At 51.8% G+C, this 57,671-nt stretch carries 57 protein-coding genes, 2 pseudogenes and 1 other annotated feature (1 of these 60 running past the window's edge); of the genes and pseudogenes, 18 read left to right on the top strand and 41 right to left on the bottom strand.

The genetic code is table 11. The features are described 5' to 3' along the window. The 5 genes from fkpB to D9741_RS09000 all read right to left on the bottom strand — a co-directional run. Positions 1-413 carry the 5' portion of an FKBP-type peptidyl-prolyl cis-trans isomerase gene (gene fkpB, locus D9741_RS09020; protein ID WP_000004655.1) on the bottom strand. The gene continues 37 nt to the left of window position 1, outside the view, so the window shows 413 of its 450 coding nt (coding positions 1-413); it begins with the start codon at positions 411-413; its stop codon lies off the left edge, out of view. An 87-nt stretch (positions 414-500) separates the two neighbouring features. Further along, positions 501-995, bottom strand: coding sequence for a signal peptidase II (lspA, locus tag D9741_RS09015; RefSeq protein WP_000083369.1), 495 nt, complete (start codon positions 993-995; stop codon positions 501-503). Next, on the bottom strand, positions 995-3,811 hold the full coding sequence (gene ileS / locus D9741_RS09010) for an isoleucine--tRNA ligase (RefSeq protein WP_130217488.1): 2,817 nt from the start codon (positions 3,809-3,811) through the stop codon (positions 995-997). The genes lspA and ileS overlap by 1 nt, the downstream gene beginning before the upstream one ends. Positions 3,812-3,853: 42 nt before the next feature. Then, the gene (ribF, locus tag D9741_RS09005) at positions 3,854-4,795 is read right to left on the bottom strand and encodes a bifunctional riboflavin kinase/FAD synthetase (RefSeq protein WP_130204831.1); all 942 of its coding nucleotides are present in this window, start codon (positions 4,793-4,795) and stop codon (positions 3,854-3,856) included. Between the two features lie 7 nt (positions 4,796-4,802). Further along, entirely contained in the window at positions 4,803-5,021 is a 219-nt protein-coding gene (locus D9741_RS09000; RefSeq protein WP_064525381.1) for a DUF2575 family protein, read from the bottom strand. A gap of 102 nt (positions 5,022-5,123) precedes the next feature. On the opposite strand from D9741_RS09000, the gene rpsT reads away from it, so the two are divergent. Further along, positions 5,124-5,387, top strand: a complete 264-nt coding sequence (rpsT, locus tag D9741_RS08995) for a 30S ribosomal protein S20 (protein WP_001274019.1) — start codon at positions 5,124-5,126, stop codon at positions 5,385-5,387. Positions 5,388-5,483: 96 nt separating this feature from the next. On the opposite strand, the gene nhaR is transcribed toward rpsT, so the two are convergent. Next, complete coding sequence (gene nhaR, locus D9741_RS08990) at positions 5,484-6,389, bottom strand: transcriptional activator NhaR (RefSeq protein WP_130217490.1); 906 nt, start codon at positions 6,387-6,389, stop codon at positions 5,484-5,486. Positions 6,390-6,448: 59 nt separating this feature from the next. Then, positions 6,449-7,615, bottom strand: coding sequence for a Na+/H+ antiporter NhaA (gene nhaA, locus D9741_RS08985; protein ID WP_000681376.1), 1,167 nt, complete (start codon positions 7,613-7,615; stop codon positions 6,449-6,451). 584 nt (positions 7,616-8,199) lie between these two features. Here nhaA and mokC point away from each other — a divergent pair. Next, a complete protein-coding gene (mokC, locus tag D9741_RS08980) occupies positions 8,200-8,352 on the top strand; it encodes a type I toxin-antitoxin system Hok family toxin (RefSeq protein ID WP_205712855.1) in 153 nt (50 codons plus the stop codon). 103 nt (positions 8,353-8,455) lie between these two features. Here the strand turns inward: mokC and dnaJ are convergent, their stop codons facing one another. Then, on the bottom strand, positions 8,456-9,586 hold the full coding sequence (gene dnaJ / locus D9741_RS08975) for a molecular chaperone DnaJ (protein ID WP_001118464.1): 1,131 nt from the start codon (positions 9,584-9,586) through the stop codon (positions 8,456-8,458). An 88-nt stretch (positions 9,587-9,674) separates the two neighbouring features. After that, entirely contained in the window at positions 9,675-11,591 is a 1,917-nt protein-coding gene (gene dnaK, locus D9741_RS08970; RefSeq protein WP_000516135.1) for a molecular chaperone DnaK, read from the bottom strand. A 374-nt stretch (positions 11,592-11,965) separates the two neighbouring features. On the opposite strand from dnaK, the gene D9741_RS08965 reads away from it, so the two are divergent. From D9741_RS08965 to satP, 3 genes are all read left to right on the top strand, one after another. Continuing rightward, positions 11,966-12,370 (top strand): DUF2541 family protein, encoded by a 405-nt coding sequence (locus D9741_RS08965; RefSeq protein ID WP_130217494.1) that lies wholly within the window; start codon positions 11,966-11,968, stop codon positions 12,368-12,370. Positions 12,371-12,395: 25 nt separating this feature from the next. Further along, positions 12,396-13,109 (top strand): acidic protein MsyB, encoded by a 714-nt coding sequence (gene msyB, locus D9741_RS08960; protein ID WP_130217496.1) that lies wholly within the window; start codon positions 12,396-12,398, stop codon positions 13,107-13,109. Between the two features lie 148 nt (positions 13,110-13,257). After that, positions 13,258-13,824, top strand: coding sequence for an acetate uptake transporter (satP, locus tag D9741_RS08955; protein ID WP_000528538.1), 567 nt, complete (start codon positions 13,258-13,260; stop codon positions 13,822-13,824). A gap of 205 nt (positions 13,825-14,029) precedes the next feature. Here the strand turns inward: satP and mog are convergent, their stop codons facing one another. Then, the gene (gene mog, locus D9741_RS08950; RefSeq protein WP_130204821.1) at positions 14,030-14,617 is read right to left on the bottom strand and encodes a molybdopterin adenylyltransferase; all 588 of its coding nucleotides are present in this window, start codon (positions 14,615-14,617) and stop codon (positions 14,030-14,032) included. A gap of 114 nt (positions 14,618-14,731) precedes the next feature. Continuing rightward, entirely contained in the window at positions 14,732-15,685 is a 954-nt protein-coding gene (tal, locus tag D9741_RS08945) for a transaldolase (RefSeq protein WP_000130187.1), read from the bottom strand. 279 nt (positions 15,686-15,964) lie between these two features. Here tal and D9741_RS08940 point away from each other — a divergent pair, with 279 nt between their 5' ends. Together D9741_RS08940 and yaaA are read left to right on the top strand one after the other, a co-directional pair. Next, positions 15,965-17,395, top strand: a complete 1,431-nt coding sequence (locus D9741_RS08940; RefSeq protein ID WP_130217498.1) for a sodium:alanine symporter family protein — start codon at positions 15,965-15,967, stop codon at positions 17,393-17,395. 69 nt (positions 17,396-17,464) lie between these two features. Further along, a complete protein-coding gene (yaaA, locus tag D9741_RS08935; RefSeq protein ID WP_130217500.1) occupies positions 17,465-18,241 on the top strand; it encodes a peroxide stress protein YaaA in 777 nt (258 codons plus the stop codon). Between the two features lie 38 nt (positions 18,242-18,279). On the opposite strand, the gene D9741_RS08930 is transcribed toward yaaA, so the two are convergent. From D9741_RS08930 to yjjY, 7 genes are all read right to left on the bottom strand, one after another. Further along, positions 18,280-18,594 carry a DUF2502 domain-containing protein gene (locus D9741_RS08930; RefSeq protein WP_130217502.1) on the bottom strand — a complete coding sequence of 105 codons (315 nt, stop codon included), beginning with the start codon at positions 18,592-18,594 and terminating at the stop codon, positions 18,280-18,282. A 205-nt stretch (positions 18,595-18,799) separates the two neighbouring features. Beyond that, positions 18,800-20,086 carry a threonine synthase gene (thrC, locus tag D9741_RS08925; RefSeq protein WP_130217504.1) on the bottom strand — a complete coding sequence of 429 codons (1,287 nt, stop codon included), beginning with the start codon at positions 20,084-20,086 and terminating at the stop codon, positions 18,800-18,802. After that, a complete protein-coding gene (gene thrB, locus D9741_RS08920; protein WP_130217506.1) occupies positions 20,087-21,019 on the bottom strand; it encodes a homoserine kinase in 933 nt (310 codons plus the stop codon). A 1-nt stretch (position 21,020) separates the two neighbouring features. Continuing rightward, positions 21,021-23,483, bottom strand: coding sequence for a bifunctional aspartate kinase/homoserine dehydrogenase I (gene thrA, locus D9741_RS08915; RefSeq protein ID WP_130217508.1), 2,463 nt, complete (start codon positions 23,481-23,483; stop codon positions 21,021-21,023). A 25-nt stretch (positions 23,484-23,508) separates the two neighbouring features. Beyond that, positions 23,509-23,628: a sequence feature (Thr leader region), on the bottom strand. Further along, on the bottom strand, positions 23,564-23,629 hold the full coding sequence (gene thrL, locus D9741_RS08910) for a thr operon leader peptide (protein ID WP_001386572.1): 66 nt from the start codon (positions 23,627-23,629) through the stop codon (positions 23,564-23,566). (Overlaps the previous feature by 65 nt.) A gap of 213 nt (positions 23,630-23,842) precedes the next feature. Continuing rightward, a complete protein-coding gene (locus D9741_RS08905; RefSeq protein ID WP_130217510.1) occupies positions 23,843-24,529 on the bottom strand; it encodes a tRNA/rRNA methyltransferase in 687 nt (228 codons plus the stop codon). A 399-nt stretch (positions 24,530-24,928) separates the two neighbouring features. Further along, positions 24,929-25,069: a protein YjjY gene (yjjY, locus tag D9741_RS08900; RefSeq protein WP_001303782.1), complete on the bottom strand. Its 141-nt coding sequence runs from the start codon at positions 25,067-25,069 to the stop codon at positions 24,929-24,931. 95 nt (positions 25,070-25,164) lie between these two features. Here yjjY and arcA point away from each other — a divergent pair, with 95 nt between their 5' ends. Next, positions 25,165-25,881: a two-component system response regulator ArcA gene (gene arcA / locus D9741_RS08895; protein WP_001194358.1), complete on the top strand. Its 717-nt coding sequence runs from the start codon at positions 25,165-25,167 to the stop codon at positions 25,879-25,881. A gap of 48 nt (positions 25,882-25,929) precedes the next feature. Here the strand turns inward: arcA and creD are convergent, their stop codons facing one another. The 4 genes from creD to creA are packed head-to-tail and all read right to left on the bottom strand — an operon-like array spanning position 25,930 to position 29,939. Then, complete coding sequence (gene creD / locus D9741_RS08890) at positions 25,930-27,282, bottom strand: cell envelope integrity protein CreD (RefSeq protein ID WP_130217512.1); 1,353 nt, start codon at positions 27,280-27,282, stop codon at positions 25,930-25,932. A 57-nt stretch (positions 27,283-27,339) separates the two neighbouring features. Then, the gene (gene creC, locus D9741_RS08885; protein WP_130217514.1) at positions 27,340-28,764 is read right to left on the bottom strand and encodes a two-component system sensor histidine kinase CreC; all 1,425 of its coding nucleotides are present in this window, start codon (positions 28,762-28,764) and stop codon (positions 27,340-27,342) included. Beyond that, positions 28,764-29,453 (bottom strand): two-component system response regulator CreB, encoded by a 690-nt coding sequence (gene creB / locus D9741_RS08880; protein ID WP_130204800.1) that lies wholly within the window; start codon positions 29,451-29,453, stop codon positions 28,764-28,766. Before creB ends, creC begins: the two co-directional genes overlap by 1 nt. Positions 29,454-29,465: 12 nt before the next feature. Further along, positions 29,466-29,939 (bottom strand): protein CreA, encoded by a 474-nt coding sequence (creA, locus tag D9741_RS08875; RefSeq protein WP_000875488.1) that lies wholly within the window; start codon positions 29,937-29,939, stop codon positions 29,466-29,468. A 210-nt stretch (positions 29,940-30,149) separates the two neighbouring features. Here creA and robA point away from each other — a divergent pair, with 210 nt between their 5' ends. After that, positions 30,150-31,019: an MDR efflux pump AcrAB transcriptional activator RobA gene (gene robA / locus D9741_RS08870; protein WP_130204798.1), complete on the top strand. Its 870-nt coding sequence runs from the start codon at positions 30,150-30,152 to the stop codon at positions 31,017-31,019. On the opposite strand, the gene gpmB is transcribed toward robA, so the two are convergent. Then, a complete protein-coding gene (gene gpmB, locus D9741_RS08865; RefSeq protein ID WP_059216559.1) occupies positions 31,016-31,663 on the bottom strand; it encodes a 2,3-diphosphoglycerate-dependent phosphoglycerate mutase GpmB in 648 nt (215 codons plus the stop codon). The two genes, robA and gpmB, sit on opposite strands and share 4 nt — an antisense overlap. A gap of 50 nt (positions 31,664-31,713) precedes the next feature. Between gpmB and yjjX the strand changes: the two genes are divergently transcribed. Further along, a complete protein-coding gene (gene yjjX, locus D9741_RS08860; RefSeq protein ID WP_130217516.1) occupies positions 31,714-32,235 on the top strand; it encodes an inosine/xanthosine triphosphatase in 522 nt (173 codons plus the stop codon). A gap of 84 nt (positions 32,236-32,319) precedes the next feature. On the opposite strand, the gene trpR is transcribed toward yjjX, so the two are convergent. Both trpR and sltY read right to left on the bottom strand, forming a co-directional pair. Next, on the bottom strand, positions 32,320-32,646 hold the full coding sequence (gene trpR / locus D9741_RS08855) for a trp operon repressor (RefSeq protein ID WP_000068677.1): 327 nt from the start codon (positions 32,644-32,646) through the stop codon (positions 32,320-32,322). A gap of 89 nt (positions 32,647-32,735) precedes the next feature. Beyond that, positions 32,736-34,673, bottom strand: coding sequence for a murein transglycosylase (gene sltY, locus D9741_RS08850; RefSeq protein ID WP_130217518.1), 1,938 nt, complete (start codon positions 34,671-34,673; stop codon positions 32,736-32,738). Between the two features lie 335 nt (positions 34,674-35,008). Here sltY and ettA point away from each other — a divergent pair, with 335 nt between their 5' ends. Next, entirely contained in the window at positions 35,009-36,676 is a 1,668-nt protein-coding gene (gene ettA, locus D9741_RS08845) for an energy-dependent translational throttle protein EttA (RefSeq protein WP_000046754.1), read from the top strand. A 160-nt stretch (positions 36,677-36,836) separates the two neighbouring features. Here the strand turns inward: ettA and nadS are convergent. The 4 genes and pseudogenes from nadS to serB form a co-directional block, all read right to left on the bottom strand. Beyond that, positions 36,837-36,950: pseudogene (nadS, locus tag D9741_RS23355) on the bottom strand (NadS family protein); the annotation flags it as partial. Between the two features lie 33 nt (positions 36,951-36,983). Continuing rightward, on the bottom strand, positions 36,984-38,216 hold the full coding sequence (gene nadR, locus D9741_RS08840) for a multifunctional transcriptional regulator/nicotinamide-nucleotide adenylyltransferase/ribosylnicotinamide kinase NadR (RefSeq protein ID WP_130217520.1): 1,233 nt from the start codon (positions 38,214-38,216) through the stop codon (positions 36,984-36,986). A 20-nt stretch (positions 38,217-38,236) separates the two neighbouring features. Beyond that, on the bottom strand, positions 38,237-39,619 hold the full coding sequence (radA, locus tag D9741_RS08835) for a DNA repair protein RadA (protein ID WP_130217522.1): 1,383 nt from the start codon (positions 39,617-39,619) through the stop codon (positions 38,237-38,239). Between the two features lie 48 nt (positions 39,620-39,667). Continuing rightward, on the bottom strand, positions 39,668-40,636 hold the full coding sequence (gene serB, locus D9741_RS08830) for a phosphoserine phosphatase (RefSeq protein ID WP_130217524.1): 969 nt from the start codon (positions 40,634-40,636) through the stop codon (positions 39,668-39,670). Between the two features lie 105 nt (positions 40,637-40,741). On the opposite strand from serB, the gene D9741_RS08825 reads away from it, so the two are divergent. The 3 genes from D9741_RS08825 to D9741_RS08815 are packed head-to-tail and all read left to right on the top strand — an operon-like array spanning position 40,742 to position 42,725. Further along, complete coding sequence (locus D9741_RS08825) at positions 40,742-41,386, top strand: YtjB family periplasmic protein (protein ID WP_130204786.1); 645 nt, start codon at positions 40,742-40,744, stop codon at positions 41,384-41,386. Between the two features lie 27 nt (positions 41,387-41,413). Further along, positions 41,414-42,430, top strand: a complete 1,017-nt coding sequence (gene lplA, locus D9741_RS08820; RefSeq protein WP_130217526.1) for a lipoate--protein ligase LplA — start codon at positions 41,414-41,416, stop codon at positions 42,428-42,430. A gap of 31 nt (positions 42,431-42,461) precedes the next feature. Then, positions 42,462-42,725: a helix-turn-helix transcriptional regulator gene (locus D9741_RS08815; RefSeq protein ID WP_130217528.1), complete on the top strand. Its 264-nt coding sequence runs from the start codon at positions 42,462-42,464 to the stop codon at positions 42,723-42,725. Positions 42,726-42,885: 160 nt separating this feature from the next. Here D9741_RS08815 and deoD read toward each other — a convergent pair whose 3' ends face one another. From deoD to deoC, 4 genes are all read right to left on the bottom strand, one after another. Further along, positions 42,886-43,605, bottom strand: coding sequence for a purine-nucleoside phosphorylase (deoD, locus tag D9741_RS08810; RefSeq protein WP_000224878.1), 720 nt, complete (start codon positions 43,603-43,605; stop codon positions 42,886-42,888). A gap of 56 nt (positions 43,606-43,661) precedes the next feature. Continuing rightward, positions 43,662-44,885 (bottom strand): phosphopentomutase, encoded by a 1,224-nt coding sequence (deoB, locus tag D9741_RS08805; protein ID WP_130217530.1) that lies wholly within the window; start codon positions 44,883-44,885, stop codon positions 43,662-43,664. Positions 44,886-44,936: 51 nt separating this feature from the next. Then, positions 44,937-46,259, bottom strand: a complete 1,323-nt coding sequence (gene deoA, locus D9741_RS08800; RefSeq protein ID WP_000477811.1) for a thymidine phosphorylase — start codon at positions 46,257-46,259, stop codon at positions 44,937-44,939. Positions 46,260-46,384: 125 nt separating this feature from the next. After that, positions 46,385-47,164, bottom strand: coding sequence for a deoxyribose-phosphate aldolase (deoC, locus tag D9741_RS08795; RefSeq protein WP_001295412.1), 780 nt, complete (start codon positions 47,162-47,164; stop codon positions 46,385-46,387). A 257-nt stretch (positions 47,165-47,421) separates the two neighbouring features. Here deoC and D9741_RS08790 point away from each other — a divergent pair, with 257 nt between their 5' ends. Both D9741_RS08790 and D9741_RS08785 read left to right on the top strand, forming a co-directional pair. Beyond that, on the top strand, positions 47,422-48,972 hold the full coding sequence (locus D9741_RS08790) for a YjjI family glycine radical enzyme (RefSeq protein WP_130217532.1): 1,551 nt from the start codon (positions 47,422-47,424) through the stop codon (positions 48,970-48,972). After that, positions 48,944-49,807, top strand: a complete 864-nt coding sequence (locus D9741_RS08785; RefSeq protein ID WP_130217534.1) for a YjjW family glycine radical enzyme activase — start codon at positions 48,944-48,946, stop codon at positions 49,805-49,807. Before D9741_RS08790 ends, D9741_RS08785 begins: the two co-directional genes overlap by 29 nt. 519 nt (positions 49,808-50,326) lie before the next feature. Here the strand turns inward: D9741_RS08785 and D9741_RS08780 are convergent. From D9741_RS08780 to prfC, 5 genes are all read right to left on the bottom strand, one after another. Then, on the bottom strand, positions 50,327-51,106 hold the full coding sequence (locus tag D9741_RS08780; protein ID WP_130217536.1) for a metal-dependent hydrolase: 780 nt from the start codon (positions 51,104-51,106) through the stop codon (positions 50,327-50,329). Then, positions 51,103-52,176 carry a patatin family protein gene (locus tag D9741_RS08775; protein ID WP_130217538.1) on the bottom strand — a complete coding sequence of 358 codons (1,074 nt, stop codon included), beginning with the start codon at positions 52,174-52,176 and terminating at the stop codon, positions 51,103-51,105. The genes D9741_RS08780 and D9741_RS08775 overlap by 4 nt, the downstream gene beginning before the upstream one ends. A 121-nt stretch (positions 52,177-52,297) precedes the next feature. Beyond that, a complete protein-coding gene (locus D9741_RS08770; RefSeq protein ID WP_000490275.1) occupies positions 52,298-52,459 on the bottom strand; it encodes a DUF1328 family protein in 162 nt (53 codons plus the stop codon). 126 nt (positions 52,460-52,585) lie between these two features. After that, positions 52,586-53,191: a molecular chaperone OsmY gene (gene osmY / locus D9741_RS08765; RefSeq protein WP_130217540.1), complete on the bottom strand. Its 606-nt coding sequence runs from the start codon at positions 53,189-53,191 to the stop codon at positions 52,586-52,588. A gap of 401 nt (positions 53,192-53,592) precedes the next feature. Further along, the gene (gene prfC / locus D9741_RS08760; protein WP_130217542.1) at positions 53,593-55,179 is read right to left on the bottom strand and encodes a peptide chain release factor 3; all 1,587 of its coding nucleotides are present in this window, start codon (positions 55,177-55,179) and stop codon (positions 53,593-53,595) included. Between the two features lie 219 nt (positions 55,180-55,398). Here prfC and D9741_RS08755 point away from each other — a divergent pair, with 219 nt between their 5' ends. After that, positions 55,399-55,647: a DinI-like family protein gene (locus D9741_RS08755; RefSeq protein WP_001217539.1), complete on the top strand. Its 249-nt coding sequence runs from the start codon at positions 55,399-55,401 to the stop codon at positions 55,645-55,647. A 238-nt stretch (positions 55,648-55,885) separates the two neighbouring features. Here the strand turns inward: D9741_RS08755 and D9741_RS23470 are convergent, their stop codons facing one another. The 3 genes from D9741_RS23470 to D9741_RS08740 form a co-directional block, all read right to left on the bottom strand. Continuing rightward, positions 55,886-56,035: a hypothetical protein gene (locus D9741_RS23470; RefSeq protein WP_023277296.1), complete on the bottom strand. Its 150-nt coding sequence runs from the start codon at positions 56,033-56,035 to the stop codon at positions 55,886-55,888. 157 nt (positions 56,036-56,192) lie between these two features. Then, positions 56,193-56,714, bottom strand: a complete 522-nt coding sequence (locus D9741_RS08745) for an ImmA/IrrE family metallo-endopeptidase (protein ID WP_032197721.1) — start codon at positions 56,712-56,714, stop codon at positions 56,193-56,195. Between the two features lie 8 nt (positions 56,715-56,722). Continuing rightward, positions 56,723-57,082: a helix-turn-helix transcriptional regulator gene (locus D9741_RS08740; RefSeq protein WP_000957296.1), complete on the bottom strand. Its 360-nt coding sequence runs from the start codon at positions 57,080-57,082 to the stop codon at positions 56,723-56,725. 240 nt (positions 57,083-57,322) lie between these two features. On the opposite strand from D9741_RS08740, the pseudogene D9741_RS23350 reads away from it, so the two are divergent. Beyond that, a pseudogene (locus tag D9741_RS23350) lies at positions 57,323-57,418 on the top strand (damage-inducible protein DinI); the annotation flags it as partial. Positions 57,419-57,671: the final 253 nt, after the last annotated feature.

The following is a 57,671-nucleotide window of genomic DNA, read 5'->3' as shown; positions in this document are numbered from 1 at the left end:
ATATCAAAATGAACGGTCTGCCCGGCCAGCGGATGGTTGAAATCAACGGTAATGGAGTCGCCGTTAATTTCGCGGATCACACCAGGCATCTCACTGCCATCCATTGCGGTAAAAAGCATGATTGCGCCAATTTCTGGCTCGCCTGCATCCATAAATTCACGGCGGGAGAAGTACTGAATCAGGTCCGGTGACGGCACGCCAAACGCCGCATCAGGCTCCAGCGAGAAGGTGGTTTTATCGCCCACTTTCAGCCCCAGCAGGTGTTGCTCCAGCCCTTCGGAAAGAGAAGCATCACCCAGGCGGAACAGCGCCGGTTTACCGTTGTTGCGGGTAGACTCGGCGGTAGTGCCATCGTCGAGTTTTAGCGTGAAGTGCACCAGGACGGCGCTATTGCTCTGTACAGATTCAGACATGCAGGTTTGCTCTTATATTTTGAGGATTTTTGCCGGATGCGGCCTACGATTTCGCAGCAATCTGTAGGCCGCATCCGGCAGGGTTTATTATTGTTTTTTCGCTTTAGAAGGTAGAAAACCTTCCAGCACAATCAGTGCCGCACCGACACAAATGGCAGTATCGGCAAGGTTGAAGGTGGCGAAGTGCCAGTCACCGACGTAGAAGTCGATCATATCGACAACGAAGCCGTGCCACAGGCGGTCGAACAGGTTGCCCAGCGCGCCGCCAATAATCAGCGCGTAAGCGATATTGTTTAGCTTCTGCGTGGCCTTCGAGCGATACATCATCACTGCAAGGATCACGCTAATACCAATCGCAATACCGGCAAAGAACCAACGCTGCCAGCCGCCGCTATCGGCAAGGAAACTAAACGCCGCGCCATAGTTACGCGCATAATGCAGATTAAGCGACGGGAACAGCGGGACCGTATCCCCCAGAGCAAAGTTCTGGAGGATCAGGTATTTGCTGCCCAGATCGATAATCAGCACGACTACCACCAGCCACAGCCAGCGTAGCCCTGTTGAACAGATCGATTGACTCATCAGGCAAACTTACGTTTTTCACCGTCACCGGCGACGTTGCTGACACAGCGGCCGCAGATTTCTGCGTGTTCCGCCACCTTGCCGACATCCTGGGTGTAGTGCCAGCAGCGTGGGCACTTCTCACCTTCGGCTTTACTCAACGCGACTTTCAGCCCTTTGAGTACTTCGCTCTGCTGAGCATCAGCAGGTGCGTCGTTATAGTCTGCAACGGTAGCGCCGGAGGTCAACAGGACAAATCGTAATTCATCGCCCAGCGCGGTCAGTTTCGCCGCCAGTTCCGGTTCTGCATACAGCGTCACTGCAGCTTCCAGCGAGCCGCCCACTTTCTTGTCGGCACGCGCTTGCTCAATGACTTTGTTCACTTCGCCACGCACTTTCAACAGCTCGTCCCAGAACGCATCGTTCATCGCTTCGCTGTCTGCCAGGCCAAACAGGCCTTCGTACCACTCACCGGTGAAGACGTATTTTTCACGTTCGCCCGGCAGGTAGCCCCACACTTCATCAGCGGTGAAGGAGAGGATTGGTGCCATCCAGCGCACCAGCGCTTCCGCGATGTGATACAGCGCAGTCTGGCAGCTACGACGCGCCACGCTGTCCGCTTTGGCGGTGTACTGACGGTCTTTGATGATGTCGAGGTAGAAGGAACCCATCTCAACGGAGCAGAAGCGCATCAGACGCTGTACCACTTCGTGGAAATCGTATGCTTCGTACGCCTTGAGGATGTCTTCCTGTGCCGCTTTCGCACAACCTACGGCCCAGCGATCCAGTACCACCATCTCTTCCGGTTTCACCATATCTTTTGCCGGATCGAAACCATTGAGGTTTGCCAGCAGGAAGCGTGCGGTGTTACGGATACGACGATAGCTGTCGGCAGCACGTTTCAGGATCTCGTCAGAAACGGCCATTTCACCGGTGTAGTCAGTTGATGCCACCCACAGCCGTAGAATATCCGCACCCAGTTTGTTCATCACATCCTGCGGCGAAACGGTGTTGCCGATAGATTTAGACATCTTGCGGCCCTGACCATCCACGGTAAAGCCGTGGGTCAGTACCTGACGATACGGCGCTTTGCCCTTCATCGCGGTGGAGATCATCAGGGAAGACATGAACCAACCACGGTGTTGGTCAGAACCTTCCAGATACATGTCCGCTGCGTGACCAGCAAATTCCGGGCGCACGTCAACAACAGAAGAGTGGGTAGATCCGGAGTCAAACCATACATCCAGCGTGTCCGGCACTTTCACGTACTGATCAGCTTCATCGCCGAGGATCTCTTTCGCATCGAGATCCCACCACGCCTGGATGCCATCAACTTCAACACGTTTTGCCACTTCTTCCATCAGTTCGAGGGTACGCGGATGCAGTTCTTCCGTGTCTTTATGCACGAACAGTGACATCGGTACGCCCCAGGTGCGCTGACGGGAGATACACCAGTCAGGACGGTTAGCAACCATCGACTCGATACGCGCCTGGCCCCAGTCAGGGATCCACTGCACGCCTTTGATCTCTTTCAGTGACTGCGCACGCAGACCTTTCTGATCCATGCTGACGAACCACTGCGGCGTCGCGCGGAAGATGATCGGCGTTTTGTGACGCCAGCAGCACGGATAGCTGTGCTGCATTTTCTCAACGTGCAGCAGCGCACCTTTTTCCTGCAGCAGCGCAACGACGATGTCGTTCGCTTTGAAGACGTTCACGCCATCCAGCGTCGGGTAAGTGCCCGGCAGATAAGTGCCGTCCGGGCCAACCGGGTTAGCGGTTTCCAGACCGTATTTCTGACCGATCACATAGTCGTCCGGGCCGTGGCCAGGCGCGGTGTGAACGGCACCGGTACCGGCATCCAGGGTAACGTGATCGCCGAGGATTGCCGGAACGTCGAAGCCCATAAACGGATGGGTAAAGCGCAGCAGCTCCAGCTCTGCACCTTTTACCGTGCCGAGAATGGTGTAATCGGTAATGCCGATACGCTGCATCACGCTTTCAACCAGATCTTTCGCCAGAATCACGGCCTGACCGTCGATCTGCACCAGCGCATAGTCGAAATCCGGTGCAATAGAGATTGCGCGGTTTGCAGGCAGAGTCCACGGCGTGGTAGTCCAGATCACCAGCGAGATTGGGCCGTTAACGTTGCTGACACCAAATTTTGCTTTCAGCGCATCCTGATCGACCGCCTGGAAAGCGACGTCGATGGACGGAGAAGTTTTGTCGTAATACTCAACTTCCGCTTCTGCCAGTGCAGAACGGCAGTCAACGCACCAGTGTACCGGCTTCGCGCCTTTGTGCAGGTGACCGTTGCCGATGATTTTGCCCAGCGCGCGGATGATGTTGGCTTCAGTTTTGAAGTCCATGGTCAGGTACGGGTGCGACCAGTCGCCCAGCACGCCCAGACGGATAAAGTCTTTGCGTTGACCGTCAACCTGGGTCGCCGCGTATTCGCGGCACTTGGCGCGGAACTCGGCGGCGGTGAATTTCTCACCCGGCTTACCGTATTCTTGCTCTACTTTCAGCTCGATCGGCAGACCGTGGCAGTCCCAGCCAGGCACATACGGCGAGTCATAACCGGAAAGCCCTTTGGACTTCACGATAATGTCTTTCAGAATCTTGTTAACCGAGTGACCAATATGAATGCTGCCATTCGCATAAGGAGGGCCATCATGCAGAATGAAGGTTTTTTTGCCTTTTTTAGCCGCACGGATGATGCCGTACAGATCATCATCAGTCCAACGCGCCAGCATTCCCGGTTCGCGCTTGGCGAGATCGCCACGCATCGGGAACCCTGTTTCCGGCAAATTCAGGGTTGATTTATAGTCACTCATCAGATTCTCGGTTCCGTATTTCGGTTTGATTACATAACAGGCTTAAGCCGGTTTTGTTAGCCCAAAAAATTCGCGGGCGGTTAATTCATCACGCGCAATCTGCGCTTTCAGTTCGTCCAGCGACGCAAATCGCTGCTCATTGCGTATTTTTTTACGCAGCACTACTTGTATATGGCGACCGTAAAGGTCCATTGCAACATCTAACAAATGCACTTCCAGCTGCTGGCGAATACCGGCAACCGTTGGGCGTGTTCCGATGTTTGCCACGCCGGGTAACGGCTTTTCACCGAGGCCCAGCACTTCTACCGCATAAACCCCTTTCACCGGGGAAACCTGACGGCGTAGCGGTACATTCGCCGTCGGGAAACCTATAGTGCGCCCTAATTCATCACCGTGGACCACACGCCCGGAGATGGCAAACGGGTGCCCCAGTAAACTTTCTGCCAGAGCCAGATTATCGTCTGCCAGTGCCTGACGCACAGCGGTGCTGCTGATACGCACGCCACCTTCGCAAAAAGTTTGCGTACTGGTAATGTCAAAGCCGTATTCCACGCCAGCTTTCTGTAATAACAAGAAATCGCCTTCACGACCAGCGCCAAAGCGGAAATCGTCACCCACGGCGAGAAATTTTACCCGCAAATGCTTCACCAGAAGATCGCTGATGAAGTTTTGCGCAGTCAGCGCCGCAAAGCGCCTGTCGAAACGCACGCACAGCACGTAATCTACGCCACACTCTGCAAGGTAACGCAGTTTTTCCCGCAGTCGGGTCAGTCTTGCCGGGGCTTTATCGGTAGCAAACAGTTCCAGTGGTTGAGGTTCAAAAAGCATCACCATCACCGGTAAGTTTCGCCTGCGCCCTTCTTCCTGCAAGCCCTGTAACAACGCGCGATGACCGCGATGCACGCCGTCGAAATTACCAATAGTCAGCACACACCCTTCTTGCGGGGCCTGGCTGAGATTATGTATGCCGCGTATCAGCTTCATGTCTGGCTCAAAACAGTGAAAATCGTCCGAGTATACCTTGTACAGCGGTCAAGGTTAACCGGCGATTGAGTACCGAAATCAGAAAGAAGTGGCTTTTCATTGCCATGGCGCAAATCACGGGCAGAAACTCACGGCCTGATGCAATTTTTATCGCGGAAAAGCTGTATTCACACCCCGCAAGCTGGTAGAATCCTGCGCCATCACTACGTAACGAGCGCCGGCACATTAACGGCGCTTATTTGCACAAATCCATTGACAAAAGAAGGCTAAAAGGGCATATTCCTCGGCCTTTGAATTGTCCATATAGAACACATTTGGGAGTTGGACCTTGGCTAATATCAAATCAGCTAAGAAGCGCGCCATTCAGTCTGAAAAGGCTCGTAAGCACAACGCAAGCCGTCGCTCTATGATGCGTACTTTCATCAAGAAAGTATACGCAGCTATCGAAGCTGGCGACAAAGCTGCTGCACTGAAAGCATTTAACGAAATGCAACCGATCGTGGACCGTCAGGCTGCTAAAGGTCTGATCCACAAAAACAAAGCTGCACGTCATAAGGCTAACCTGACTGCACAGATCAACAAACTGGCTTAATCGCCTTTTGTTGTCAGCTTTGTAAAAAAGCCCGCGCAAGCGGGTTTTTTTATGCCCATCTGCAGGCCAAAACTGCAGCCTGCAGAGTACAAATGGTTATTTTGAAGCTGAAGTAAACAACGCAGAGTAATCTGTGTTGCAAATACGCTGTACCGCAGGATGTTGAATCATCCTTTCGGCGAAAATCGCGTGGTACTCTTCCATGACGTTCTCAACGCGGCCTATCTCCATAACCGAGTCATCGTTATAGAAATCATTAGCGTAAAGCGAAGGTGCAACGAAAATAGCGTTATGCGTCGCTCCAAAAGCTTTCATCAACGCCGCATCATCAAACTCCCCCAGAATTTCAACGTTTAAGCCCTGAGAGTTAAACCAGTTTAATAGCTTGCGTCCCAACATTGAGCGACGCCCCGGAATAAGTAAGCGACGCTCTTCCAGACAGGCAGGAAACGGCTTTTCTGGCAGCGGGTTAGTGCACCAGAAACTGACACAACACTCGCCAATTTTTATGGAAAACAGCCCTTCCTGCTGGGTGGAGTCTATCGGGCAGTCAGAGATGATCATATCCAGCTTATGCTGACTCAGTTGCTCCAACAGCATCTCGTGCGTCGATTCAAAACAGCGTAAATGGATCTGCTCGTCTTCCACCACTGCGGCATTCAATACACTACTGACCAGGCGTTTGGAAAGAGCATCTGCCACGCCAACATCAAACAACAAATTGGACTCTTTGCGATAGTTGACGATATCCAGCATTTCCTGGCTTAAGGTGAACATTTTATCGGCGTAGCGATAGACCAGCTCCCCCAGTTCGCTGGGTTCCAGACCACGTCCTTTACGCTTAAATAGTTTCCCTTGCAGGCGCTCTTCCAGCGCCCGGATCTGCCCGGTAATGGTTTGTGGTGTTAAATAAAGCGCCTCCGCTGCGCCAACCACAGAACCTTCTTTGTAGACATGCCAGAAGTAATACAAGTGGTTGTAATTGATATGAGACATGCTCATTTCTCTCCCTGATAAGAATGAAAAGGGAGCCATTTATGGCTCCCCGGTACATCGTCCTGTCAAACTGATGGACGTAAACGAATGCGTAACCAGCTATATCCAATTACTGCCGAAGAGATTGAGCCAACCAGAATGCCCAATTTCGCCCAGTTAATCAGTTCTGGATCTACGCTACCAAAAGCCAGGCTGGCAATAAAGATAGACATAGTAAAACCGATACCGCACAAGATCCCAACCGCCATAATTTGCTGATAAGTGGTTCCCTCTGGCAAATGAGCCAGTTTCAAACGCAGCGCCAACCAGCAGAACAAACTAATACCCAACGGCTTGCCAATCAGCAAACCGGCGATGATCCCTAATGGCAGGATGGAGGTCAGGCCATCCAACGTCACGCCTTGCAGAGAAACGCCGGCATTGGCAAAAGCAAACAGCGGCAAAATCAGATAAGCCACCCATGGATGCAATACATGCTCCAGACGCTTCGCCGGAGAACGGCCATGCTTCTCTTTCAATGGAATAAAGAAACCGACAATGACACCTGCCAGCGTTGCGTGGACACCTGATTTCAACACCGCGGTCCACAGCACCACGCCGACCAGAATATAAACTCCCGTACGGCGAACACCACAAATGTTGAGCACCGCGAGCACCGCAATTGCTACAGCTGCAACGCCAAGAGAGGCCATCGACAAGTCATTAGTGTAAAACAAGGCGATGATTATGATGGCTCCAAGATCGTCGATAATAGCCAGCGCCATCAGAAAGATCTTCAGTGCTAACGGTACACGACTTCCCAATAACGCCAGCACACCAAGGGCAAAGGCAATGTCAGTCGCTGCCGGGATTGCCCACCCTTCACGTGTGATAGGATCGGCGTAGTTAAAGGCCAAATAGAGCAATGCCGGGACAATCATCCCGCCGATTGCGGCAATAACCGGAAACGCAGCCTGGCGCAAGCTGGCCAACGATCCTTGCATCAGCTCGCGTTTAACTTCCAGACCAACTAACAGGAAAAATATCGCCATTAGCGCGTCATTTATCCATAACAGCATGTTTTTATTGATTTCAAGAGAACCTACCCGGAGCTGAACCGGCGTCTCAAGAAAGTCGTGATACCATCCACTGGTTGCGCCGCTGTTGGCCATAATCATCGCCAGAACAGCGGCAATGATGAGAATAATGCCTCCCGAGGCATCACTGCTAAAGAATCGATGCAGATGTTTCACTTTTTATTTCTCTTTCAGGTGAATAGATCGTTTTAACTATTTTACTCTGCACGAATCATCGTTAAAATCAGATTATAGTGTAGGAATAATTCGTTTTTTACGATCTATAAAGAAGATTAAGTCACCAGCAGAGGAAGTGTTTTTGGCGCTCGAAAGCGGTGGCTGATGACCTCAAGCCCTGATAATCATAGCTTAAGGTCTGGATTTCTGAGGGATTAATTCGGAAAAGTAATAATTAATTTGTTGTCAGTCGGCGTTGTTTGTTAGGACAATATTTCAAAAATAATCCAACTTGTCGTCAATAATTGCGATAAAGAGATAAATTAAAGTTTAATAATTAAATCCCTAAAAAATTACGCCATAAAAATGCGAGGCGTCTTCAGGATTAGAATCGATAAAACAGAGTGGGTTAAAGAGAGCGGTATAATAGCGGCGGGTGCTTGAGGCTGTCTGTCTCAGGCATTAGCTGAACGGCAGATAGAGAAAAGCCCCGAGTGATATTTTACCATCAACCCGAGGCCCCCTATATGCAGAACACATGTAGAGTGCCTCTTACTGACCGTAAGGTCAAGGAGAAGAGAGCAATGAAGCAGCATAAGGCGATGATTGTCGCCCTGATCGTCATCTGTATCACCGCCGTAGTGGCGGCGCTGCTAACGAGAAAAGACCTCTGTGAGGTTCACATCCGAACTGGCCAGACGGAGGTTGCTGTTTTCACGGCTTACGAATCCGAGTAAGAGCAACGGCGGGGAGCGATCCCCGCCACTTTACAGGTGCTCGCATATCTTCAACGCACCCTATTTTTACCCAGGCCTGCCCACGGGCAGGCTTTTGGGGAGGTTAGCGAGTCAGGTCGTCGAAAAACTTCTTCACGCCATCAAAGAAGCTCTTTGAGCGCGGGCTGTTGTGCTCGCCGGTTGGGCCACCGAAGCTTTCTTGCAGCTCTTGCAGCAGCTGTTTCTGCTTCTCGTTCAGGCCTACCGGTGTTTCGACAACAACGCGGCACAGCAAGTCACCTTGCGCACCGCCGCGGACAGACTTGACGCCTTTACCGCGCATACGGAACAACTTACCGGTCTGGGTTTCGCCAGGCACTTTCAGTTTGACGCGACCATCAAGGGTCGGCACTTCGATTTCGCCACCCAGCGCCGCCATAGCGAAGTTGATCGGGACTTCGCAATACAGGTTGTTACCTTCGCGCTCGAAAATCGGGTGCTGTTTAACCTGTACCTGAACGTACAGATCGCCTGCCGGTGCGCCGTGTTCGCCCGCTTCACCTTCGCCCGCAAGACGGATGCGGTCCCCGGTGTCCACCCCTGCCGGGATTTTAACGGACAGCGTTTTGCTGCGCTCAACACGACCATGACCATGACATTTGTTGCACGGATCTTTGATCAGCGTACCGCGGCCCTGACAATGTGGACAGGTCTGCTGCACGGCAAAGAAGCCCTGGCGCATCTGCACCTGACCAGAACCATGACAGGTCGGACAGGTCTGCGGCTGCGTGCCTGGTTTTGCACCGCTACCGTGGCAAACGTCACACTCTTCCAGAGTCGGAATGCGGATCTCTTTGGTCACGCCACGTACAGCTTCTTCGAGGGTGAGCTCCATGTTATAGCGTAAATCAGCACCGCGCGCCGCACGTTGACGACCACGCCCACCGCCAAAAATATCGCCGAAAACGTCACCAAAAATATCGCTGAAGTCTGCGCCGCCGCCAAAACCGCCGCCGCCCATGCCGCCTTGCTCAAACGCCGCATGACCATACTGATCGTATGCCGCACGTTTTTGCGAGTCGGTCAGAACTTCATAAGCTTCCTTGATCTCTTTAAATTTCGCCTCGGCCTCTTTGTCACCCTGGTTACGGTCCGGGTGGTATTTCATGGCCAGGCGTTTGTAGGCCTTTTTGATTTCACGCTCTTCCGCTGTTTTGGAAACGCCTAAAATCTCGTAATAATCTTGCTTAGCCATCTTTTTTTAATTGCCCCTAGATGAATGCACGGGCGGAGAGGAAATTCCCCTTCGCCCGTGTCAGTATAATTACCCGTTTATAGGGCGATTATTTTTTGTCTTTGACTTCTTCAAACTCGGCGTCGACAACATCGTCATCTTTCGCGTTGTTTGCAGAAGCATCAGCACCAGCAGTCTGCTGCTGTGCATGTTGCTGCTGGGCGATTTCCATCAGTTTCTGGGAAACCTGTGCCAGTTCCTGCATTTTCGCTTCGATAGCGGCTTTGTCTTCACCTTTCAGAGCAGTTTCCAGTGCAGTCAGCGCAGACTCGATAGCAGTTTTGTCGTCAGCCGGCAGTTTGTCGCCTGCTTCTTCAACCTGCTTACGGGTGCTGTGCAGCAGATGGTCGCCCTGGTTGCGAGTCTGTACCAGCTCTTCAAACTTACGGTCAGCTTCGGCGTTCGCTTCTGCGTCGCGTACCATTTTCTGGATTTCATCTTCGTTCAGACCAGAAGACGCCTTGATGGTGATCTTCTGCTCTTTACCGCTGTTTTTATCTTTCGCGGAAACGTGCAGGATACCGTCAGCATCGATATCGAAAGTCACTTCGATCTGCGGCATACCGCGCGGTGCCGGGTTGATACCATCCAGGTTGAACTGACCCAGAGATTTGTTATCAGCCGCACGTTTACGTTCACCCTGCAGCACGTGGATGGTTACCGCAGACTGGTTGTCTTCAGCGGTAGAGAACACCTGGCTGTGCTTGGTCGGGATAGTGGTGTTTTTCGCGATCAGCGTCGTCATCACACCGCCCATGGTTTCGATACCCAGAGACAGCGGGGTAACGTCCAGCAGCAGTACGTCTTTTACGTCACCAGTCAGAACACCACCCTGAACAGCAGCACCGATAGCTACAGCTTCGTCCGGGTTAACGTCTTTACGCGGCTCTTTACCAAAGAATTCAGCAACTTTCTTCTGAACCATTGGCATACGAGTCTGACCACCAACGAGGATAACGTCGTCGATATCAGATACGGACAGGCCAGCGTCCTGCAGTGCAACTTTCAGCGGCTCGATGGAACGGTTTACCAGGTCTTCAACCAGGCTTTCCAGTTTCGCACGAGTCACTTTGATGTTCATGTGTTTCGGACCGGTCGCGTCTGCAGTGATGTATGGCAGGTTAACGTCGGTCTGCTGAGCGGAAGACAGCTCGATTTTCGCTTTTTCTGCCGCTTCTTTCAGGCGCTGCATTGCCAGCGGATCGTTGCGCAGGTCAATGCCCTGATCTTTCTTGAATTCTTCAACCAGGTAGTTGATCAGGCGGCTGTCAAAGTCTTCACCACCCAGGTGGGTATCACCGTTGGTAGCCAGAACTTCGAAGGTTTTTTCGCCGTCAACTTCGTCGATTTCGATAATGGAAATATCGAAAGTACCACCACCCAGGTCATAAACCGCGATAGTACGGTTACCAGTACCTTTGTCCAGACCGTAAGCCAGCGCAGCTGCGGTCGGTTCGTTGATGATACGTTTTACTTCCAGACCAGCGATACGGCCTGCGTCTTTGGTTGCCTGACGCTGAGCATCGTTAAAGTATGCCGGTACGGTGATAACAGCTTCAGTTACCGGTTCGCCCAGGTAATCTTCCGCGGTTTTCTTCATTTTTTTCAGCACTTCAGCAGAAATCTGCGGCGGTGCCATTTTCTGGCCTTTAACTTCGACCCATGCGTCGCCGTTATCAGCAGCAATAATTTTGAACGGCATGATGGAAACATCACGCTGAACTTCTTCGTCCTGGAAGCGGCGGCCAATCAGGCGTTTAATCGCAAACAGGGTGTTTTGCGGGTTCGTCACTGCCTGACGTTTAGCCGGCTGACCAACCAGAGTTTCACCATCCTGGGTATAGGCAATGATAGAAGGCGTGGTGCGATCGCCTTCGGCGTTCTCCAGCACACGAGGAGTGGTGCCATCCATAATCGCTACACAAGAGTTGGTAGTACCCAGGTCGATACCAATAATTTTACCCATCTAAACGTCTCCACTATATATTCGGTCATCATGTGGTATGAGTCTGTAATAGGGGCGAAACGTCTGGTTTCAACTGCCCAATTTCATTTTTTTGCAGACTCACTCACTGCGGTTGACTACTAAATGGGGTCGTAACCCACGTCATCAAGGGGGAGATGCAAAAATTTTTTGTGCTTTTGCGCAGAAATTTCGTGATATGCCAAAAGAAGACATGAAACAGACGGCAATTTCATTCATATAAAGAATGAATTCAACACAAGGCATTCACCAAAAAATTGTAATAAAAAGAAAAGATTACATACCTGAATCTTCTTTTCGTCAGCAGTAAACTAGTGGCTATTCATCCCCTACTGCTCCCCGCTAAGAGAATCTTTATGAAATCCGTTTTTACGATTTCCGCCAGCCTGGTACTTAGCCTTATGCTGTGCTGCACAGCGCAAGCTAACGACCATAAAATCCTCGGCGTCATTGCGATGCCGCGTAACGAAATCAACGATCTGGCGCTGAAACTCCCCGTTTGCCGCATCGTAAAACGTATCCAACTCACCGCCGACCACGGCGATTTACAGTTGAGCGGCGCGTCGGTTTATTTCAAAGCCGCCCGTAGCGCCAGTCAAAGCCTGAATGTTCCCGCCGAAATTAAAGAAGGGCAAACCACCAACTGGATCAACATTAACAGCGATAACGACAACAAACGTTGCGTGTCAAAAATCACCTTTTCCGGTCATACCGTGAACTCGTCCGATATGGCCACGCTGAAAATTATCGGCGACGATTAACGCTTGAACAGAGAAGCCACAATAAATGAATGTTAATTACCTGAATGATTCAGATCTGGATTTTCTCCAACATTGTAGTGAGGAGCAACTGACCAATTTCGCCCGTTTGCTCACCCATAACGAAAAAGGCAAAACTCGACTCTCCAGCGTTCTGATGCGTAATGAACTGTTCAAATCGATGGAAGGGCATCCCGAGCAACATCGCCGCAACTGGCAGCTAATTGCCGGAGAATTACAGCATTTTGGCGGCGATAGTATCGCTAACAAACTTCGCGGACACGGCAAACTGTACCGGGCCATTTTGCTCGACGTCTCAAAACGGCTGAAGCTAAAAGCCGATAAAGAGATGTCTACGTTTGAAATTGAGCAACAGTTACTGGAACAATTTCTGCGCAATACCTGGAAGAAAATGGACGAGGAACATAAGCAGGAATTTCTCAAGGCGGTCGATGCCAGAGTCAACGAGCTGGAAGAGCTATTACCGCTGCTGATGAAAGACAAATTATTGGCAAAAGGCGTGTCGCATCTGCTTTCCAGCCAACTTACCCGCATTTTACGCACCCACGCAGCAATGAGCGTTCTCGGGCATGGTTTGCTGCGCGGCGCGGGGCTAGGAGGCCCGGTGGGCGCGGCATTAAACGGAGTTAAAGCTGTCAGCGGTAGCGCCTATCGCGTTACTATTCCGGCGGTCCTGCAAATTGCCTGCCTGCGTCGAATTGTCAGCGCCACTCAGGCCTAATCCCTCACATCGGGGAAAATTTTCATTTTCCCCTCAAAAGATCATGGACACTACTCCATTGGCTGATTATTATGCCGCGCCCTGAAATCACTACAGTTATTCAGGGAAATTATTTCACCATTCATTCAATGATGATTTTTGAGGAATTATGGGCAACACTAAGTTGGCTAATCCGGCACCGCTGGGCCTGATGGGCTTCGGCATGACCACCATTCTACTTAACCTGCACAACGTGGGTTATTTCGCTCTGGACGGTATTATTCTTGCCATGGGCATCTTCTACGGCGGCATCGCGCAAATTTTCGCTGGTCTGCTGGAGTATAAAAAAGGCAACACTTTCGGGTTAACCGCCTTCACCTCTTACGGTTCTTTCTGGCTGACGCTGGTTGCGATTCTGCTGATGCCGAAACTGGGTCTGACCGATGCGCCAAATGCGCAGTTCCTTGGTGTCTACCTGGGTCTGTGGGGCGTGTTTACGCTGTTTATGTTCTTCGGCACGCTGAAAGGCGCACGCGTTCTGCAATTCGTTTTCTTTAGCCTGACCGTGCTGTTTGCCCTGCTGGCGATCGGTAACATTGCCGGCAACGCCGCGATCATCCACTTTGCCGGCTGGATTGGTCTGATCTGCGGTGCCAGCGCAATCTATCTGGCGATGGGTGAAGTGCTGAACGAGCAGTTTGGTCGCACCGTTCTGCCGATTGGTGAATCCCACTAATTGCTTGATATCCCCCGCTCGGGGGATATCAGATTGTTGACAACGTGCGCTTTATTCATGCCGGAAGCGACGTGAACGCCTTATCAGGCCTACAAAATCGTGCAAATTCAATATATTGCAGGAAGATCATAGGCCTGATAAGCGTAGCGCATCAGGCAGTTTTGCGTTTGTCATCAGTCTGATCCCCCCGCCTGGGGGGATTTTTTTATTCGCTAACTTCTCGTCTTGCGCTCTTCGGTCTGAATGCTGCAACCACTTCCGGTGCCGTTTCAACATATGGCCCTTCCAGCAACTGAATGCAGTACGGTACGCTGGCAAAAATGCCGTGCACCACGACCTTACCCTCAGCATCCTTCACGCCTTCTAGCGTCTCTTTAATAGACTTCGGTTGACCGGGTAAGTTAAGGATCAGTGCCTGTTTGCGGATCACGCCCACCTGACGCGAAAGGATCGCAGTTGGCACAAAATGCAGGCTGATCTGGCGCATCTGTTCACCAAAGCCAGGCATCTCGCGGTCCGCTACTGCCAGCGTCGCATCGGGCGTTACGTCACGGCGCGCCGGGCCAGTACCGCCGGTTGTCAGCACCAGATGGCAACTCATTTCATCCACCAGCTCACACAACGTTTGCTCAATGATCGCCTGCTCATCGGGGATTAAGCGAGTTTCCAGTTCAAACGGCGTGGTTAGCGCCGATGTCAGCCATTCTTCCAGCGCAGGGATGCCTTTATCCTGATAAACGCCGCTGGACGCGCGATCAGAGATGGAAACTAAGCCAATACGTAAAGTATTCATCAAGATTTTTCCGTTTAAACAGTCTCGTTAAACAGAATGATACACTGCGAAGGGAGTGACAGACAGGCTTCAGAAGAGGTAGCGTGACCGACTTCCCGGTCACGCTAAGAATGATTACAGCAGGTCGCCGATCATTTTTTCCAGTTTTTCCTGGTCAACAGCAAACTTACGGATACCTTCCGCCAGTTTATCTACTGCCATTGGATCCTGGTTGTGCTGCCACAGGAACTCGGACTCAGTGATACGCGCCGGACGCGCTTTCACTTCACCGGTGTAAGACAGTTTACGTTCGATAGCCCCTTCGCTCTCCGCCAGCTCTTTCAGCAGTGCCGGTGCGATGGTCAGACGGTCGCAGCCTGCCAGTTCCAGAATTTCGCCGATGTTACGGAAGCTTGCGCCCATAACCACGGTTTCATAACCGTGTTCTTTGTAATACTGGTAGATTTCAGATACAGAAACGACACCCGGATCTTCTGCCGGAGCGTACTCTTTCTTATCGGTATTGGCTTTGTACCAGTCAAGAATACGGCCAACAAACGGAGAAATCAGGAACACGCCCGCTTCCGCACAAGCACGTGCCTGAGCGAAGGAGAACAGCAGAGTCAGGTTACAGTTGATACCTTCTTTTTCCAGCTGTTCTGCAGCACGGATACCCTGCCAGGTAGAAGCCAGTTTGATCAGAATACGATCGTTGCTAATACCTGCATCGTTGTAGAGCTTAATCAGGCGTTTTGCTTTCGCAATTGACGCTTCGGTGTCATAGGAAAGACGCGCATCAACTTCAGTTGAGATACGGCCCGGAACCAGTTTCAGGATTTCCAGACCAATATTTACTGCCAGTTTGTCGGTCGCGTCCACGATCTGCTGCGCGCGATCGTTGCTCTGCTGTTTCGCCCAGGCGACAGCATCATCAATCAACTTACGGTATTCCGGAATTTGCGCTGCGTTAAGAATGAGAGAAGGGTTGGTTGTGGCATCCTGCGGTTGATACAGCTTCATTGCCGCGATGTCCCCAGTGTCGGCCACTACGGTGGTGTACTGACGAAGGGAGGTCAATTTGTCCGTCATGATAGTATTTCTCTTTAAACAGCTTGTTAGGGGGATGTAACCGGTCTGCCCTGATGATATCACGACGTAACGACAGCGCAACCGCAGACAAAAGGGTTATCACCAGGCAAGACTGTTTCGGATTTCTGACATGGCGTTGATATCACCCGCCATTTTTAAACAAAACCTCATGTATGCTACACAGACGTTATCAACCAATGCACATCGTATATAATTCTTAATCAATTGGTAACGTTTACACAGGAATGTAACCGCGCGCCGGCGACAAGAGGGATACGAATGCCTGATTTTTTCTCTTTTATTAACAACGTACTATGGGGATCAGTGATGATCTACCTGCTCTTCGGCGCAGGCTGTTGGTTCACTTTTCGTTCTGGGTTCGTTCAATTTCGCTATATTCGTCAGTTTGGCAAAAGTCTTAAAAATAGCATTCATCCGCAACGAGGTGGTTTAACTTCTTTTCAATCATTGTGTACCAGTCTCGCCGCGCGCGTCGGCAGCGGCAACCTGGCAGGCGTTGCGCTGGCTATCACCGCCGGTGGACCGGGTGCTGTTTTCTGGATGTGGGTTGCCGCGTTTATTGGCATGGCGACCTCTTTTGCCGAATGTTCCCTTGCCCAGCTTTATAAAGAACGTGACGTCAATGGGCAGTTTCGCGGCGGACCGGCATGGTATATGGCGCGTGGGTTAGGGATGCGCTGGATGGGCGTTCTGTTCGCCGTCTTTTTGCTCATCGCCTACGGACTGATTTTCAGCGGTGTTCAGGCAAATGCTGTCGCTCGCGCGATGAGTTTTGCATTTGATTTCCCTCCGTTAGTAACGGGTGTCATTCTCGCCATTTTTACCTTGTTGGCGATAACTCACGGCATTCATGGCGTCGCCCGGTTAATGCAATGGTTTGTCCCTATTATGGCGTTAATCTGGGTACTCGCCAGCCTGGTCATTTGCGCAATGAATATCGGGCAACTTCCACACGTTATTTGGTCTATTTTTGAAAGCGCCTTTGGCTGGCAGGAAGCGGCAGGCGGCGCGGCGGGTTATACCCTGAGTCAGGCGATTACTAACGGCTTTCAGCGCAGTATGTTTTCCAATGAGGCAGGGATGGGATCAACACCGAACGCAGCGGCGGCGGCGGCATCATGGCCACCGCATCCGGCAGCGCAAGGTATTGTCCAGATGATCGGCATCTTTATCGACACGATGGTGATTTGTACGGCAAGCGCCATGCTGATATTGCTGGCTGGTAACGGCACCACCTATTTGCCACTGGAAGGTATCCAACTCATTCAGAAAGCGATGCGTGTATTAATGGGTTCCTGGGGGGCAGAATTTGTCACGATAGTGGTGATTCTATTTGCCTTCAGCTCGATCGTCGCCAACTACATTTATGCCGAAAATAATCTCTTCTTTTTACGGCTGAACAACCGGAAAGCTATCTGGAGTCTGCGTATCTGTATCTTTGTTACGGTCATTGGCGGCACCCTACTGAGCCTTCCTCTGATGTGGCAACTGGCCGATATTATTATGGCCTGCATGGCAATCACCAATTTGACAGCGATTTTGCTGCTTTCCCCCGTGGTGCATATCATTGCCAGCGATTATCTGCGCCAACGTAAACTCGGCGTACGTCCGGTGTTTGATCCGCTGCGCTACCCGGATATCAGTCAGCAACTGTCCCCTGATGCGTGGGATGATTTGTCACAGGAGTAATCACAACTATCGATCAACTCATCCGCTTTTTTTGCTACAGTCGCAGTAAATTTCCTGCAAGGACTGGATATGTTGATTCTGATTTCACCTGCTAAAACACTTGATTATCAAAGCCCTTTGGCCACCACACGCTACACGCTGCCGGAGCTGTTAGACAACTCCCAACAGCTTATTCATGAAGCGCGAAAACTAACGGCACCGCAGATTGGCAAACTGATGAAAATCAGTGACAAGCTGGCCGATCTCAACGCTACCCGCTTTCATGACTGGCAGCCAGATTTCACGCCAGAGAATGCCCGGCAGGCAATTCTGGCATTTAAAGGCGATGTCTATACCGGCTTGCAAGCCGAAACCTTTAGTGAAGAAGATTTCGCTTTTGCCCAGCAGCATTTACGTATGCTTTCCGGTTTGTACGGCGTACTGCGCCCGCTCGATTTAATGCAGCCATACCGTCTGGAGATGGGGATCCGTCTTGAGAATGCGCGGGGTAAAGACCTGTACCAGTTCTGGGGGGATGTGATCACCAACAAGCTAAACGAAGCGCTCGAAGCACAAGGCGATCAGGTGGTGATTAACCTGGCGTCAGATGAGTATTTTAAATCAGTGAAACCGAAGAAATTAAATGCCGAGATAATCAAGCCGGTATTCCTCGATGAGAAGAACGGCAAGTTTAAGGTCATCAGCTTCCATGCTAAAAAAGCGCGTGGCCTGATGAGTCGGTTTATCATTAAAAATCGCCTGACCAAGCCAGAGCAACTGACAGTTTTTAACAGTGAAGGTTACTTCTTCGATGAAGCCTCTTCCAGCAATGGCGAACTGGTGTTTAAACGCTACGAACTGCGTTAAGTTTGCGGTAAATGCCGGAGGTCATCCGGCATTTATATTTAGCGGTGATGTCTGCCAGGCCCCGGATAATGATCATCCCGGTGGTCATGACGATGATCGTCACGATGATCGCGATGATTATTATAGTGCGGCTGCAGTCCGTATGGGTGCCAGCGATTGCCTCGCCATTCATAATTTCTGTGCCACCAGTCGTGGTCACGCCAGTAACCGCCATCCCAGTAGAAACCGCGATAATCACGATCGCCAATCTGTAACTTTACTGATGGCACCAGCATTATTTCCTCAGCCTGCGCTGCCATAGGAGCAACCAGAATCAGGGAAAATGCGAGTAAGAGAGATTGCATCTTTTTCACAGGTGACTCCTTATTATCATTGCCAGTTATGGGCCGATATAAGGAGCTTACGGTAAAAGAATCCTCGTTGTCATTATCCAATCTAAGTTACCGCATTTATTGAAAATTTCTCCTTTTTTTCTGTCGATTTTTCTCATATTTTCTCCACAAAAAAGCCGAGCTGTATAAACACAAGCCCGGCTATTTTTTCGGAATTTAATGGATATTAATTATGATTCATCATGAGGTTGCGCAGCGCAGCAAAATCGGCAGGCAGACTATGTGAAAGTAAGGGCAAATCAGCACGTTCTGCCAGCTCTTTTGGCAGTTCCAGCGTTTCACCAAGAATCACTTCCACGCTCTCTTTAAACTTCGCCGGGTGCGCGGTGCCGAGGAACAGGCCATATTCTCCCGGATGAAGCTGGTCACGCAGCGCACGGTAAGCCACGGCAGCATGCGGTTCCGAGGTATAGCCCAGTGCTTTTAACTCACGCATTGTCTGCCGGGTGGTTTCATCATCCACCGCCGCATAACCCAGCTCCTTCAGTTGCCAGATTTTACGGCGGAACAACTCTTCCACTCGCGGCCAGTTGTTTGGCTGGCTGACATCCATCGCATTGGATAATGTCGCCTGGGTAGCTTTAGGCGCCCACTGCCCGTCGTGCAGGAAACGCGGCACCGTATCGTTAACGTTAGTGGCAGCAATAAAACGTTTCACCGGCAGACCGAGTGATTTCGCCAGCAATCCTGCCGTCAAATCGCCGAAGTTTCCGCTCGGCACTGAAACAACTAGCTGGTTACGCGCTTCCTGTGGCAACTGCGCCACGGCTTCAAAGTAATAGCAAATCTGCGCCAGCAAACGACTGATGTTAATAGAGTTAGCAGAGTTCAGTCCCAACGCCACTTTTAGTTCTTCATCATCGAACGCCTGTTTAACAAGAGCCTGGCAGGCATCAAAATCGCCGTCGATGGCGACGGTTTCAATATTGCCACCCAGCGTACAGAACAGTTTTTCTTGCAGTGGACTGATTTTGCCGTGCGGGTAAAGGATGACCACTTTAACGTTCGGTAAACCGTAGAAAGCGTGAGCCACTGCCGCTCCGGTGTCGCCGGAAGTCGCAGTCAGAATAGTCACTGGCTTATCGCCCGCAATATGGGTCAGCATTTGCGCCATAAAGCGACCGCCGAAATCTTTAAATGCCAGCGTTGGCCCGTGGAACAACTCCAGACAACCGACGTCATTTTCAACTTTGGCGACCGGAGCCGGGAAAGCAAATGCCGCGCGCACGCGCTCTTCCAGAACTTCCTGTGGGATCTCATCACCAATAAACGCCGAGAGGATCTTCGCGCTGCGAGTGACGAAATCCAGTTTCAGCATCTCATCAATTTCGGTCAGGCTGAATTCCGGTAGCTCATGAGGGAAAAACAACCCCTGATTTTTGCCCAATCCCTGCGTTACGGCTTGCGCAAAACTGACCTGCTCATTGTGATCTTTCAGATTGTAGAGTTTCATTTAGTTTTCCAGTACTCGTGCGCCCGCCGTATCCAGCCGGCAAATATGAACAAAACCTTCCTGATTCTGCAGGTAATTCTTACCTAACCAGTCGGCAACTCGCTGGGCGGTATCCAGTTTATCGCACAGGGCGAACAAGGTCGGCCCCGAGCCGGAGATACCGCTCGCTAGCGCACCGATTTCCGCGACCGCCTGACGTGCTTGCCTGAAGCCTGGCAATAAACGTTCACGGTAGGGTTCAGCGATAACATCTTTCATCAGCTTCGCGGCAAGTTCAGGCTGGCGGGAATAGCAGGCGTGAATGAAGCCTGCCAGATGTCGCCCGTGCGCAATGCAATCCTGGCGGCGATACTGCGCCGGTAAAATAGCCCGTGCTTCTGCCGTCGAGACTTTAATCCCCGGATACGCCAACACCCATAACCACTCATCAAATCCTGGTACCTGCTGGCTGATGATGCCGTTTTCTTCGATCATCAACTGCATGCCGCCAAGAAAGCACGGTGCCACGTTGTCGTAATGAATGCTGCCGGAGATACGCCCTTCCAGTTCGCCCATCAAGGCCAGCAGGCGGGTATCATTGAGCGGCTTACCGCAGTGTTCATTCATCGCCACCAGCGCCGCGACCACCGAACAGGCGCTGGAACCTAAGCCAGAACCGATCGGCATATTCTTTTCCAGGGTCATCGCCACCGGAATTTGCTTACCCACTTCTTGGCAAAAACGCTCCCAGCACTGATAAACGATATTTTCCTGCGGTTCTGACGGCAGCTTGCCTGCAAACCGTCCAAGATTGTTGAGACTGAAGCGCTCTGCTGACTCAACCGTCACTACATCTCCCAGCAAGGAACCATCAACAGGCACCACCGCCGCCCCGAGCACATCAAACCCGACGCTCATATTGGCACTGGAAGCCGGAGCATAAACCTTAACCATTTTAGACTCCTAACTTCCATGAGAGGGTGCGTAGCAGATCGGCAAAGACACCGGCAGCTGTAACGTCATTACCCGCACCGTATCCGCGCAGGACCAGCGGCAGTGGCTGATAATAGTGGCTATAGAAGGCCAGGGCGTTTTCGCCGTTTTTCACTTTGAACAGCGGATCATTACCATCCACTTCGGCAATCTTCACGCGGCAGACGCCATCTTCATCAATATTGCCAACATAGCGCAAAACTTTTCCTTCATCACGTGCCTTCGCCACGCGCGCGGCAAAGAGATCGTCGAGCTGTGACAGATTCGCCATAAAAGCTGCAACATCACCCTCGGCGTTAAACTCTGCGGGCAGCACAGATTCGATTTCGATATCCGCCAGTTCCAGTGATCGTCCTGTTTCACGAGCGAGAATCAATAGCTTGCGCGCCACATCCATACCAGAAAGATCATCACGCGGGTCCGGTTCGGTATAGCCCATTTCTCTTGCCAGCGTGGTGGCCTCGGAGAAGCTCATCCCTTCGTCTAACTTACCGAAGATGAAAGAAAGCGAACCAGAAAGAATGCCAGAGAATTTCATCAATTCATCACCCGCGTTGAGCAGGTTTTGCAAGTTCTCAATAACCGGCAACCCCGCACCGACGTTGGTGTCATAAAGGAATTTACGCCGTGATTTTTCCGCCGCGTAACGCAGCTGATGGTAGTAATCCATCGACGAGGTGTTGGCCTTTTTGTTCGGGGTCACCACATGGAAACCTTCGCGCAGGAAGTCGGCATATTGATCCGCCACCGCCTGGCTGGAAGTGCAATCGACAATCACCGGATTCAGCAAATGATATTCTTTCACCAGGCGAATTAAGCGCCCAAGGTTGAACGGCTCTTTGGCTTGCGCCAGTTCTTCCTGCCAGTTGTCCAGGTTAAGGCCATGCACATTAGTCAGCAGCGCCTTCGAGTTAGCAACGCCGCAAACGCGTAAATCGATGTGTTTGTTCTTCAGCCAGCTTTGCTGACGTTTCAGTTGCTCCAGCAGCGCGCCGCCAACGCCACCGACGCCAATCACAAACACTTCGATAACCTGATCGGTATTGAACAGCATCTGGTGGGTAACGCGTACGCCAGTGGTCGCATCATCGTTATTTACCACGACAGAGATTGAGCGTTCAGAAGACCCTTGAGCAATGGCGACAATGTTGATATTGGCGCGGGCCAGTGCGGCAAAGAATTTCGCCGAGATCCCACGCAAGGTGCGCATACCATCGCCCACCACCGAGATAATGGCCAGCCGTTCAGTGACCGCCAGCGGCTCCAGCAAACCTTCTTTCAGTTCCAGGTAGAACTCTTCCTGCATCGCGCGTTCAGCACGCGCACAGTCGCTTTGTGGTACGCAGAAACTGATACTGTATTCGGAAGATGATTGCGTAATCAGCACCACTGAAATGCGGGCGCGTGACATTGCCGCAAAGACGCGCGCCGCCATGCCGACCATTCCTTTCATCCCCGGACCAGAAACGCTGAACATTGCCATGTTATTCAGATTGGAAATGCCCTTGACCGGTAATTCATCTTCATCACGGCTGGCGCCAATGAGCGTACCTGGTGCTTGAGGATTTCCGGTATTTTTAATCAGGCAAGGGATCTGGAACTGAGCGATAGGGGTAATGGTGCGAGGGTGAAGAACTTTAGCGCCGAAGTAGGAAAGCTCCATCGCTTCCTGGTACGACATCGACTTCAACAGCCTCGCATCGGGCACCTGACGCGGGTCGCAAGTATAGACACCATCGACATCCGTCCAGATCTCGCAACAATCGGCGCGTAAGCAGGCGGCCAGTACCGCGGCGGAGTAGTCAGAACCGTTACGTCCCAGCACCACCAGCTCACCTTTTTCATTACCGGCGGTAAAACCAGCCATCAGCACCATGTGGTCAGCCGGAATGCGGCTTGCCGCAATACGGCGGGTGGACTCAGCAATATCGACCGTAGATTCGAGGTAATGACCGATTGCCAGCAGCTTTTCGACCGGATCGATAACGGTAACGTTGTGACCACGCGCTTCCAGTACCCCGGCCATAATGGCGATCGACATTTTTTCACCACGGCAAATCAGCGCGGCGTTGATGCTGTCCGGGCATTGCCCCAATAAGCTAATGCCATGCAGGACATGTTTGATTTGGGCAAATTCTTGATCAACGAACGCTTTCAATTGCGCCAGCGGAAATCCCGGTTGGGCGGCGGCGAGTCCCGTCAGAAGTTCGGCAAAAATACGTTCGGCATCGCTGATATTGGGTAAAGCATCCTGACCGCTAATGGTTTTTTCAATCATTGCGACCAGATGGTTGGTAATTTTGGCGGGGGCAGAGAGGACGGTGGCCACCTGCCCCTGCCTGGCATTGCTCTCCAGAATATCGGCAACCCGCAGAAAACGTTCTGCATTTGCCACTGATGTACCGCCGAACTTCAACACTCGCATGGTTGTTACCTCGTTACCTTTGGTCGAAAAAAAAGCCCGCACTGTCAGGTGCGGGCTTTTTTCTGTGTTTCCTGTACGCGTCAGCCCGCACCGTTACCTGTGGTAATGGTGATGGTGGTGGTAATGGTGGTGCTGATGCGTTTCATGGATGTTGTGTACTCTGTAATTTTTATCTGTCTGTGCGCTATGCCTATATTGGTTAAAGTATTTAGTGACCTAAGTCAATAAAATTTTAATTTGCTCACGGCAGGTTACCAGTTCATAGAGTGCTGGTAGATGCTCTTTTTTTAATCCACACAGAGACATATTGCCCATTGCAGTCAGAATAAAAATCTGAAAACGACTTTCCTTGTCGTTTTTTATTTGGTGATATTTTTTTCAATATCATGCAATAAACGATGCAACATGGCCGTGTCTCGTTGCTCCAACAGCCCGATGCGTTGTTGTAACCAGTCGACCAGTTTGGTGTCATCTGCCACCGCCAGAGTCGTTAACAATGACATGGCACGTTCACGCAAAGCCTGCAGTTGAAATGGGTCCGCCGTTGCGGCAGATTCCACCGGTTGTTGTATTAATGTTGCTAATTGATAGCAATAGACCATCACCGCCTGCCCCAAATTCAGTGATGGATAATCCGCCACCATTGGCACGCCGGTGAGGACATCAGCAAGCGCCAACTCTTCGTTAGTCAAGCCGGAATCTTCGCGACCAAAGACCAGCGCCGCATGGTTCATCCATGTCGATTTTTCCTCCAGTAGCGGCACCAGTTCTATTGGCGTGGCGTAGTAATGGTATTTCGCCCGACTGCGCGCAGTGGTAGCAACGGTAAAATCAACGTCGTGTAGCGATTCAGCCAGCGTTGGAAAAACTTTAATATTATCAATAATATCACCAGAACCATGCGCCACCCAGCGGGTAGCTGGTTCCAGGTGTGCCTGGCTATCGACAATGCGCAGCTCGCTAAATCCCATTGTTTTCATCGCCCGAGCCGCTGCACCAATATTTTCAGCTCTGGCTGGTGCTACCAGAATGATCGTTATACGCATGTTGCCACTCTTCTTGATCAAATAACCGCGAACAGGGTGATGAATGTCAACTTATTACGCGGAGAGAATTTACAAATTCGTAACGTAAGTCGCAGAAAAAGCCCTTCACTTAACTTAAAAAAAGCTAAACTATTTCTTGACTATACTAACGGTGTAATTGTTAAAAATTGCTACATATCCTTCTGTTTACTTAGGATAATTTTATAAAAAATAAATCTCGACAATTGGATTCACCACGTTTATTAGTTGTATAAGGCAACTAGTTGTATTATTAAAATAATGTGACGAAAGCTAGCATTTAGATACGATGATTTCATCAAACTGTTAACGTGCTACAATTGAACTTGATATATGTCAACGAAGCGTAGTTTTATTGGGTGTCCGGCACGTCTTAGCCTGTTATGTTGCTGTTAAAATGGTTAGGATGACAGCCGTTTTTGACACTGTCGGGTCCTGAGGGAAAGTACCCACGACCAAGCTAATGATGTTGTTGACGTTGATGGAAAGTGCATCAAGAACGCAATTACGTACTTTAGTCATGTTACGCCGATCATGTTAATTTGCAGCATGCATCAGGCAGGTCAGGGACTTTTGTACTTCCTGTTTCGATTTAGTTGGCAATTTAGGTAGCAAACATGCAGACCCCGCACATTCTTATCGTTGAAGACGAGTTGGTAACACGCAACACGTTGAAAAGTATTTTCGAAGCGGAAGGCTATGATGTTTTCGAAGCGACAGATGGCGCGGAAATGCATCAGATCCTCTCTGAATATGACATCAACCTGGTGATCATGGATATCAATTTGCCGGGTAAGAACGGTCTTCTGTTAGCGCGTGAACTGCGCGAGCAGGCGAATGTTGCGTTGATGTTTCTGACTGGCCGTGACAACGAAGTCGATAAAATTCTCGGCCTCGAAATCGGCGCAGATGACTACATCACCAAACCGTTCAACCCGCGTGAACTGACCATCCGTGCACGCAACCTGCTGTCCCGTACCATGAACCTGGGTACAGTCAGCGAAGAACGTCGTAGCGTTGAAAGCTATAAGTTCAATGGTTGGGAACTGGACATCAACAGCCGTTCATTGATCGGTCCTGATGGCGAGCAGTACAAACTGCCGCGCAGCGAGTTCCGCGCCATGCTTCACTTCTGTGAAAACCCAGGCAAAATTCAGTCTCGTGCTGAACTGCTGAAGAAAATGACCGGCCGTGAGCTGAAACCGCACGACCGTACTGTAGACGTGACGATCCGTCGTATTCGTAAACACTTCGAATCTACGCCGGATACGCCGGAAATCATCGCCACCATTCACGGTGAAGGTTATCGCTTCTGCGGTGATCTGGAAGATTAATCGGCTTTACCTCCGTCAAAAAAAACGGCGCTTTTTAGCGCCGTTTTTTTATTTCCAGATACGTAACTCATCGTCCGTTGTGACTTCTTTACTGGCTTTCATTTTCGGCAGTGAAAACGCATACCAGTCGATATTCCGCGTCACAAACATCATGCCTGCCAGCGCCACCACCAGCACACTGGTTCCCAACAACAGTGCGCTATCGGCAGAGTTGAGCAGTCCCCACATCACACCATCCAGCAACAACAGCGCGAGGGTAAACAACATGCTATTGCGCCAACCTTTTAATACCGCCTGCAAGTAAATACCGTTCATTAATGCCCCTATCAAGCTGGCAATTACCCATGCCACGGTAAAACCGGTGTGTTCAGAAAGCGCCAGCAAGAGCAAATAAAACATCACCAATGACAGCCCCACCAGCAAATATTGCATCGGGTGCAAACGTTGTGCGGTGAGCGTTTCAAAAACAAAGAAGGCCATAAAAGTCAGCGCAATCAGCAAAATAGCGTACTTAGTCGCCCTGTCCGTTAATTGATACTGATCGGCAGGCGTAGTGACTGCGACGCTAAACGCCGGGAAGTTTTCCCAGCCGGTATCATTGCCTGAAGCAAAACGCTCACCGAGATTATTGGCAAACCAGCTACTTTGCCATTGCGCCTGAAAACCGGATGCACTTATTTCTCGTTTCGCTGGCAAAAAATCACCTAAAAAACTGGGATGCGGCCAGTTGCTGGTTAAGGTCATTTCGCTATTACGCCCGGTAGGCACCACAGAAAGATCGCCGGTACCGCTTAAATTCAGTGCCATATTCAGCTTCAGGTTCTGCTTCCCCCAGTCCCCTTCGGGTAAAGGGATATGCACGCCCTGCCCGCCTTGCTCTAACCCGGTACCGGGTTCAATGGTCAGCGCTGTTCCGTTAACTTCAGGCGCTTTCACCACACCAATACCACGCGCATCCCCGACGCTAATCACAATAAATGGCTTGCCTAAGGTGATATTTGGCGCGTCGAGTTCGCTAAGACGCGAAACATCAAAATCGGCTTTTAGTGTTAAATCACTGTGCCAGACCTGACCGGTATAAATACCAATCTTGCGTTCTTCCACATTCTGATTACCATCAACCATCAACGACTCAGGTAACCAAAAATGGATAAAACTTCGTTTCCGCTCCACGGTTTTATCCTCTTCCTGCACCGTATAAAGCTCGGTCACAGGAATAGCGATGAGCGGCCCAACGAGTTTTTGCGGCCCGCTGGTACTTTGGCGAATCGCATCTTCCACATCGCTACGGTAATCGGCACGTTCGACAATCACCTGCCGAATCAGCATTATCGGAATCAACAACAGCAATACTGCACCAAACAGAGTGGTCATTTTCCAGAACAGGGGGGATTTCAACATAGTCTTCTCCTTTGCAATGGCGACAGGATATGAAGGCTATGTGGGAAGAATTTGAAGTTATGTGAAGTGACGGTGAAGTCGAAGCGAGGCCAATACGCCGCCTTCCGGCACGTTGTGCAACGTGACTTCGCCATTAAGCAAACGGGCAACTTCACTGACAAACGCCAGCCCCAGACCACTGCTTTTTTGCCCATTCGCACGCGGCAAAGAGTAGAAACGCTCAAAAATACGTGACAGCGCGTAGTCAGGAATACCACTACCGGTATCCAGCACATTAAGCGTGACGTGTTCCTGATCCACTTCGGCGCTTAGCGTTATGCGACCGCTCTCGGGGGTAAAATCGATGGCATTATCCAGCAAATTCCCCAGCGCCTGCTCCAGTAACGCCGGTTCAGCAGCAACGTTAACCTCGGTGGGCATAACATTAAGAGTGATATTTTTTTCTGCCAACTGCACGGTGCGCGCTTCACTGACGCGGCGAAATAATGCCGCCACATCAACCGCAGAAAGAACGACCTCCTGGCGATTCTCCAGTCTTGCCTGGCGTAGTAGCGTTTCCACCAGCGCCTGCATTCGCGCGTTTTGCGTCAGAATATTGTCGGTAAAACGGGCTACCACTTCCGGTGGCGGACCTTCGCGTAAAATTTCCGCCGCGCCACGAATTGCCGCCAGCGGACTTTTCAACTCATGAGTTAACGCGTAGACATACTGCTCAATATAGTTTTTCCCCTCCAGTTTCACGCGCATACTTTCCAGCGCCTGCGCTAACTTACGCAGCTCGCTACTGCCGAGTTCAGGAAGCGGAACGGGCTTATTGTCGGTAACGGAATCAGCATAACGAGTGAGCCGGGCAATGGAGCGGTTGATCCACCAAACCATTCCTGCGCCGATTACCAGCGCAATTCCCAGCAAAATGGCGCTCGCCCATAAAATTCGCCGCTCGCTGCGTTTAATCACCGGTGCCATCGCCGCGTTCGGTTTGCCTACGCTCAAAACGCCAACCAGCCGCGTGCCGTCCATAATAGGTGCGGCAACATACATCACAGAACTTTCGGGATCGGCAGGATTTTGCAACGTACTGCGCGCACCATACTGACCACGCAACGTTAGCCATACGTCATTCCAGCGCGAATAATCCTGCCCGACGGCTTTATTGGCCGAATCAAACAATACTTTGCCCTGCGCATCAGTCATATAGACATGATATTCGTTGCGCACTTTGTTGATGCCGCTGATATTGGCGCGAAACGGGCGATTTTGTAGCTGGTTAAATGCCTGCGCCAACTGCCCATGCGTTGGGTCACCAGAGAGCAAATCGGCACGCGCCAGCTCCGCCAGCAACGTTGCCGTATCGATCAACGTCCCTTCCGTCGCCCTTCGCACGCCCGGTTTAACTTCTTTGACAAAAATAGCCAGTACGAACCAGGCGGCTACCGCCACCAGTAAAAAATACCCCAGCAACAGCCGCATGCCGATACGCATTACAGGCTCCTCAGGCTGTATCCCATGCCGCGATGGGTATTGATCGGCGAAAGCTCGGGATTAATAGCGCGCAGTTTGGCACGTAGCGTTTTAATGTGAGTATCGACAGTGCGATCGTAGGTGTCCTGCGCATCTTCCCAGACGCTATCCATCAGTTGCTGACGGGACCAGACGCGGCCCGGCGACTTAAGTAACGTTTTCAGCAACAAAAACTCATACCGTGTTAGCGTTAACGGCGTGTCAAACCAGCTGATCTGCGCCGCAGGTTCATTCAGTTCAAAATGACCAATACGGATGACGGGAGAAGGCGTAGAAAACTTCTTCACCCGACGCAGTAAGGTGCGCACTCTGGCGCACACTTCGCGGGGTGAAAACGGTTTAGCCACGTAGTCGTCAGCGCCAATTTCCAGTCCAAGCAGGCGATCCACCTCTTCACTACGGGCTGTCAGGAACAGTACAGGTAGCGCCGGATGGATCACCAGCAACTGACGGCACAATTCAAAGCCGCTGATATCCGGCAGACCTACATCGAGAATAATGACGTCGGGAACCTGCTGGCGTGCTTTATCCAGCACCGGCAAGCCTCGCTCAAAGACCTCGACGGCAAAACCTTCCTGCTGCAACATATAGACCAGCGTGTCGGCTATCCCTTGCTCGTCTTCCACTAACCAGACCGTTTCCCGTTGCATATATCGCCTCTGTTATTGCCGCCAAGGCATGACAGGCACCGCGCTAATCGCGTTTTTCGGCGACCCATCTACAACTTTGTCGGAGTAGGCCAGGTAAGCGAGCGCGTTGCGTTTGGCGTCATAGAAGCGTACGACCTGTAACGACTTAAAGACCAGCGACGTACGTTTTTTGAATACCACTTCGCCCTGAGCTTTGCCGTTTTTAATGCGCTCTGACAGTTCAATCGGCCCGACTTGCTGGCAGGAAATAGCCGCATCGGAAGTATCTTCCGCCAGGCCCAATCCCCCTTTAATACCGCCGGTTTTTGCCCGACTCACATAACAGGTGACATTTTTCACATCGGGATCGTCAAAGGCTTCTACGACAATTTTGTGATCCGGGCCGATCATTTTAAATACGGTATCGACCGAACCAATTTCTTCCGCATGTGCCAATGGCCCCAGCATTATCAGGCTTAAAGACAGGATCAAATGCTTGTATTTCATATTGTTACCATTTTTATAAGTTACACAGAGCAATTAGTTCGTCACGGTAAATAACATATTGATTAAGAACAAAATCTCAACACTTTTATTTCCGTCAAGACCTAAAACATACTCTACTAAGAAAAAAACACTGAATGCTAAAACAGCAAAAAATGCTATTATCCAATTACCTGATGTCAGGTGCTCGTTGTGAAAGGATGAGGATATTTTATGGATCAGGCCGGCATTATTCGCGACCTTTTAATCTGGTTGGAAGGTCATCTGGATCAGCCACTGTCGCTCGACAATGTAGCGGCGAAAGCAGGTTATTCCAAGTGGCACTTACAGAGAATGTTTAAAGATGTCACTGGCCATGCTATTGGCGCGTATATTCGTGCTCGTCGTTTGTCGAAATCGGCGGTTGCACTACGCCTGACCGCGCGCCCAATTCTGGATATTGCGCTGCAATACCGCTTCGACTCTCAACAGACATTTACTCGTGCATTCAAGAAGCAGTTTGCCCAGACTCCCGCACTTTACCGCCGTTCTCCTGAATGGAGCGCCTTTGGTATTCGCCCGCCGCTGCGTCTGGGTGAATTCACCATGCCAGAGCACAAATTTGTCACGCTGGAAGACACGCCGCTGATTGGCGTAACTCAGAGTTACTCCTGTTCACTGGAGCAAATCTCTGATTTCCGCCATGAAATGCGTTATCAGTTCTGGCACGATTTTCTCGGTAATGCGCCGACTATTCCGCCAGTACTTTACGGCCTGAATGAAACGCGTCCAAGCCAGGATAAAGACGACGAGCAAGAGGTGTTCTACACGACTGCATTGGCCCAGGAGCAAGCAGACGGCTATGTACTGACGGGGCATCCGGTGCTGTTGCAGGGCGGCGAATATGTGATGTTTACCTATGAAGGTCTGGGAACCGGCGTGCAGGAATTTATCCTGACGGTGTACGGAACCTGTATGCCGATGCTGAACCTGACGCGCCGTAAAGGTCAGGATATTGAGCGATACTATCCGGCAGAAGATGCCAAAGCGGGAGATCGCCCAATTAATCTGCGCTGCGAACTGCTGATTCCAGTACGTCGTTAACGTTGCAGCTCGTCTAATGCAGGGGCGTCCAGATGCGAGATGTCCCCTGCTGTTTCAACTACCCAACCAGACGCCAGCCACAGGCTTTCCTGATAATCCACGCGCGAAATAGAACAGTTACGCAGACGTAAGCGGCGTTCTGCCCATGCAGGTAGGCCCAGAATAGTACTCACCAGGCATCCCAGCGCGATACCGTGGCTCACCAGTAGCGGTCGACTTCCCTGCGGCAAATCCCGACAAGATTCCAGAGCAGCATTGACGCGCTCGCTCAGTTCCTGCATTGACTCGCCTTCAGGAATACGCCCGTCAACAGTGCCATTTACCAGTTGGCGACGCCAGTTCTCTTCTTCTTCGGTCAGAGAGTCGATATGTCTTTTTTCCAGCACGCCCATATTTAATTCACGCAGGCGGGAATCAAAGATTATGTCACAGCCGCAAGCCTGAGCGATGATTTCCGCCGTGCGCCGGGTGCGACCTAAATCGCTACTGATGATATGTGTGATGCCAAGCTCTTTGGCTCGCGCCGCCACCTGCATTGCTTGTTGCTCACCTTTGGCAGTCAGTGGGCTATCAGACTGGCCCTGAATACGTCGCTCGGCGTTCCACTGCGTTTCACCGTGGCGGACTAGGTATACCTGTAACATGCTTTTTTTCCGTATACTGCTGTAACGTTAATTTTTGAGTAATGCTGATTATGCACCATGTTGTCTGTGCAACCACCAATCCCGCTAAAATTCAGGCCATTCTGCAGGCATTTCACGAGATCTTCGGCGAAGGATCCTGCCACATTGAGTCCGTTGCCGTCGAGAGCGGCGTACCGGAACAACCCTTTGGCAGTGAGGAAACGCGCGCTGGCGCACGAAATCGGGTAGAAAATGCCCGCCGTTTACATCCAGAGGCCGATTTTTGGGTGGCGATTGAAGCAGGCATCGATGGCGACAGCACCTTCAGTTGGGTGGTCATTGAAAACGCCAACCAACGTGGCGAGGCGCGTTCGGCTACTTTGCCGTTACCTGCGGTGATTCTGCAGAAAGTGCGTGAGGGTGAGGCGCTTGGCCCCGTGATGTCGCGTTATACCGGTATTGATGAGATTGGTCGTAAGGAAGGAGCCATCGGCGTGTTTACCGCCGGGAAACTCACTCGCGCCAGCGTCTATCACCAGGCGGTGATCCTGGCGCTGAGTCCGTTTCATAATGCCGTGTATCAGCCATTGTAAACCGGATAAGGCGTTCACGCCGCATCCGGCATTCGGTGCACAATGCCTGATGCGACGCTGACGCGTCTTATCAGGCCTACAAAATCAATCGCTTTTCAGCAACACGTCTTCCAGCCACTGGCGCAGCTCGACGGGCGCGGCTTTCAGACTGTTAGATCCACGCGTAATGGTCGCGATGCCCGCGCCGAGTTCATTTTTTAACTCGCGCTGGCTCATTTCACCACGCAGCAACTCTTCAACGATACGCACGCGAGTCCCCAACGCTTCGCGCTCATCTGGCGTCAGCATCAGGTTTAACAATGGTAAATGGAGATCGTTTTGGTAGGCATTCTTAAGCAGGTCGACAAAACGTAACCACTCCTGGTGACGCTGTTCTGCCATCGCTGCTGAATAGGGTGATTGTTGGGCCATAGTGTGTCGCCATTGTTAGCGGGGGAAGCAAAATGCCTCCCCCGGTTGTACTCGCTAAAGAGTACGATAGCATATCATAAAGGTTCAAATCAGTAACGACGTCCCCATTCCGTAGCGCTCAAAAGCGTGGGCTTATCGCCCATGAAATAGCGATAGTACGCGTCATAAGCCAGCACATTTTTCACATAACCGCGCGTCTCGGAAAACGGAATACTCTCGACAAACGCCACCGCGTCGATACGCCCGGCGCTGTTACCAAGCCACGTGCGCACCCGCCCAGGACCGGCGTTATAAGCTGCCGAGGAGAAAATGCGGTTATTGCCAAATTGCTGATAAACATATTGCAGGTAACTGGTGCCAATGTTGATGTTCGTTTCCGGATCCAGCAATTGCCCAGGGCTGCTATAACCAGGAATAGAGAACATCTTCACCGTCTGAGTCGCCGTACCGGGCATAATCTGCATCAGACCGCTGGCTCCTACCGGTGATTTCACTTTCGGATTCCAGGCGCTCTCCTGACGGGCAATCGCCATTGCATAGCTTTGCGGGATATCTTTACCGTTGGTGTAACGTTCGAAGAGATCGTTGTAGGCCAGGGGGAATCGTTCTTCCAGATGATCCCACAATTTCCCGGCGATCGTCGCCTGAACACTGAGATCCCACCAGTGATTATTAAAGGCATAGCGTGCCAATTGCGCCTGCTCTGTTTTTGACTTGCTCTTCACCAGATTGGCCCACTCGCTACGTGCGGTGTTATCCATATTCCAGTACATCAACTCGCGCACGCGCGCCATCTCCGGCCCCTGGGTCAGGGCGCTGTCAACGTTCTGCGGCGCTTTATCAATCTTTAGTTGATACTCTTCGCCAATACGTTGCGCAGCGACCATCGGGTAAAATCCACGCTGTTGCATGAGTTGATGCAAAATCTCTTTTGCTTCAGCTTCACGCCCGCGTTCCAGCAGTATATCCGCCTGCCAGTAGCGCCATTCATCTTTATCTTTCGCCTCTATTGGCAGACGCGCCAGCCAGGTATTCAGACCACGGCGATCGCCAGTGCCAAGCGCCATCCGCACGCGGCGTTCAATTAACGACGTTGATTGCGAACGCATAATCGCGTCATCACGCCATTTCGCCTGTTCGTCGGTAACATCGTTGCCCATCAAACGCCAGGCGACGATATCGCGCAACTCCTGAATCTGATCTTCATTAAGCTGCTGCGCCTGGGCAAGTGAAGGGATCATCAGCCGTGCATTTTCAGCATCCTGACGTGCCACGCTGGCAAATGCCACCGCCGCCATCTGACGGGTAAAATCGGTCGCGCCGGTGGAACGCGCGAAAGTCAGCACAGTATTAGGATCATTCGCCAGAGAAATAATTGCCGAAGCAATAGTCTGGTAATCGGCAGGCATTTGCCCTGCCAGCACCGTCACCAGCCCGGTATTGCCTGCTTTCATCGCCAGGCGGATACGCTCTAAATATGCCAGGGGTTCTTGTTTGCCGGACGCTCGCCAGACGCTAAATAACTTGTCACAAGCGTTAGGCTGGCTCTTTCCGGTTAGCCACAGCTCTTTCGCCCCCTGCCAGGCTTCTTCACTCTGCCCGGTGTTCCATTTTGCATAGTAGTAATTACACTGGGCTTCGGTTGTGCCTGGCTTTTCCGGGCTAAAGGCTAACAAGCCACGCCAGTCTTCGCGTCGCGCCAGTTCATTGACGAAACGCGATTGCAGCGTGCGAGCAGGAGGAAGCGTGGGGTTAGCGCGAACAAAGTTAGTAACCGTCACCGCCGGTTGATTCATCAGGTCATCGGTGATCTGGCGGTATTCCAGATAGGGATAAAGCGGATAATCCTTCAGGGATGGCATCATTTGTTCGACCACATCCATTTGTCGATTATCCCAGGCCTGCTTGATTTGCGCGTAACGGCTACGCTGCTCATCCAGTGAGTCGGCTCGCGCCACGCTGCTGACCGTCAGCAGACAGACACCGGCAGCCAACAGCCGCCAGGTAACTTGTTTGGCTTTTTCCACAAGCGCATCCTCTAAGTGTAAATACATCAATGCAGCATCATGCCGCGTAATAGATTTATGCTAACCAGTCATTGCCGTTTACGCCACGTTACGGACACTTTTTTACTTTTATACTCTAAATAATTCGAGTTGCAGGAAGGCGATAAGTGAGTGAGTCCCCAAGAGCTTACAGAAGTAAGTGACTGGGGTGAGCGAGCGTAAGCGCAGCACATGCAACTTGAAGTATGACGAGTATACTGCGAGGGTGATCGACCGGCTGGGATTAGATAAGGAAACAGGCTACACTTCGCCTTTGAAAACTCATCATCACGATAAACATAGAGGCGAAGTCCAACGTGGCTCAATTCGTTTATACCATGCATCGTGTCGGCAAAGTTGTTCCGCCGAAACGTCATATTTTGAAAAACATCTCTCTGAGTTTCTTCCCTGGGGCAAAAATTGGTGTCCTGGGTCTGAACGGCGCGGGTAAGTCCACCCTGCTGCGCATTATGGCGGGCATTGATAAAGACATCGAAGGTGAAGCGCGTCCGCAGCCAGACATCAAGATTGGTTATCTGCCGCAGGAACCGCAGCTGAACCCGGAACACACCGTGCGTGAGTCCATTGAAGAAGCGGTTTCTGAAGTGGTTAACGCCCTGAAACGCCTGGATGAAGTGTATGCGCTGTACGCCGATCCGGATGCCGATTTTGACAAGCTGGCCGCTGAACAAGGCCGTCTGGAAGAGATCATTCAGGCTCACGACGGTCACAACCTGAACGTACAGCTGGAGCGTGCAGCGGATGCGCTGCGTCTGCCGGACTGGGACGCGAAAATCGCTAACCTCTCTGGTGGTGAGCGTCGTCGCGTGGCGTTGTGCCGTCTGCTGCTGGAAAAACCAGACATGCTGCTGCTCGACGAACCGACCAACCACCTGGATGCCGAATCCGTGGCCTGGCTGGAACGCTTCCTGCACGACTTCGAAGGCACCGTTGTGGCGATTACTCACGACCGTTACTTCCTCGATAACGTTGCAGGCTGGATCCTCGAACTGGACCGCGGTGAAGGTATTCCGTGGGAAGGCAACTACTCCTCCTGGCTGGAGCAGAAAGATCAGCGTCTGGCGCAGGAAGCTTCTCAAGAAGCGGCGCGTCGTAAGTCGATCGAGAAAGAGCTGGAGTGGGTACGTCAGGGTACGAAAGGCCGTCAGTCGAAAGGTAAAGCACGTCTGGCGCGCTTTGAAGAGCTGAACAGCACCGAATATCAGAAACGTAACGAAACCAACGAACTGTTTATTCCACCTGGACCGCGTCTGGGCGATAAAGTGCTGGAAGTCAGCAACCTGCGTAAATCCTATGGCGATCGTCTGCTGATTGACTCCCTGAGTTTCTCGATCCCGAAAGGGGCGATCGTCGGGATCATCGGTCCGAACGGTGCGGGTAAATCGACCCTGTTCCGTATGATCTCTGGTCAGGAACAGCCGGACAGCGGCACCATCACTTTGGGTGAAACGGTGAAACTGGCATCGGTTGATCAGTTCCGTGACTCAATGGATAACAGCAAAACCGTTTGGGAAGAAGTTTCCGGCGGGCTGGATATCATGAAGATCGGCAACACCGAGATGCCAAGCCGCGCCTACGTTGGCCGCTTTAACTTTAAAGGGGTTGATCAGGGTAAACGTGTTGGCGAACTTTCCGGTGGTGAGCGCGGTCGTCTGCATCTGGCGAAGCTGCTGCAGGTTGGCGGCAACATGCTGCTGCTCGACGAACCAACCAACGACCTGGATATCGAAACCCTGCGCGCGCTGGAAAACGCCCTGCTGGAGTTCCCGGGCTGCGCGATGGTTATCTCGCACGACCGTTGGTTCCTCGACCGTATCGCCACGCACATTCTGGATTACCAGGATGAAGGTAAAGTTGAGTTCTTCGAAGGTAACTTTACCGAGTACGAAGAGTACAAAAAACGCACGCTGGGCGCAGACGCGCTGGAGCCGAAGCGTATCAAGTACAAGCGTATTGCGAAGTAATGCGTAAAATGCCGGATGCGGCGTGAACGCCTTATCCGGCCTACAAAACCAGCGATTTCAATACGGTGTGAAACTCCAGGCCTGATAAGACGCGGTAAGCGTCGCATCAGGCATTGAGCACCGGATGCCGGATGCGGCGTGAACGCCTCTTCCGGCCTACAACAGCCTTAGCATCCGCAATTTCGTAGCGGGTCATCCGTGCTGGTTCTTTCAAACCTTGTTTAATCTCGACAGCCTCTTCCAGAGAGGTTTTCAACTCATCAAAAAAACTCATTTTATACCTCGCCTTTGAGCCGTTTCGTCACGGTTACCTCTGCTCCCCCATCATCTCCCGCACCAGCTCCACGCAGCGCAGGAAACGGCTGTCGTAATCGTCCTCTTCAACCCGCACGAATTCGATATTGTTCTCTTCCAGCATCTCCACCAGCAAGTTCTGGAACTCTTTGCGATCCACCGAACTGCCGAGGCTGCGTAAACCATCCGCCACCCACGGGGTGTTGTTCTCCAGCAGGATCACCAGATCGAAACGGTATTCATCAATCAGCGCCTGCACGAACGGATGCTCGCGTCCTTCGTACTTTTTGCAGAACGCCTGAGTAGTCACAAAATCAGTGTCGATAAACGCCACTTTATTGGCATATTTCACTGCAAAATCAATATATTGTGCGTGTCCCAGCGCGATTTTATCGTAGTCGGAATACTGCAATGCGATCTCATCGCCGCCGAGATGCGAAAAGACATAATCACGACCAAACTCCCACGCACTGGTGGTGTTGAAGATATTGGCAAGTTTGTTTACCAGGGTGGATTTACCGCTCGACTCGCCGCCGAGGATCGCCACGGTACGCACAAAGAACGGCTTCACTTCGGTAGGAATATATTCCCAGTAGCGGAACGGGTTTTCGCGGATCTGCGCACCGCTGATACTCATAAAGGTGCGTTTCGGGTCGATCAGCACCGTCTCGATCCCCAGATGTTCCATATACTGCGGCGCGTCGGCTTCTTCCGAGGTGTAGATCAGATCCGGCTGGATCCCCTTTTCAGCCATAAACTTTTTGATGCCGTTGCTCCACACATCCCAGCCGTGCGGATACGGCTCCATGCCCTCTTCGTTAAAGGCATGAATACGAATGTTTTTTTGATACTTAAAGGTTTGCAATAACCAGCGCAGACGATCCGGCACGGTCGGCTGCTGCGACATGGCACTGTCTTCGAACAACGCGCGGTCACGGGTATCGTCAAAGCCCATAATGATATGCAGCTCGTCAACCTGGCTACAGGCGCGCTGGATAAGGTAGATATGTCCGGTATGCAGCGGGTAGAACTTACCGAATACGACACCAATCGTTTTCTTCTGTCGGGGAAACTCAAGCCCCAAAAAACGGTGCAATGCCTCCAGCTTTTGCGCGCTGGGGCTTTTAATTTTGGCATTCAGTAACTGGCTTAAATACCCTTTGGTCATACCGCTGGCATCAGCTACCTGCTGTAGCGTGCAGCCCTGTTGCTTGATGGCAGTTTTCAGGTAATCAAATGACGACATATCTCCCTCCGTATCTCTTATTATAAGTCGTCGAACACGCTAAGCGCGTCGGAGAGCTTTTTAACGCCAAAAATCTGCATCCCTTCAGGCACTTTTTTCGGTACGTTAGCCGCCGGAACAATTGCCCGCCGAAAACCGTGTTTCGCCGCTTCTGAGATTCGTTCCTGGCCGCTGGGCACCGGGCGGATCTCCCCTGCCAGCCCGACTTCACCAAACACCACCAGATCCTGCGGTAGCGGCCTGTCACGCAGGCTGGAAACCATCGCCAGCAGTAACGCTAAGTCGGCGCTGGTTTCCGTTACCTTCACGCCGCCGACCACGTTCACAAACACATCCTGATCGGCCATTTGCAACCCACCATGACGGTGCAACACAGCCAGCAGGATTGCCAGACGGTTTTGCTCCAGACCTACCGCCACGCGGCGCGGATTCGCCATCATCGAATGATCGACCAGCGCCTGAATCTCCACCAGCAACGGACGAGTTCCTTCCCATACCACCATCACTGAACTACCAGAGGTCACTTCATCGCCACGGCTTAAAAAGATGGCTGAAGGGTTGCTGACTTCACGCAGCCCCTGTTCGGTCATCGCAAATACGCCCAGCTCATTCACCGCGCCGAAGCGGTTTTTATGGCTACGTAAGGTGCGAAAACGGGAGTCGGCATCGCCGTCCAAAAGCACCGAACAGTCGATACAGTGTTCCAGCACTTTCGGGCCAGCCAGTGAACCATCTTTGGTTACGTGACCGACCATGACAATCGCCACACCGCGCGTTTTGGCGAAGCGCGTCAGATAAGCCGCCGTTTCACGCACCTGCGCCACGCTGCCTGGCGATGACTGAACATCCGCCATATGCATCACCTGGATCGAGTCAATTACCATCAGCTTCGGTTGCTCTTCTTCGGCAATCAGGCAGATCTGCTCGATGCTGGTTTCCGACAACATATTGAGATTGTCAGTCGGCAGGCCAAGGCGATGAGCGCGCATTGCCACCTGTTGCAGCGACTCTTCGCCGGTGACATACAGCGTTTTCATCTGCTGCGCCAGTTTGCACAGCGTTTGCAGCAACAGCGTGGATTTCCCGGCACCTGGGTTACCGCCAATCAGAATGGCGCTTCCCGGCACAACGCCACCGCCTAATACGCGGTCGAACTCTTTAAATCCGGTGGAAAAACGCGGCAGCTCTTCAAGGCTGATATCGGAGAGTTTCTGGACTTTTGCCACCCCTGCGCTACCGGCATAGCCACTCAGACGCTCGTTACGCGCCACCGTTGGCGACGCAGCAAGACGCACCTCGGTGATGGTGTTCCAGGCATGACAGGCGCTGCACTGCCCCTGCCAGCGCGGATAATCGGCCCCGCATTCATTACAAACAAAGGCGCGTTTTGGAACTTTTGCCACGGTGTACCTCGTTAATGCTGTGCCACCCGCAGGATGACGGGCGGGCAATTACTTCTGATTCAGGCTGCCAGAGAGGATGCAGAATACCCCCATCAAGTCAGCGTGACGGATGGTGACTTCCGTCTTTTCATTCACTTTTGGCTTGGCATGGTAGGCAATCCCCAGTCCTGCCGCTTTGATCATCGGCAGGTCGTTGGCACCATCGCCAATCGCCACGGTTTGCGCCAGCGGAATATCATACTCCTGCGCCAGCCGGGTCAGGGTTTTCGCTTTGTACTGCGCGTCTACAATGTCGCCGATCACATTGCCGGTAAATTTACCGTCCATGATCTCCAGTTCATTGGCTACCACGGCGGTTAATCGCAGCTTGTCGCGCAAGTATTCAGCAAAGAAGGTAAAGCCGCCGGAGGCAATCGCCACTTTCCAGCCCAGCGTTTCCAGCTTCAGCACCAGTTGCGTTAAGCCCGGCATTAGCGGCAGATTTTCACGCACCAGTTGCAGAATATTGGCGTCAGCGCCTTTCAGCGTCGCCACGCGGCTACGCAGGCTAGCGGTAAAATCGAGTTCGCCGCGCATCGCCCGTTCGGTCACTTCCGCCACCATCTCGCCCGTTCCGGCCAGTTTGGCAATTTCATCAATACATTCTATCTGGATGGCGGTGGAGTCCATGTCCATCACCAGCAAACCGGGCGTGCGCAGGTGCGGGATTTTCCCCAGCGGCGCGACATCCAGCTGCGCTTCGTGGGCCAGGCGCGTAGCCCGGGCGGTGAGTGAACCTGCCAGACGAATCACCTGATAATCTTCCACGCACCAGGCAGCAACAATCACCATTGCCGCGCCCAGTTTGCTTTGGTACTGGGTCAGACGTTGTTTATCCAGCCCACGACCATACAGCAGCCAGCCGCTACGACCTGCGTGGTAATCCAGTGGCATCACTTCATCACCACTTAATGAAAGAGGCAGACCAGGCCATAAAGAGACATCTTCAGGCAGGTCGCACCAGGTAATGTTAGGCATTAAGGCTCCTGTAAAATCGTTCGAAGCAGGGAAAATAACGCATGAGGCTACCTTGTATCCATTGCTTCTGGCAACATTAAGTCTCAAATTTTCAACGGGTGGAATATGGCTCGCACAAAACTAAAATTCCGGCTGCATCGGGCAGTGATTGTCCTGTTCTGTCTCGCGTTGTTAGTCGCACTAATGCAGGGAGCATCATGGTTTAGTCAAAACCACCAGCGACAGCGTAATCCACAGCTGGAAGAACTGGCCCGTACCCTGGCGCATCAGGTAACCCTGAACGTTGCGCCGCTGATGCGTACCAACTCACCTGATGAAAAACGCATTCGGGCGATCCTCGATCAGTTGACGGACGAAAGTCGCATCCTCGACGCGGGTGTGTATGACGAACAAGGCGATCTTATCGCCCGCGCAGGCGAAAGCGTCGAGGTGCGCGACCGACTGGCGCTCGACGGTAAAAAAGCAGGTGGCTATTTTAACCAGCAGATTGTCGAACCGATTAAGGGGAAAAATGGACCGCTCGGCTATCTGCGCCTCACGCTCGATACCCATACGCTCGCCACCGAAGCCAAACAGGTGGATAACACCACCAATATTCTACGCCTGATGCTGCTGCTCTCGCTGGCAATCGGCGTGGTGCTGACTCGCACACTGTTGCAGGGTAAACGTACCCGCTGGCAGCAATCGCCCTTCCTGTTAACCGCCAGCAAACCGGTACCGGAAGAGGAAGAAAGCGAGAAAAAAGAGTGACCCATTACTACAAGAAAGGAAATCGTTATGTCCACATTACGCCTGCTCATCTCTGACTCTTACGATCCGTGGTTTAACCTGGCGGTGGAAGAGTGTATTTTTCGCCAGATGCCCGCCACGCAGCGCGTTCTGTTTCTCTGGCGCAATGCCGACACGGTAGTGATTGGTCGTGCGCAAAACCCGTGGAAAGAGTGTAATACCCGACGGATGGAAGAAGATAACGTCCGCCTGGCACGGCGCAGCAGCGGTGGCGGCGCGGTGTTCCACGATCTCGGCAATACCTGTTTTACATTTATGGCTGGCAAGCCGGAGTACGATAAAACCATCTCCACGGAAATTGTGCTTAATGCGCTGAACGCGCTCGGCGTCACCGCAGAAGCTTCCGGGCGCAACGATCTGGTGGTGAAAACCGCCGAAGGTGACCGCAAAGTCTCAGGCTCGGCCTATCGCGAAACCAAGGATCGCGGTTTCCACCATGGCACCTTGCTGCTCAATGCCGACCTCAGCCGCCTGGCAAACTATCTCAATCCGGATAAAAAGAAACTGGCGGCGAAAGGCATTACTTCAGTACGTTCCCGCGTGACCAATCTGACCGAGCTGCTACCGGAAATTACCCATGAGCAGGTTTGCGAGGCCATAACCGAGGCCTTTTTCGCCCATTATGGCGAGCGCGTGGAAGCGGAAATCATTTCCCCGGACAAAACGCCAGACTTGCCGAACTTCGTTGAAACCTTTGCCCGCCAGAGTAGCTGGGAATGGAACTTCGGTCAGGCTCCGGCGTTCTCGCATCTGCTGGACGAACGCTTTACCTGGGGCGGCGTAGAACTGCATTTCGACGTTGAAAAAGGCCATATCACCCGCGCCCAGGTGTTTACCGACAGCCTTAACCCCGCGCCGCTGGAAGCTCTCGCCGGACGGCTGCAAGGCTGTCTGTACCGCGCGGATATGCTGCAACAGGAGTGCGAAGCGCTGCTGGTCGACTTCCCTGAACAGGAAAAAGAGCTACGGGAGTTGTCGGCGTGGATAGCGGGGGCGGTACGGTAACTCGCTCATTAAAATATCCAGGGAAGGAAATATGATCGATCTGGAGAACCAGGAACGGGAGATTATCAATTTAATGTTCAGCCAGGGTATATCCTGGCTAGCCGCCGTGCGTATCAGGCATAAATTATCGCTTGCTGAAGTAAGTAAAATGTTAGGTATCTCGATTAATTCTCTAAAACGGATCGAAAAGACGGAACGGCTTAGCTCAAATATCAAAAGCAAAATGGCAGGAATTTATGGTTGTCCGCCAGAGTTGCTGATATGCCCTTACTGGATGACGGTTGAACATAAATGAATAGATTCGTGAATAGATACTTGAATGGATTTTATTTCCTATCCATATGAAAAATAATAGTAAATCTATAAATCAGTTGCTATTGATGAATAGATACTAAAAAGCCGGAGCAGTCTCCCGCTCCGGCTTAACACGACGTTCGCCTTTCAGCAAAACACAATTACTCTTTATCGCCCAGCAGAACGGATTCCAGTGCGATTTTGATCATGTCGTTGAAGGTGGTCTGACGCTCTTCAGCAGTGGTCTGCTCGTGAGTACGGATGTGGTCAGACACGGTGCAGATAGCCAGTGCTTTCGCACCAAACTCTGCAGCCACGCCGTAGATACCAGCCGCTTCCATTTCCACGCCGAGGATGCCGTATTTTTCCATCACGTCGAACATTTCGCCGTCCGGAGAGTAGAACAGGTCAGCGGAGAACAGGTTACCAACACGCGCATCAACGCCCAGAGCTTTAGCCGCGTCTACCGCGTTACGCACCATGTCGAAGTCAGCGATAGCGGCAAAGTCATGGTCTTTAAAACGGATACGGTTAACTTTGGAATCGGTGCAGGCACCCATACCGATAACGACGTCACGCAGTTTTACGTGCGGCAGAACAGCGCCGCAGGAACCTACGCGGATAATTTTCTTCACGCCGAAATCGGTGATCAGTTCTTTGGTGTAGATGGAGCAGGACGGGATACCCATACCGTGACCCATTACGGAAATTTTGCGGCCTTTGTAAGTACCAGTGAAGCCCAGCATACCGCGAACGTTGTTCACTTCACGGGCATCTTCAAGGAAAGTTTCAGCAATATACTTCGCACGCAGCGGGTCGCCAGGCATCAAAACTACGTCAGCGAAATCGCCCATTTCTGCATTAATGTGTGGGGTAGCCATCGTTTTATCCTTTTTGTGACATAACAAAGGCGGAGTCAACGCTCCGCCCAAATCCATCAGAACATGGCTTTGCCATATTCCATATCAGAAGTACCAAAATATTTTGCCAGAGTCTGGCCGATATCCGCGAAGGTTTCGCGGTGACCCAGCGAACCCGGTTTTACTTTCGGGCCGTAAACCAGTACCGGAATGTGTTCACGCGTGTGGTCAGTACCGATCCAGGTCGGATCACAACCGTGATCAGCGGTGAGGATCAGGATGTCGTCATCGCGCAGCAGAGACATCAGCTCCGGCAGACGGCGGTCGAACAGCTCCAGCCCCGCAGCATAGCCTGCGACATCGCGACGATGGCCCCAGGAAGAGTCGAAGTCAACGAAGTTGGTGAAGACGATGGTGTTATCACCCGCTTCCTTCATCTCTTTGATGGTGGCGTCAAACAGCGCGTCCAGGCCGGTCGCTTTCACTTTCTTGGTGATACCGCAGTTGGCGTAGATGTCTGCAATTTTACCCACAGAAACCACCTGGCCGTGTTTTTCATCAACCAGTTTCTGCAGCACGGTCGGTGCTGGCGGTTCAACGGCCAGGTCGTGACGGTTACCGGTACGCTGGAAGTTACCGGCTTTGTCGCCGATAAACGGACGAGCGATAACACGACCGATGTTGTAGCCGCCGTTGGTCAGCTCTTCACGGGCGATTTCACACAGTTCGTAGAGTTTATCCAGGCCAAAAGTTTCTTCGTGGCAGGCAATCTGGAACACGGAGTCAGCGGAGGTATAGAAAATCGGCTTGCCGGTTTTCATGTGCTCTTCGCCCAGCTGATCCAGAATGACCGTACCGGAAGAGTGGCAGTTACCGAGGTAACCTGGCAGGTTAGCGCGTTCAACCAGTTTATCCAGCAGCTCTTGCGGGAAGCTGTTTTCGTGATCGGAGAAGTATCCCCACTCAAACAGAACCGGGACACCGGCGATTTCCCAGTGACCAGACGGGGTATCTTTACCGGATGACATTTCGTGCGCCCATGCGTACGCGCCGATAACTTCAGCGTTGCCGTCCATTCCTGCCGGAATGAAACCGGTAGAACCTTCATGTGCTTTCGCCAGCCCCAGACGGGTCAGATTTGGCAGATTGAGCGGGCCTTTACGACCGTTATCAGCTTCGCCTTTGGCACAGGCTTCTGCGATATGACCCAGGGTGTCAGCCCCGACGTCACCAAAGCGTTCTGCATCTTCTGTAGCGCCGATGCCGAATGAGTCCAGCACCATAATAAATGCACGTTTCATATGTTCTCCGTACTCAGTGCTTCAAATTTAAATGATCAGATCAGTATACTGTTATTCACTGATACGACGATAGACAGTTGGTGTGCTTTCCGGTGCTTTATCGGCAAGTTTAATTGCCGCTTTCACCGCTTTCGCCGCTTCCTGCCAGCTGTTTTCGTCTTTCGCGTGGATAACCGCCAGCGGACGCTGACCGTCTACCTGGTCACCCAGACGCGCCATATCAGTAAAGCCGACGCTGTAATCGATGGTGTCAGATGCCTGACGGCGACCGCCGCCCATTGCAACCACTGCCATCCCCAGCGCACGGGTATCCATTTCACTGACAAAACCTTCGGTATCAGCATAGACTGCTTTCGTCAGCATCGCTGTCGGCAGATACTTCGCGTAGTTCTCAACGAAGTCGGTCGGGCCTTTTTGTGCCGCTACCATACGACCAAAGACTTCTGCCGCTTTACCGTTGTCCAGCACCGCCTGCAATTTCGCGCGCGCTTCGGCGTCATCTTTCGCCAGTTTACCGGAGATAAGCATCTCCACGCACAGCGCCATCGTGACATCAAACAGACGCGGGTTACGATACTCACCCGTCAGGAACTGCACCGCTTCACGAACTTCAACCGCGTTACCTGCACTGGAGGCCAGTACCTGATTCATGTCGGTGAGCAGCGCGGTGGTGCGCACGCCAGCGCCGTTAGCCACGCCAACAATCGCTTCGGCAAGGGCTTCAGAGAGTTCGTAGGTCGGCATAAACGCGCCGCTACCCACTTTCACGTCCATCACCAGCGCGTCCAGACCTTCCGCCAGTTTCTTCGCCAGGATCGAGGCAGTGATCAGCGGGATGGAGTCCACGGTTGCGGTAATATCACGGGTCGCGTAGAAACGTTTATCCGCCGGAGCCAGTGAGCTGGTCTGACCGATAATCGCCACACCGACGTCTTTAATGATTTCGCGGAAACGGTTGTCATCCGGGAAGATGTCGAAGCCAGGGATGGATTCCAGTTTGTCGAGCGTGCCGCCAGTATGACCGAGGCCACGACCGGAGATCATCGGAATATAGCCGCCACAGGCAGCGACCATCGGCCCCAACATCAGCGAAGTGACATCGCCGACGCCACCGGTGGAATGTTTATCAACAATCGGGCCATTCAGATGCAGGCTTTTCCAGTCGAGAACGGTTCCTGAATCTCGCATCGCCATAGTCAGCGAGACACGCTCCGGCATTGTCATATCGTGGAAGAAAATGGTCATCGCGAGGGCGGCAATCTGCCCTTCGGAGATAGTGTTGTCGCGAATGCCGTTGATAAAGAAACGAATTTCTTCATCACTCAGCGCATGACCATCACGTTTTTTACGAATAATTTCTTGTGCGAGAAACAAGGTAACCTCCCGTGGAAAAGAGTATGAGGCGGCTTTTGCCGGATGCGTCTACGCCTTATCCGGCCTACGGGTGATACGTCTCGTAGGCCTGATAAGCGCAGCGCATCAGGCGCAAAGCATCTTACTTAGTAGCTGCTGGCGCTCTTACCGTCGCCGTGGCCCAGAGCTTTCAGCAGGCTTGCCAGCAGGCTGGAAGCGCCAAAGCGATAGTGGCGCGCATCTGCCCAGTCAGCACCGAACAGTTCATCTGCAATGGCGAGATATTTCTGCGCATCTTCCGCAGTACGCACGCCGCCCGCCGGTTTGAAACCAACGGTTTTCTCTACGCCCATATCACGGATCACTTCCATCATGATGCGCGCGCTTTCCGGCGTCGCGTTCACTGCCACTTTACCGGTAGAGGTTTTGATGAAGTCGGCACCCGCTTTGATGGAGATTTCAGACGCTTTGCGGATCAGCGCTTCGTCTTTCAGTTCGCCGGTTTCGATGATCACTTTCAGCAGTACGTTCGCCGCTGCGCAAGCCTCTTTACAGGCTTTCACCAGATCAAAACCAACTTGCTCGTTGCCCGCCATCAGCGCACGGTACGGGAACACCACGTCAACTTCATCAGCACCGTAGGCGATTGCCGCACGGGTTTCTGCCAGTGCAATTTCAATGTCATCGTTACCGTGTGGGAAGTTGGTTACCGTAGCAATACGGATTTCCGGGGTGCCCTGCTCTTTCAGCGTTTTGCGAGCAATCGGGATAAAGCGAGGATAGATACAGATAGCAGCGGTATTGCCGACCGGAGTTTTGGCCTGATGACACAGGGCGATCACTTTCTCGTCGGTGTCGTCGTCATTCAGGGTAGTCAGGTCCATCAATTTCAGTGCACGCAGGCTGCTTGCTTTCAGATCAGTCATTTCATTCTCCTGGCTTGTCGCCAATAAAATTCACCTTGCGAGTTTGTTAGTATTCTAACATCGACTCCGCAACACACTTCGATATACATCACAATTAAGAAAATCTACTTACAAATTTGCATTACGGTAATGCGATCTGGTTCAAATAATTCACTTTCAAATGAATGCACCGATGGTGACAAACGCATCAGGATCAAAGTGAACATCACGAAACTTCTTACAATGGCGCATCACCTTTGGCATAAAAGGAAAAGAAGATGCCCACTTCTCACGAGATTGCACTGCAACAACGTTGCCAGCAAATTGTCACAAGTCCGGTGCTTAGTCCGGAGCAGAAACGCCATTTTCTGGCGCTGGAAGCAGAAAACAATCTGCCTTATCCGCAGCTACCTGCCGAAGCCCGCCGCGCGCTGGATGAAGGCGTAATCTGCGATATGTTTGAAGGTCATGCGCCGTACAAACCGCGCTATGTCTTACCCGATTACGCCCGTTTTCTGGCGAACGGTTCCGAATGGCTGGAGCTGGAAGGCGCGAAAGATCTTGATGACGCGCTCTCTCTGTTGACCATTCTTTATCATCATGTCCCTTCGGTCACATCGATGCCGGTCTACCTGGGGCAGCTGGATGCGTTGTTGCAACCGTATGTTAGAATTCTAACACAAGACGAGATCGACATTCGAATAAAACGTTTCTGGCGTTACCTCGACAGAACCCTGCCTGACGCCTTTATGCACGCCAATATCGGCCCGTCTGATTCGCCCATTACCCGAGCGATTTTACGCGCAGACGCAGAGCTGAAGCAGGTTTCACCGAACCTGACCTTTATCTACGATCCTGAAATCACCCCAGATGACCTGCTGCTGGAAGTGGCGAAAAACATCTGTGAATGTAGCAAACCGCACATCGCCAACGGTCCGGTGCATGATAAAATTTTCACAAAAGGGGGCTACGGGATTGTAAGCTGTTACAACTCACTGCCGCTGTCGGGTGGTGGCAGCACGCTGGTGCGCCTTAACCTGAAAGCCATTGCCGAGCGCAGCGAATCGCTGGAAGACTTCTTTACGCGCACTCTACCGCACTACTGCCAGCAGCAGATCGCCATCATCGATGCGCGGTGTGAATTCCTCTATCAACAATCACACTTCTTTGAGAATAGCTTCCTGGTGAAAGAAGGGCTGATTAACCCTGAACGTTTTGTGCCAATGTTTGGCATGTATGGGCTGGCGGAAGCGGTTAACTTGCTGTGCGAGAAAGAAGGGATTGCCGCGCGCTACGGTAAAGAGGCCGCCGCAAATGAAGTGGGTTATCGCATCAGCGCGCAACTGGCGGAGTTTGTCGCCAATACCCCCGTGAAATATGGCTGGCAAAAACGCGCCATGTTGCACGCACAGTCGGGGATCAGTTCTGATATCGGCACCACGCCGGGCGCACGCTTGCCGTATGGCGATGAGCCAGATCCGATCACCCATCTGCAAACTGTCGCCCCGCATCATGCTTATTATTACTCCGGCATCAGCGACATTCTGACGCTCGACGAAACCATCAAACGTAACCCGCAGGCGCTGGTACAGCTTTGCCTCGGCGCCTTTAAAGCCGGAATGCGTGAATTTACCGCCAATGTCAGCGGTAACGATCTGGTTCGCGTTACCGGTTATATGGTGCGTTTGTCGGATTTAGAAAAATATCGCGCCGAAGGTTCACGCACCAACACCACCTGGCTGGGCGAAGAAGCCGCACGCAACACTCGTATTCTGGAACGCCAGCCGCGCGTGATAAGCCATGAACAGCAGATGCGCTTTAGTCAGTAAGATTATCCCCTTCTCCTGCGTTGACGGGCCAGGCAGTCGTCTGGCTCTGTTTTTGCAGGGCTGCAATCTGCGCTGCAAAAACTGTCACAATCCGTGGACGATGGGACGTTGCAATGACTGTGGGGAGTGCGTGCCACAGTGTCCGCATCAGGCGTTGCAGATTGTTGACGGCAAAGTGGTGTGGAACGCTGTGGTCTGCGAGCAATGTGATACCTGCCTGAAGAGGTGTCCGCAACATGCCACACCAATGGCGCAATCCATGAGCGTGGATGAGGTGCTTAGCCATATCCGCAAAGCGGTGCTGTTTATTGAAGGGATAACGGTAAGCGGCGGCGAAGCCACGACCCAGCTGCCGTTTGTGGTGGCGCTGTTTACTGCCATCAAAAACGATCCGCAACTGTGCCATCTCACCTGTCTGGTGGACAGTAACGGCATGTTGAGTGAAACCGGCTGGGAAAAATTGCTCCCGGTGTGTGACGGCGCAATGCTCGATCTCAAAGCGTGGGGGAGCGCGTGCCATCAACAACTAACCGGACGCGATAATCAGCAGATTAAGCGCAGCATCTGTTTGCTGGCAGAGCGCGGCAAGCTGGCGGAACTGCGTTTGCTGGTAATCCCAGGCCAGGTGGATTATTTGCAACACATCGAAGAACTGGCGGCGTTTATCAAGGGACTTGGAGATGTTCCGGTTCGCCTGAACGCATTTCATGCCCACGGCGTGTATGGCGAGGCGCAAAGCTGGCCGAGCGCCACGCCGGAAGACGTTGAGCCGTTGGCTGATGCGTTAAAGGTGCGCGGGGTGAGCCGGTTAATATTCCCGGCGCTGTATTTGTGACATGCCGGATGCGGCCTACGGTTCGGCATAAACTTGTAGGCATGATAAGACGCGACAAGCGTCGCATCTGGCATTGTGCGCCGACTGCCGGATGCGGCGTGAACGCCTTATCCGGCCTACGGTTCGGCACAGACTTGTAGGCATGATAAGACGCGTTAAGCGTCGCATCAGGCATTATGCGCCGACTGCCGGATGCGGCGTAAACGCCTTATCCGGCTTACGGTTCGGCATAGACTTGTAGGCATGATAAGACGCGTCCAGCGTCGCATCTGGCATTGTGCACCGACCGCCGGATGCGGCGTGAACGCCTTATCCGGCCTACGGTTCGGCACAGTCCTCCAGGCATGATAAGACGCGACAAGCGTCGCATCTGGCATTGTGCGCCGACTGCCGGATGCGGCGTGAACGCCTTATCCGGCCTACGGTCGGCACAGGCCTGTAGGCATGATAAGACGCGACAAGCGTCGCATCAGGCATTGTGCGCCAACTGCCGGATGCGGCGTGAACGCCTTATCCGGCCTACGGCACGTTAAACAACGTATACGTGTTATTAAGCAACGCTTGCGCAATCTCATCCGCCGGTTCCGGGCGCAACTCGCAAAGCACGTCAAACACCCGCGCAGCCTGTTCCGGGCGGTTAGGCTGCCCCTGAAAACCGTTGAGCGGCATATCCGGCGCATCGGTTTCCAGCAACAACGATGCCAGCGGTAATTTTGCGATGACATCGCGGGTTTTACTGGCGCGTGGATAGGTGATAGTACCGCCTACGCCAATTTTGTAGCCTAGTTGTACAAACCGCTCGGCCTGTTGCAGGCTGCCGGAAAAACCGTGAACCACGCCAGTGCACGGCAAATCGTGACGCTTAAGATGCATCGCCAGTTTGTCGTGCGTGCGCCGTGAATGAAGGATCACCGGCAGATCGTAGCGTTTCGCCAGTTTCAGTTGTTCGTCGAGCAACCACTGCTGCCTCTCAAATTGCGGATCGTCGCCGAAGAGATCCAGACCGATCTCCCCCACCGCCACCACCTTCGCCGGACGCCTTTCCAGCGCCTGCTGTAACTGCTCCAGCGATGCATCGTTATGTTTTGCCAACATACCCGGATGCAAGCCCAATGCGGCATACAGTGGCTGATAATTTTCCGCCAGCGCCAACACGCGGGCAAAATTTGCCGCCTCTGTCGCCGGAACAATGATCTTGCCTACGCCCGCTTGTGCCGCGCGTTGCAGGCTGGCCTCTTCATCGCCACTAAACGGCGGGAAATCAAAATGGCAGTGGGTGTCGATAAAACGGCAAATCAAGCCAGATCCTCATTGTTAAATGTCGGGTCGTTCGCCTGCGGAGCATCGCTCACTTCGGCAACCAGCGTATCGTTGGCGACTGGCGCAGGCGGAATGACAATCGATTCCGGCGTCACCACTGGCACCAGATGGCGGGTAAGCGGCGCTTTTTCAGTTAATAGCTTGCCAACCGTGGCGAGGAAATAACGACCGCATAAACGCCCAAGTTTATAGTCTTCACGCAGCGCCGGAATCCGACTGCCAAGCGCGATACTATGCAATGGCTTCGGCGGATAAATTTCGAATATCCGCAGCTTGCCCGGTGGTTTCTCAATAAACTGCTGAATGTCACGATAGCTGGTTTCATGATGCTGCACCAGATTGACCAGCGGCTGCAGGCTACTGTCACCCAGCCAGCGTTCCATGCGCTTGAACCACTGCGGCGTGTAGTACATTTGTGACGGCACGGTGCGGATGACGACCAACGTTTTTGCTCCCTGCCTTGCCGCCTCTTTAACCGGAATCGCATCACTGATCCCACCATCCAGGTAGTTAATGCCTTCCAGCGACACTCCGCTACGATAAAAACCAGGTATCGCACTGGAGGCGCGAATCACATCCAGCCAGTTTTGTTTGGTTGGTAAAAAGTAATTCGGCGCGTAGTCATCCTGACGACAGGCACACATATAAAAGGATTTACCGCTGTCAAACAGCCGCGCGGCGGTGTCCATTTGCAACGGCATCTGGCTTGCGGTGGCCTCCACCAGCCAGTCAAGATCGATAAGATTTCCTCCACGGACAAAGCGCACTGGATCGAAAAATTCGCGTTTTGTGGTATAGCGCATGATGACTTTGCGCGCGTATCCGGGCTGATTGCAGATATATGCCGAAAGGTTCTGCGCCCCGGCAGATGTGCCGAGATAAAGATCGAAAGGATTAAACTGCGCGCGCATAAACTCATCCAGCACACCAGCCGTGAAAATTCCACGCTGCCCGCCGCCTTCGCACACCAGAGCTATTCGTCCAGGCTGGAACGGCCTTAGCGACAACGGCGCAATATTACCAAGCGTTACAGGTATTCGCTGCCCCACCTCTGCCTTCCTGTTTTTGTTGTGAAAGACTGACAAAGTAACGCAATTTATTATTCGCTAAAACCGCAAAAGCCAGTCCGCTGGACTGGCTTTGTATAAAATTTTCTTAATAGTTTGAAATCTAGGGTCGTTTTCGGCCCATAAACAAACTCACCAGGAACAGAATAATCCCGACGACAAAGACAATTTTAGCTGCGCCTGCAGCGGTACCGGCCAGACCACCAAACCCAAGTGCGGCGGCGATTAACGCGATAACCAGAAATATGATGCCCCAACGAAACATAAGCGTCTCCTTTACCATAGTTAATGTCACCGCTTGATATGAGCGTAAAAATCACTCAATGCGATATTTTTAGTGTGGTGCACATCGCGCCTCCCGACAAAGTTCGGGAGAACGAATTACGACGAATTACTTAGTTTTCAGATCATTTTTAACGCTTTTCACACCATCTACCGCTTTGGCGATACTTTCAGCACGGTCGCTTTGTGCCTGGGAATCGACGGTACCGGAGAGCTGAACCACGCCGTCGGTGGTTTCAACTTTCACATGACGGGAAGGGACGATGTCATCCGCCAGCAGTTTGGCTTTGATTTCACTGGTGGTGGCGGTGTCACCCGCATAGCCCTTCACAGAGCCTTCTTTAGCGTCGCGAACGTGCAGTTTGTCGCTGACAGAGGTCACGCCTTCAACGCCTTTCGCCACTTTCACAGCCTCTTCGGCCTGGGCCTGGCTTTCAACGAAACCGCTCAGGGTCACAACTTTTTGATCGGTTTTGACAGAGATATCAGTGCTCTTGATGTTGTCATGATCCACCAGGGCCGCCTTCACTTTCGCGGTGATGGCGCTGTCATCCATGAAATTACCGACTTTATTCATAGAGCTATCGACTTTTTGCCCTGCGCTTTCATTGGTTGTCTGCGCGCTGTTTTCCGCAAAAGCAGAGCCGGTCGCGACGGCAGAGGTCAACATTACAGCCAGCAGAGTTTTCGAAATCTTCAGTCTTGTCATAGTCATCGATTTATTCCTGTATGTTTGCTCGTAATTTGAGCCAGGCAACACGAGGTTGCATTGCTGAAAGGGAGAGACTTCACCCTGTACAGAAGTCAATGGTCGCCATCACAAAAGCGATGAGTGATGAATAACGACCATTACAGCCTCTGAATCAGTTATTAATATCAATCGGATGACAGTTAACGGTTTTAAATACTGATATTTACGTATTGATCGGTATTTAAAGCCGTCACAAATGTCATCACTTTGTTAAATATAGATCACAATTTTGAAACCGCTCACCGTATCGACTAAAAAACGCGTAAACATAAGCAAAAGCGAATGTTTTAAGAACATTCCGCAAGCGGCTAATAAGGAAGGGAAATTGACAGGGCGCGGCGGTTACCGCGCCATGGAGGCAAGAATTAATGCTCGCGGGTCTGGTGGAACTGAACGTCCGGGTAACGCTCCTGCGCCAGGCGCAGGTTGACCATGCTGGTGGCGATGTAAGCGAGATTGTCGCCGCCATCCAGCGCCAGTTGGCTTTCGTTCTTACGCTTGAACTCTTCGAATTTCTTCGCGTCCGCGCATTCTACCCAGCGGGCGGTGGCGACGTTGACTGACTCATACACCGCTTCGACGTTGTATTCGCTCTTCAGGCGCGATACCACCACATCAAACTGCAGCACACCAACCGCACCAACGATCAGATCGTTGTTGGAGATCGGACGGAACACCTGCACTGCGCCCTCTTCGGAAAGCTGTACCAGCCCTTTGAGCAGCTGTTTTTGCTTCAGCGGATCTTTCAGGCGGATGCGACGGAACAGTTCTGGTGCGAAGTTCGGAATACCGGTGAACTTCATCATCTCACCTTGGGTAAAGGTGTCGCCGATCTGAATAGTGCCGTGGTTGTGCAGACCAAGGATGTCGCCCGGATACGCTTCTTCAACGTGCGAACGGTCGCCCGCCATAAAGGTCAGCGCGTCGGAGATCACCACATCTTTCGCGGTGCGCACCTGGCGCAGTTTCATGCCTTTTTCATATTTACCGGACACCACACGCATAAACGCCACGCGGTCACGGTGTTTCGGGTCCATGTTGGCCTGAATTTTAAATACGAAGCCGGTAAATTTGTCTTCGCTCGCTTCTACGGTACGGGTATCAGTCTGACGCGGCATCGGCGCAGGTGCCCACTCCACCAGGCCATCCAGCATATGATCGACGCCGAAGTTACCCAGCGCAGTACCGAAGAATACCGGAGTGATTTCGCCCGCAAGGAATAATTCTTTGTCGAACTCGTTAGACGCGCCTTTCACCAGTTCCAGTTCGTCACGCAGCTGCTGTGCCAGATCTTCACCGACCGCAGCATCGAGATCCGGGTTATTCAGCCCTTTAACAATGCGGACTTCCTGAATGGTGTGGCCTTTACCGCTCTGATAGAGATAGGTTTCATCTTTATAAAGGTGGTAAACGCCTTTAAACAGCTTGCCGCAGCCAATCGGCCAGGTGATCGGTGCGCAGCCGATTTTCAGCTCGTTCTCAACTTCATCGAGCAGTTCCATCGGGTCGCGGATATCACGGTCAAGTTTGTTCATGAAGGTGAGGATCGGCGTGTCGCGCAGACGGGTAACTTCCATCAGCTTACGGGTACGATCTTCAACACCTTTTGCGGCGTCGATAACCATCAGGCAGCAGTCCACCGCGGTCAGAGTACGATAGGTATCTTCCGAGAAGTCTTCGTGCCCCGGGGTGTCGAGCAGGTTAACCAGGCAATCCTTATAAGGGAACTGCATCACAGAAGTGGTAATAGAGATACCACGCTGCTTTTCCATCTCCATCCAGTCCGACTTAGCGTGCTGGTTAGAACCACGGCCTTTTACTGTACCGGCGGTCTGAATGGCCTGTCCGAACAGCAGCACCTTCTCGGTGATGGTGGTTTTACCGGCGTCCGGGTGAGAAATAATTGCAAAGGTTCTTCTTTTCGCTACCTCTGCGGCCAAAAGGCTTGTCATAATTGTTGTCTCTTTGATTATGTACAATCATATGTACAAAGAAAAATTCATGCCGCTGATTGTACATTTTGGAGGTATCAGAGCATAGCAGAACATGATCAGTAGGTGTATTTGTAGCCAAAGAACATTTGTACATGCAGCAATCTTTGTTCTATTGACACTGTTTATTCATACAGTTAAAAATAACACTGTATACAAAAACAGTGTAGAGGGATTTTTATGCGTATTGAGATCTGCATAGCCAAAGAGAAAATGACTAAAATGCCAAACGGTGCTGTGGATGCGTTAAAGGAAGAATTAACTCGACGCATCAGTAAGCGTTATGACGATGTAGAGGTGATCGTAAAAGCCACCAGCAACGATGGCCTTTCTGTTACGCGCACCGCCGATAAAGATTCAGCTAAAACTTTTGTTCAGGAAACTCTGAAAGATACCTGGGAGTCTGCTGACGAGTGGTTTGTTCACTAATTAGCACGTAAAATCTGTAACGGCTGGAAATCATTCAATACTCGCACTACCGGAAGTTCACCAGCCAGCCGCAGCACGTTCTTGCATACGACGTGCCTGCGGTTTCAACTCCCGCCAATCATGATTGAGCGATAGTAGAATAGTAATAACAAAAATTGGTAGTTATCAGGCTCAGCAAGACACCAATCGGGTCAGAGGATACAAAAAAGGCACCCGCAGGTGCCTTAAATACTAACCCTTAGCAGCGCACTAAAAATGCCCACGCCTCGTACCCGTAATCATGAGCATCAAGGACTTTTTTTGATTTCCCACGCACCTTGCGGTAACGGCAGAAAACCCAACGGAACCCTTTGGGCGCCGCTTTTGAAGCAATTGATTTCAAACCCATTCATAAAACACCTCCTTACCAAGAGAGATTTTTCCCTTGAACATCTTCCCTGAAGGTGTTAATTTCAGGCTGTCTATCGAAGCTGTTCACGGTGGTGATGCCTCTTGGATTCATCACCTAAAGCCCCTTGCACTGGTTGGCGCCAAGCAAGGGGTTTTTACATTCTGTCTAGCTGATAACGCGCTGCCACTAATGAAACTCCGCATGCCTTAGCAACATCCTCAGCCGTCATACCTTTTAAAATACTGGCATGCATAGCCGGCACTAATAACTCACCACTAAAACATTTAGCTTGCCATTCACTACTCTCAAAAGGGCGGATTTTTACCCCTGGGGCAGAACGAGCAAATGCGATGTTCCTGTGCATAAGAAGATGACCCAATTCATGCGCGGCAGTCATCCTATCTCGCCCTACCCCATTCAAAGCGCCTTCGTAAATGTCTTCGCGCAGAATCAATAAATGTTCCTGTGGGTACGTAAGACCATGCGTTTCTCCCATTTCTTTCATACCACCAATGTGGAACTCAAAATCCGGGATCAACTGAGGCAATGCGAACTCAATTACCTCCATTACAGGGAATTTAAGCCCAGTAATACCAAATGCGCTCCGCAGAGATGTGACGATAGAACGTATTGATTCACGATTCTGCGGAGGTACACGATAATCTTGTCCGCTCAAGCCGCCTCCTACTGCTGTTTTCGATTCAAAATCTGTCGTAAATTACGGAAGTCTTCTTCATTTAATTCATCAAAACTACGAGCGAACGCAATTGCGACTTCACGAGCGTGGCCATTCTTACCTGACAAGCTGATCTCTACTGACTGCTGAGAGTCACGAGCTGCACTGATAAGCTTTTCTTTTTGTTTTTCATCCGCATTAAAATAGCTAATGATGCTATCAAGCACGGGCTTAGTGACCGCCCTTTTACCAGTTTCGATCGCTGAAAGATAAGACGAGGTCATGCCCATAGCCTCAGCCATGCTTTTAAGCGTAAGCCCCAAGTCTATGCGCATTTTTCTTACTGTCTTACCAAACGGCGTTAACATAGTTGCTTCTCCAGTGTGTCAAAGACCTTCAGTACTTCAGGTCTCATTTTAAGTTAACACTCCACAGACATGAAATCAACAAAATTCTGTTAATTTTTTTATCTTGCTTAGTTTATGAGTTTACATCTTATGTTGATAGAACTGTTGGTTGGTGAAGAGTCATGGGGAAATGAGTCGTAATCTCTTGATATTTTATGGTATGGGGGTGAGCGTCAAAGCTACCATAGCGATGATTTTCCTGTTACGTACACCGCAGATAAGGATTCTGCTAAGGCTTTTGTTCAGGAGACTCTGAAAGATACTTGGGAGTTTACTGACGAGTGGTTTGTTCACTAATAAACACGTAAAATCGGTAACGGCTGGAAATCATTCAATACTCGCACTATCGAAAGTTAGCCAGCCAGCCGCAGTATCCTATCATGACAAGTTACTGCGGCTTTTTACTTTTTATATTTAACGGATCAACATCCAGATCAGCAGACATGCCACCACCGGCACAGCAAAATCCATCAGGCTTGCCATATCCCATGCACGTGGATCAAAACCGCCCCACCACGGCATATTCATACGCTTGCCATGCCCGAACATT

Source organism: Escherichia sp. E14V7 (assembly GCF_004212225.1).
GTDB lineage: Bacteria > Pseudomonadota > Gammaproteobacteria > Enterobacterales > Enterobacteriaceae > Escherichia.
This window is presented reverse-complemented; position numbering and strand designations above follow the sequence as displayed.

Bases quoted from the DNA above. Each gene is read 5' to 3' on its own strand.
- satP (WP_000528538.1), top strand. From the start codon at position 13,258: ATGGGCAACACTAAGTTGGCTAATCCGGCACCGCTGGGCCTGATGGGC.
- creA (WP_000875488.1), bottom strand. From the start codon at position 29,939: ATGAAATACAAGCATTTGATCCTGTCTTTAAGCCTGATAATGCTGGGG.
- D9741_RS08785 (WP_130217534.1), top strand. From the start codon at position 48,944: ATGAACAGCAGATGCGCTTTAGTCAGTAAGATTATCCCCTTCTCCTGC.
- D9741_RS23470 (WP_023277296.1), bottom strand. From the start codon at position 56,035: ATGGGTTTGAAATCAATTGCTTCAAAAGCGGCGCCCAAAGGGTTCCGT.
- yaaA (WP_130217500.1), top strand. From the start codon at position 17,465: ATGTTGATTCTGATTTCACCTGCTAAAACACTTGATTATCAAAGCCCT.
- thrA (WP_130217508.1), bottom strand. From the start codon at position 23,483: ATGCGAGTGTTGAAGTTCGGCGGTACATCAGTGGCAAATGCAGAACGT.
- yjjX (WP_130217516.1), top strand. From the start codon at position 31,714: ATGCACCATGTTGTCTGTGCAACCACCAATCCCGCTAAAATTCAGGCC.
- arcA (WP_001194358.1), top strand. From the start codon at position 25,165: ATGCAGACCCCGCACATTCTTATCGTTGAAGACGAGTTGGTAACACGC.
- trpR (WP_000068677.1), bottom strand. From the start codon at position 32,646: ATGGCCCAACAATCACCCTATTCAGCAGCGATGGCAGAACAGCGTCAC.
- deoC (WP_001295412.1), bottom strand. From the start codon at position 47,164: ATGACTGATCTGAAAGCAAGCAGCCTGCGTGCACTGAAATTGATGGAC.
- thrB (WP_130217506.1), bottom strand. From the start codon at position 21,019: ATGGTTAAGGTTTATGCTCCGGCTTCCAGTGCCAATATGAGCGTCGGG.
- mog (WP_130204821.1), bottom strand. From the start codon at position 14,617: ATGAATACTTTACGTATTGGCTTAGTTTCCATCTCTGATCGCGCGTCC.
- lspA (WP_000083369.1), bottom strand. From the start codon at position 995: ATGAGTCAATCGATCTGTTCAACAGGGCTACGCTGGCTGTGGCTGGTG.
- nhaR (WP_130217490.1), bottom strand. From the start codon at position 6,389: ATGAGCATGTCTCATATCAATTACAACCACTTGTATTACTTCTGGCAT.
- nadR (WP_130217520.1), bottom strand. From the start codon at position 38,216: ATGTCGTCATTTGATTACCTGAAAACTGCCATCAAGCAACAGGGCTGC.
- thrC (WP_130217504.1), bottom strand. From the start codon at position 20,086: ATGAAACTCTACAATCTGAAAGATCACAATGAGCAGGTCAGTTTTGCG.
- creC (WP_130217514.1), bottom strand. From the start codon at position 28,764: ATGCGTATCGGCATGCGGCTGTTGCTGGGGTATTTTTTACTGGTGGCG.
- serB (WP_130217524.1), bottom strand. From the start codon at position 40,636: ATGCCTAACATTACCTGGTGCGACCTGCCTGAAGATGTCTCTTTATGG.
- mokC (WP_205712855.1), top strand. From the start codon at position 8,200: ATGAAGCAGCATAAGGCGATGATTGTCGCCCTGATCGTCATCTGTATC.
- msyB (WP_130217496.1), top strand. From the start codon at position 12,396: ATGAATGTTAATTACCTGAATGATTCAGATCTGGATTTTCTCCAACAT.
- D9741_RS09000 (WP_064525381.1), bottom strand. From the start codon at position 5,021: ATGTGCCGGCGCTCGTTACGTAGTGATGGCGCAGGATTCTACCAGCTT.
- D9741_RS08815 (WP_130217528.1), top strand. From the start codon at position 42,462: ATGATCGATCTGGAGAACCAGGAACGGGAGATTATCAATTTAATGTTC.
- deoD (WP_000224878.1), bottom strand. From the start codon at position 43,605: ATGGCTACCCCACACATTAATGCAGAAATGGGCGATTTCGCTGACGTA.
- robA (WP_130204798.1), top strand. From the start codon at position 30,150: ATGGATCAGGCCGGCATTATTCGCGACCTTTTAATCTGGTTGGAAGGT.
- D9741_RS08790 (WP_130217532.1), top strand. From the start codon at position 47,422: ATGCCCACTTCTCACGAGATTGCACTGCAACAACGTTGCCAGCAAATT.
- yjjY (WP_001303782.1), bottom strand. From the start codon at position 25,069: ATGACTAAAGTACGTAATTGCGTTCTTGATGCACTTTCCATCAACGTC.
- D9741_RS08940 (WP_130217498.1), top strand. From the start codon at position 15,965: ATGCCTGATTTTTTCTCTTTTATTAACAACGTACTATGGGGATCAGTG.
- D9741_RS08965 (WP_130217494.1), top strand. From the start codon at position 11,966: ATGAAATCCGTTTTTACGATTTCCGCCAGCCTGGTACTTAGCCTTATG.
- D9741_RS08770 (WP_000490275.1), bottom strand. From the start codon at position 52,459: ATGTTTCGTTGGGGCATCATATTTCTGGTTATCGCGTTAATCGCCGCC.
- D9741_RS08755 (WP_001217539.1), top strand. From the start codon at position 55,399: ATGCGTATTGAGATCTGCATAGCCAAAGAGAAAATGACTAAAATGCCA.
- creB (WP_130204800.1), bottom strand. From the start codon at position 29,453: ATGCAACGGGAAACGGTCTGGTTAGTGGAAGACGAGCAAGGGATAGCC.
- D9741_RS08740 (WP_000957296.1), bottom strand. From the start codon at position 57,082: ATGTTAACGCCGTTTGGTAAGACAGTAAGAAAAATGCGCATAGACTTG.
- ribF (WP_130204831.1), bottom strand. From the start codon at position 4,795: ATGAAGCTGATACGCGGCATACATAATCTCAGCCAGGCCCCGCAAGAA.
- dnaJ (WP_001118464.1), bottom strand. From the start codon at position 9,586: ATGGCTAAGCAAGATTATTACGAGATTTTAGGCGTTTCCAAAACAGCG.
- creD (WP_130217512.1), bottom strand. From the start codon at position 27,282: ATGTTGAAATCCCCCCTGTTCTGGAAAATGACCACTCTGTTTGGTGCA.
- ileS (WP_130217488.1), bottom strand. From the start codon at position 3,811: ATGAGTGACTATAAATCAACCCTGAATTTGCCGGAAACAGGGTTCCCG.
- D9741_RS08905 (WP_130217510.1), bottom strand. From the start codon at position 24,529: ATGCGTATAACGATCATTCTGGTAGCACCAGCCAGAGCTGAAAATATT.
- prfC (WP_130217542.1), bottom strand. From the start codon at position 55,179: ATGACAAGCCTTTTGGCCGCAGAGGTAGCGAAAAGAAGAACCTTTGCA.
- deoB (WP_130217530.1), bottom strand. From the start codon at position 44,885: ATGAAACGTGCATTTATTATGGTGCTGGACTCATTCGGCATCGGCGCT.
- D9741_RS08825 (WP_130204786.1), top strand. From the start codon at position 40,742: ATGGCTCGCACAAAACTAAAATTCCGGCTGCATCGGGCAGTGATTGTC.
- lplA (WP_130217526.1), top strand. From the start codon at position 41,414: ATGTCCACATTACGCCTGCTCATCTCTGACTCTTACGATCCGTGGTTT.
- tal (WP_000130187.1), bottom strand. From the start codon at position 15,685: ATGACGGACAAATTGACCTCCCTTCGTCAGTACACCACCGTAGTGGCC.
- dnaK (WP_000516135.1), bottom strand. From the start codon at position 11,591: ATGGGTAAAATTATTGGTATCGACCTGGGTACTACCAACTCTTGTGTA.
- osmY (WP_130217540.1), bottom strand. From the start codon at position 53,191: ATGACTATGACAAGACTGAAGATTTCGAAAACTCTGCTGGCTGTAATG.
- gpmB (WP_059216559.1), bottom strand. From the start codon at position 31,663: ATGTTACAGGTATACCTAGTCCGCCACGGTGAAACGCAGTGGAACGCC.